This window comes from Streptomyces sp. NPDC002935 (assembly GCF_040611295.1).
In the GTDB taxonomy this organism is placed as follows: domain Bacteria; phylum Actinomycetota; class Actinomycetes; order Streptomycetales; family Streptomycetaceae; genus Streptomyces.
In genome coordinates, this window is sequence record NZ_JBEXNW010000044.1 from 2,791 (window position 1) to 59,835 (window position 57,045).

Genomic DNA, 57,045 nt, shown 5'->3' on the forward strand with positions numbered 1-57,045 from the left:
GTCCTCAAAGCCCGGGTCTATATCCGAACCGTCGCCGAAACCCTTCTCCTCAAAGCCCGGGTCTATATCCGAACCGTCGCCGAAACCCTTCTCCTCAAAGCCCGGGTCTATATCCGAACCGTCGCCGAAACCCTTCTCCTCGAAGCCCGGGTCTATATCCGAACCGTCGCCTGCCTGAGAAGCAGAAGATTCGCTAGACCCAGGACCCTCTCTCTCTGTTGCTTGCTCGTTGCCGTTTCCTTGCGCCCCCTGCGGGTCGCCCGTAACTTCTTCGATTCCTGTGCTTCCCTGATTGTCTCCACGATCGCCAGCTCCTGTATGCGGTGATTCACTGCCGCTACCTCCCCTTTCGGCTGGCCCGTCACTCATGGCGATCTTCTGATTCGTTATTGTTATTACAGATTGCATGGGTAAATAGATCCGAGATGGCACGCCGCACAGTGGCCGGCTGTGCCCAGTCTTCCGCTGCAAGCATTTGCTGAGCAAAGCACAGGGCGACGCGGTCAACAGTGTCCTTTAGATGCTTTTGGAGCCTGGCCCCTTGGTCGCCTTCTGGGAATTCGATGAGCTGGTAAGCGGCGTCTCGGCAGATATCCCATGTTGCAGGTCGGCCAACATTATGGGAAATGCGGTCAGTTTCGCGTGCCTGCCTCCAAATGCTGGCGAATTCGCCCGCGGCTGCCAGTTCGGCTACCGGATGGGCGCACAGGCAGGGGCCTGGGCGGTCCTGCCAGATGCGTTGGCAGCCTTGAAAGGGTCCGTAGCGGCCTCTTTGGAGGGCCAGGAGAAGCTTCCGCAGTTCGATGACATCGTTGGTAGTGTCGCGGCCTGCGAGGAGAGCAGTCAGAGTCTGATCAATGAGGTCAGCGACGGCTGCGGTCTGAGTGTAGGTCCAACTAGCGCGGGCGCCGCGGGCGTCGGCGAGTTGCCGGGAACCGTGGCGTATCAGGCAGGGGAGCAGGGCCCGGCGGCTCAGAAATGGGGGCCGGCGGGGTTCGACGACGGCAAGGACATCGGGCCAGGTGCGTTGCAGGGCGCCTCGCGTCTGAACTGTGGACAGGAGGAGTCGGCCCAGGGATCGGATCACGGGAGGTTCTTGCAGCAGGGCCCGTGCTGCCTCGCAGGCTTCTGGTGTGGGCAAGCATCGCTGGTCGCAGCCAGCGGATGGGAAGCTAAAGCCCTCGGCAACGTCCGGGCTACGCCGGGCCATGTGGTCGCGTACGTCGCTGTGAGTCGGCCAGGTTCCCGCCCCCCCTTTGGAGGGTGGCACCTGCAGCAGCAGCGGCGCATCATCGCCGTCGGTGAAGACAGCCGCCCGTCCGACTGGCAGAGTGGCCAGGGCGACGTCCTGACCGGGCGTCATCACCATGGTGGCGCCGAGCACCTCGCGGTCGTCGCCGGCGACGATCCGGTGGGCGATCTTGAGGTTGGTGTTCTTCAGGACGTCGGGCGCGAGCTTCGCCGGGATCTGGTCGACGACGATGACGCCCTGGCCATAGGCGCGAATCTCGGACAGGAGGCTGGTGAACGTGTCGACAGCCTTGCCCCGCACATTGGCTTCGACTACTTCGCCACTGCTTCGGGGACCAGCGGTGTTGGCCAGCAGCCGGTGTGCCTCCTCGATGACGAGCAGGTGCTGCAGTCCATCAGTGTCGCCCTGGCAGCGGCGACACTCGGCCAGGCGGATCATCAGCAGGCCCATCATGAAGGCCTTGTCGTCGTCATCGCCCATGCCTTCAAGTTCCAGGACGGCGGGGTGGCCGAGGAGCAGTTCGAAGGGCGAGGATCGGCGGACGTCGAGCATACGGCCTTTGCCTCCGGTGCGGAGGCTGTTCAGGCGAGTGCTGAGTGCTGCCCGGAGGTCTCCAGTGACCTTGTCCTCGTAGCCGAGCTGGGGGACAAGTTCTTCGACCTTGCGGACGAGGTCGGTCAGTGTGGGGAAGGCTACGGAGCGGTCAGCGGCGTCGTCGAGCCGGCGGTTGGTATTAGTGGTGACGTCCCAGCCGCGGTCGGCGTAGATGGCGTGCAGGCTGACTTCGAGGATCTGTGGTAGCGGGGTCCACATGCCGAAGCTGGCGTTGAACACGGAGCGCAGCAGGTCGAGGTGGACTGCGACGGGGATGCCTTCTTGGACCTCGAAGGGATTGAGCCGGAAGGGGGAGACGTTCTCGTCGCCGAGCGTGAAGACCTGAAGCTGAGGGCCGAGCACGTGGTCACGCAGCAGGACCCGGTATTCCGTCTTGGCGGGCTCGATGACGAGGAAGGGGACGCTGTGCTCGGCGGCTTGGCGCAATAGGTAGAAGACCGTGTTGGTCTTGCCGGACCCCGTGACGCCAGTGACAAAGGCATGGCGGGTGAGTTTGTCGGGGTGGATACCGTACGAGGTTCGGGTGATCTGCTGCCGTTCGACGACTGAGCCCAGATTGAGTGCCGCACTGTCGGCGGGCGGCGGCACGGTGTCGAATTGCGGTACCTGGGTGATGACGAATCCGTTGGTCTCCACATTGGGGAAGTGAACGTATGCGGCGAGTTGTGTCGAAGTGAGCAGCGTCTGGTGTTGGAAGGGCTGGATGTAGTGTCCTTGGGTGCTGGTGTCGGCGGCTGGGTCGGGCATGGCCCAGGAGTTGGCGAGCTTGGGCACGTCGTCGCGGTCCGACACGCGTACAGGTTCGGGGAGCGAGTCGTCACCGGAGAAGATGCCCCGCCACAGGCTCGCTACCTGGGGGTATCCGTCGGCGTCACCGAGCAGGTAAGCGGCGGTGCGCCAGGCACCGGTCCCCTGGCCGTCGGTGAAGGCCTTGAGCTGCACGCCGAGCAACTCAAGGTAGTGATCAGCGAGCGGGCTTGGGACGCCGCCCGCCGTTACCGCTGTCTGAACTGAGCGCATTTCGTTGATCAGCCTGAGTTTGAGGTCACGTACCAGCGTCTCGCCGAGAGGCTGCGCCAATATCAGCGCGGCCCACCGCACTTGGTGGAGCGCGCGCAGCAGCCGGTCGAATTGGCGAACTCCTTCGGCAGAGTCCGGAGGTCTGGGCGTAGGAATCCCAAGTACCAGTCCACCCATCTGCCATGTTCCTGTTACCGGGTCGTCGGGGCGGATGTCGACGGTCGGGTACAGCGCCCGCAGAGCCGATTCCAGCAGTCGCTCGTTCTCCTGCGCCGCAGAACTGTGGCTGCCTTCGGGAAGCCATGTGCCGGCACGGAATGCCGCCTGGCCCGGTTCGGAGCTGACCATGAAGGCCAGCGGCACCTGGTAGTTGTAAAGAGTGACCAACAGGTCTCGCGAAGGCTGCGGGTCCCCGTTGCAGTGTGTCCCGTTCGTGCCGCCGAAAGGCGTGTGCTGGGTCTTCTCCAGGCGTCCGATACCGGCGACCCGCACAAGAGTACGCAGGCCGAGCGGCGCTTGTGTCAGGTGGCTCTCGGGGCCGAGGCGAGGTGGCTCGAAGCCGGTACGTTGCAGATGGTCCAGGTCCTCCGCGGTCAGGCGCTCGATCGTCATCGCCCGACGACCTGAGTGAAGAAGCCCCAGATGAGAAAAGCGAGGAAGGCGACAAAGAAGACGGCAATGGCAATCGAGCAACCCTTGGGCGTCGTCTTGGCGTTGACGCCAGCCCCGCTCGTCAGATTCTCCACTTTGCTCGCCCGCAGCGTTCCTCTCTTCATCTTGCCGTGCGCCCGTACCCAATCGCCCTCGGAAATCGCCCCTTCGAACGCGTAGCCCCGCATCTCCACCGGCACCAGCAGCACCCGATTGCCATCCTCGTCATAGCGTTCAACCCGGAACGTCCACACCGTCTCGGAGCTTGATTCCCCCTGTTGCTCGGTGCGTGACTGCACACCATGCACCTGTCCCTCTACCACTCCGCTGCTGGTACTGAGCGACGGAGTCGATTGAGGGCTCGCAGTATCCGGTTGAGGAGACTGGGCGGGAGTGAAGGCCTCGGGTGGCCGACGGGCCTCTCCTGCGGACGGCGCGTTCCACCCGCCCCCGCCGGGGCGCACTCCGGGAGGAGCCGCGCTGGGAGGATCGGATGGCGCAGAAGATTCGTCGGGATGTCGCGGTGCAAAATCATGCCCGCACCGGATGCACCTCGCGGCTCCGGGCGTCGCTAGAGCTCCACAGTGAGCACACGCGCTTGGGCTAGTCATCCTGGACCACTCCCGGATCATCAGCCCCTTCTACCAGCAGACACCCATCCAAACCGCAGGTCAAACGGTCAGGTCACGAGCACCGACTGTCTACCAGCAACCGATGGTGGCAAGCATGGACCGACACGGATCCCCCCTCCGAGCTCCAGGCCCTCATCGACTCGGTCACTACCGGACACGGCATTGACCTCTACCACCGGATTTAACGAACTACCGGTAACAACCCGGCGTTCCACGGCCGCGTGCACCTGCTGCTGAGGCAACGCCGACGATGAACCCGCCGTCGAACCAAGACAGTGCGGCAGTCAGCGCGTGGGTTCCCAACCACCGCCGTCCGAGAATCTGCGAACCCACGTGCTTCCACCTGCGGAAACTTCGAGGAGCCAGCGGGTCAGGAATCCTCGTAGCCCTGCGGGGCAGTTCGTGAGGACGATGACGGTCACCAGCTCAGCGCGCCCTCGTCGTAGTTGCGGCCGGAAGGTACTGTGTGGCCGCCATCGCTCTGCAGGGTGACGACGTCTGACACGCTGCTTGCTTCACCAGCTCCGCCCACATCTGGTATAAGCAGGCTCTGAATGTCGGCAACACAGCGGTCCAGCAAGGAGAGTTCGTTGATGCGATCGCGTAGGGCGCGTCGTGTTCGCGAGCCGACGTCGTCGTCTCCTTCTACCGCGACGTCGAAGGCCAACGGGATACCGATCTCGGTCTTGTAGAGGTCTGCGATGTCCAGAACGAAGGAGAGCTCATGGCCTGAGTGAATGAAGCCGAGTGCGGGGCTGCAGCCGAGAGATGTGACGACCGCGTGCGCGATTCCGTACATGCATTGCGCCGCGGCGGTGATGGCCTGGTTCACGGGATCGCCGCTGGTGAAGTCGCCTGGGGTGAATTTGCGGCCGCGCCGGGGAATGCCGGTGCGGGCTGCTTGGGAGCGGTAGCAGTCTTTCACCCGTCGCCCTTCTCGGCCGAGCAGTTCGTGGCGGGTGAGGCCGGATGGGTCCTCGTCGGGGAAGCGCAGCCGGTACATGGCGCGGGCGACAGAAAGGCGGTTGCGGACGTTGGCCCACTGGCAAGCCTCGGCTTCTGCGAGGGCGGACGAGCGGGTCAAAGCCCGTCCCGCCGCGTAGTAGCGCACGCAGTGTTCCCCCACCCAAGCGACGGCCGCGCCGGTCTCCCCCAGGACGCTCATGGCCTGGTGGGTAATGCGGGTCCCGGGGCCGAGGAGGAGAGTGCCGATCGCGGCCGAGGGGATGTGTGTGGTGCCTTCGGCATCCTCAGCCGTGATCGCGTTGGCGTCCCGGTGGATGGTGCAACGCTCCAGGTAGATGAAGGACATCCGGTCACTGGCGCGTGTGAGGTGGCGCGGTGTGAGCGCAGGGCGCTGCCGACAGTTGTCACCCGTTCATCCCCTGGCGTCGGGGCTGCCGGAGCCAGGGTCATCAACCCGCAGCCGTACGCCTTGGCCTTGCCAAGTCCCTGGGTGAGCGTACGGCGCAGGGCTTCGGGATCCGTGACCTCGAGGCGTCCGTCGAACGTGACGGTCACCAGGCTGACCGGCCGGCGCTGGGCCTGCGTCGGACCGCTGGATTTGGCGAACGACAGTGTGCGCTGGTCTCGGACAGTCAGTTCGTAACGGTCGCCGTGGTGTTCATGCCCTTGGAAGGTTGTACCGCTGGGCAGGAGCCGTTTGTCGTGGGACTTTTCGATGACGCGGAACCCGGCTCGTTCCTGGCGTTCGAGGAGCCAGTTCTTCTGGTGAACGGGGGTGATGTGGGCGGTTCTCTTGGTGGGGTCGCCGTCCTTTCGGCGGATGTAGTGGACCGGGTTGGCGGTGAGCCGGAACGCCCAAGTGTCGCCCTCGGCAAGGCCGTCGAGCAGCTGACTGTACGGCCGCGTTTGCCAGCCAGGGGTTTCCGGGTTGGCAGCTGCTGCGGGCCATCCGGCTTGTTCAACGAGGTGGGTGAGGTCGGGCTGTCCGGGGCTGACGACGTACAGGAAGACTTCTGCCCGGGCGTTGTGGTCGAGGCGCCACAGCACTCGGGGGGCGTCGGTGTCGCCTTGCGCCATGGGGAGCAGGTCAGGGAAGGACGACATCACGGCTGCGTGGAGTGCCTGGGGTGAAGAGAGCAGACGGCGGGCGCCGGGGCGCGCTGTGTTCAGACGGAATCGGGTGAGGTGCATCAGGTGCTCTCCTCCTGAAGAGCGGCGAACGGGTCGTGCTGCGGTGCACTCCTCGTCGGGGTGGCGGCTTGCGGGTTGGGCACGTCCACGGTCGTCCGCACGATGCTGCGCAGTGCGTGACGCCGGTGCTCTACGGCGAAGCTGAGGGGCTGGTCGCGCAGGACGTCCGTGTGCTGTTCGTCGGGGCTGGCTTCGCGCAGGACCGCGAGGGGGACGTTGGCCTGCCCGTGCACGCGGGGATGGTCCGGCAGTCGCGAAGACAACAGCGACAGGCACATCCTGCTCCCACGGGGCAAGGCCACAATGTGGGTACGCGATCGACTGGACGGCGTGTAAGTCGAATCCCGGATCGTCCAGCTCAAGGCCCAGACCGCAGGCCCGGGCGGTTCCGCAGCGGGTCGTGTGTCCGGCGTGCGGGACGCTGTCGTCTCGGGTGCACAGCCGGTATGTACGGCAACTCGCCGACACCTCGGTCAGCGGGCGCCCGGTGCTGATCGAGTTACAGGTGCGGCGGTTCCGCTGCGGCCAACGTCTACGCAGACAGGCGACGTTCGCCGAGCAGGTCGACGGGCTGACCGTCCGGCACGGCCGACGCAGCGCCGGGCTGCAGACGGTGCTGGAGCGTGTGGCGGTGATGCTGGCCGGCCGAGCCGGTACCCGCCTGTCCCAGACTCTGGCCGCCGGGGTGAGCGGGTCAACACTACTGCGGTTGATCCGTCGCCTGCCGGAGCCCGATACCTCGACAACACCTACCACGAGGGCCAGCCGACCAACGGCACGCCACCGTCGCCGACCAGGTCACCACCACCATGGTGGGGGCATCTGCGGATAGCTACCCATCGGAGGCGGACGTGCGCGGGCTGACCACGGCGCTCCCGCAGGGCATCGGGGAACCGGGAGAATGGAGCGGCAGGCGTTGCGGTGTGGACGTTCGCGTAAAACTTGATCGTCGACAAGCCCCACTTCGATCATCGAATTCGATCCGAAATCCCGCCTTGCCGTCAGCCGTCTGCATGCCGATAGGCTTACCTTTGATCGTCCCGAACTTGCCCAGCTTCACTTCTTCAGCTTTGAATCCGCGAGAACTCAACCAATCCAGAGCCTGATTCCGCGCCTGGTTGAAGTCATCGCGCAGGTGAATCCGAAGTAGGCGTAGACCTCCACCTGCATACCGAAGGTCGTCGCCGCGCGCTCCCGCGCCTGTGCGGGTGTGCCCCCGCACCCTTGCCCTGGCAGTCCAAGCAGAAGCCCCGTCAGGTATACCTGACGGGGCTTCAATTTTGCACGTGGGGCGCAGTTGCTAGGCCAGGACTACCGACGGGTCTCGGCAGCGGTGGTTGCGTACGAGTCAGTACGCACGGCGTCAGATGCTGACGAGGCTGATGGTCGGACCGTTGCCGCCTGCGCTATCCGACACTGAGATGTCGAACTCCCGTTCCGGAAAGGCTTGCCGCGCCGCGCTCTGCCAGATGACGGCTATATCCGCCGCCAGTTCCGGGAGCGCGGCGTACTCGGCGTCCGAGGTCAGCGTGAAGTAGTCCCACAGGTGTACATGATTCACCACTGACTCAACCGCCCGCAAGTCACCGGGCAGCCGCTCCAGCCATCTGTCCACGCCCTCGGGGCTGAATTTGAAGCCCAGGAATACACAGCCCTGATATTCAACGAACTTCGGCCAATACAGCGCCATCAGCGCGGTGGCGTCAGCGACCGTGACATTGGCCGCCATAAAGCCCTGGAGGCTGTACCCGCGCTTGTCTACGACCCATTCCGTGAGCTGTGGGAGGCCTTTGGGGTCCATTGCATCAACCTGACTTCCGACCGGTGGTAATAGTTAGTTGATTCACTTACCGATTTTTAGCAGTGGATCGGCGGAACGTCGTCAGGACCAGTAGGATGAGCGGGATCGACCTGGTACGGGAAAACTTTTCCGTTCGGGCTCTCGTTCCGCTCGAAGTACTGGACATGCGGAGTTTCGACGCCCTTGTGGGCGTCTCCGACCAGGTCGACCCTCCGCATGATTATTCCGCGCTCATCATAGACCGCATAGTTCGTTATCTCTCCGTTGACACCCGTACGGTACAGAATTCCTCCAGCCGGTCCAGGCGTGGCGCCCCGGGTGTCTCCGCCCGTCGGGAATTTCAGGCCGGTCGGCCATTCTTTGGCATTCGCCCAGGGATTGCCGCCTCCGTCATTGTGGACCAGGACCGGAGTTTTTCCAGCCAGCACATAGTACGTGTGCAAGCCGTCGACGGTGAGGTTGCGGGTCTCCTGCTGCTTGCGGAAGAGGCGCGCTGCAAGTACCGCAACGTTTGCACCTGTCTCTGTACGGAGGGTCATGCCTGGCTTCAGGTCACCTGCGTCGATCCACGTCTCCTCGGAGGGCGACCAGAAGCGATGATGGTCGGTCGCTGTGATCTTTGCCGTACCGTCATGTGTTTTGAGCGTGAGTTCGGTGAAATCTTTGTCGTCGACCGTGATGATAGTGGCAAGGACGGTGCGGGATTCCGTCCTTCCTGTTTCAGGGTCAGTCGCAATGACCTGGTCGCCGACTGTGACATCCTTGATGGCTTTGGTCGTGCCGTCAGCCATCGTGACTTTAGTTTCCGGCGTGAAGCTATTTCGAACCGAGCAGGAAGTAACAGCGTCGTACACTGCGCCGTACGCGTCCCCTAGCAGCTTCTCCGCCAGTTTGAACTTTGCAGCGGCGATGAGATCTGCTCCGACACTGAGGCACGCCTCAGCAACACCCTTGAGGCACTCTTCGCCATCCGCGATTCCGAGCAGTTCCTTCTCGAACTGCCACAGGTTATGCATGCTCTCTTCGAACGCCGGCCCCTGAGTGCTCAACGTGCAGAGCACTTCATTGTGCTGGCAGAAGTTTCCCGGGTTATCAACGGGGTCGCAGCCCAATGCACTCCCGCACCGGTACATCTCTTCGGGAGAAGGGTCGCCACCGCTGCCACCACCGCTGCCACCGCCGCCGCCACCGCCGCCGCCTGAGTCGTCGGGCTCCGGGTCAAGCTCGCCGCTGTCGATCGGGGTGGGCTCCGTCATCAGACCGGTCGGGTCCGAGTAGCTGACGGGGTTGTTCCGGCTGTAGCTGTAGGAGGAGAGGTTTTGCGGGTCGTATGGGGTACTGAGGGGGTCGGGACTGAGGAAGCGGCCGAGGACCGGGTCGTAGGCGCGGGCGCCGAGGAGGGAAAGGCCGGTGCTGGTGTCTTCGGTTTTGCCCAGGAATCCGTTGTTGGTTCCGGTCGGCAGGGTGCCGCTGCGTTCGTCGCCGAAGGGGGTGTAGCGGCGGCGGGTGGCGGTGCCGCTGGTGGCGTCGACCGTGAGTTGGGTGGAGGCCTGGTTGTCGGCCATCAGGTAGGTGACTTTGCCGCCGGGCGTGTTGTTGCCGGTGGTGGTGCGCATGGCGACGGTGGATCCGCCGCTGGTGTAGTACCGGGTGGCGCTGACTTTGTTGCCGTCGTTGCGCAGTTCCATACCGCCGAGGTAGGCGACGGTTTCCTGGGGAGTGGTTCGGACGGCAAGGTTGCCGTCTGCGTCGTACGCGTAGCGGGTGAGCTCGCTGCCGGTGGTCTTGGTGGTCTTGACGGTGGAGAGCTGGGCCAGTTTGGTCCAGGTGTAGTCAATGGTGGTGCCGGGTTCGAGGCGCTTGAGCATCGTCCCGTCGTCGTTGTAGGTGAGGGTGTCGGTGCCGGTAGTGGTGGTGGTGGTGGGGGGGACGGTGGTGGGGTCGGTGGTGATGTGGTTGATCTTGCGGACGCCGTGGGGCGTGTCGGCGTTGGCGGTGGTCCAGGTGCCGGAGTCGTTGTATCCGGGGTAGAGGTAGTCGCGGTTGGTGAGCTTGCTGGTCCGGTCGGTGTCCTTGACGGACTGAAGGTTGCCGAGGCGGTCGTAGGTGTACTCGGTCTGATAGGGGGACGTGCCGGCGAAGTCCGAGCCCGACGACCCGGTGCACCCGTCGACGCGGGTGTAGGCCAGAGTGAGGCGGGCCTGGTCGTCGTAGGTGAAGCACTGGGACTGGGGGGTCTGCCCGCCGGCTTCTTCCTTCAGTCCGGTGATGTTGCCGGAGAGGTCGTAGCTGTAGGTGTCCTTTTGGCTTTCGGTGATGAGCTGGTTGACCTTGGTCGTTGTGGAGATGCCCTGCAGCCAGTGGGTGCCGGTGGTGTCCTGGTAGCTGTACGAACGCGTCGCGGTGACAGCGTCTCCGAGGCCGAGGCCAGTGGTCGGCTTGCCATAGAAGCGGTCGGTGAGGCGGCTGTATGCGTCGTAGACCGTGTTGTTGACGTAGGTCGCCTTGTCGGAGGTGACGCTGTCGGGCTGCCCGTAGGAGGTGTATCCGGTGGTGACGGTCTCCGCGTCCAGACCGCTGGCTGCCGGGCCTGCGGGGTATTTCACCGAGGTGACGTGGTCGGCGGCGTCGTAGGTGAATTCCGTTTTGTAGTCGCCCGCCAGGCCGGTGACGTTGGCCGGGATGGTGACGGTAGTGCTTTCCGGGCGGCCGCGGTCGTCGAAGCTGTTGACCTTGGTGGTGTAGGTGTTGCCGCTCGCGTCCCGGCCGACGGTTGAGGTGACCTTCCCCTGCCCGCCCGGGGTGGTCACGCCGTCCCAAGTCCATGCGGCTAGTTCATCGGCCCCACTGGTCACGGACGTCTTGCGGCCCAAGCTGTCGTAGCCGTACTTGAGAACGGTCTTCGCGATGCCGGTGGTCGGGTTGATGTTGCTGCTGACCTTATTGACCTGCCCGTTTTTGATGTCGTACTCGGTGGTGGATTGGCCGGCGTCCGGGTCGTCGACTGTGAGGCGCTGGCCGGCCCAGTTGTAGGTGTATTTGGTGTTGTTGCCGCGTGGGTCGCTGATCTGCTTGAGCTGGCCCTTGGCCGTGTAGGTGTACTGCGTGGTGTAGGTCGAACTGCCGGTGTGTTCGACGACCTTCGAGACCTGCCCGTACACGTCGGTGTAGGCGTCCGTTGCGCCGTAAACCGCCGGAGTAGCGGTGGTGTAGTCGCCGTGGTACGTGGTTTGGCTCTTCCCGTACATCGATTCAACGGAGTCGGTGCCGTTCCCGACCAGGATTCTGGAAGATGTGGTCCGCCCGGCCCAGTCGAGCGTGAGGTCGGTGTAGGACGGCAGGTCCTTCAAGTCAGGGTTGGAGGGTCCGCCGATGCCCATTGGGCCTGAGTTGCGGAAGACGGCGGAGTTGCCGGTGACGTTGCCTGCCGAGTCGTAGCGGACGACAGCCACCTGCCGATAGGTGTAGTCGTGATCGTCGGGGATCGGTTTCTGCGTCTCCCGGGCGCGGCCCAAACCGTCGGCGTAGGTGTGCATGGACAGGTACTGGTTCCCGGACTGGAGGGTCTGGGTGCCCACGCCGGGGTAGCCGTCGACTGAGTCTGGCACCCCGCCGATCGTGGAGGTGGGGATGCTGTAGCTGAACTTCACCGACGGCGAGTTGCCGGTCTCGGTGGGCTTCCACACCTCGACGGTGCGTCCCGCGCCGTCCAGAGTGACCTCGGTGATCTTCCCGTTGGCGTCCTTGCTCTTGTACGGCACGCCCCAGTAGCGAGACAGCCACACCTTGGAGGTCAGCGGACCGCGCCAGGGATCGAGGCCGTCGTCGGGGTCGGGAGAGGTGGTGGTGATGCCGTCCACCGGCCAGATGTTGTCCGGGCTGTAGGTGATGGTGGTGCGGTTCTCGTAGCCGTCCTCGGTCCAGACCGCCCGGCCTGCGTCGTCGTAGTCGTGCTTGACCAGCTGGAAGTCTGCCGATCCTGACGAGGCGTAGGTACGTACTTCGGTCGGGTTGCCGTCGACGGGATTGTTGGCCGCTATGGAAGTGGCGCCGTCGTAGAACGTGGTGGTGTGACCGTCCTGGTTGGCATCGCTCAGACCTGCGCATCCTTCGCCGGCCGTGTTGTAGTGCTTGGTCTCGTCGGTGAGGACGGTCCACCGCTTGACGTCGCTGCCGTCGTAGGCGGCAGTGTTGTAGGCACGGCCGAAGGCGGTGCAGCGGTTGTCTGCGACGCCCTTTTCGCCCTGGTCGTCGACCCGTATGGGCAGGCCATAGGTGTTGGCGGTGGGGTTGTCGTCGAATTCGTTCTGGACGACGTGCTCGCGCCAGCCGGTGCCGGACGAGATTTTAGTGGCGGTGGTGGTCTCCGACTCGCGGACGAAGCGCGCGTCGGGCAGCCCCGTGTAGGTCGCGGTGGTGTGGACCCAGTACTTGTGGAAGACCCGCTCGTGCGAGTCGCCGGTGTCGTCCCGCTTCGACGTCTCGATCGTTTTGCCCTGCAGCCACGGCGAGTCGGTGTAAGACGTGCCCTCACCGTCGGTGACGCTGACCGAGCGGGTCTTGGAGGGGTCGTCCTTGTCGGTGCGGTCGCCGTCCAGTCCGCGGTAGAGCCAGTGGAACGTGGAGTGCTTGACGGCGCCGGTTCCGGTGGTGACCTCGACGCGCTGGTAGCCGCGCCAGTCCGACCAGGTCTCGTCGTCGTCCTTGGTGAGGGGGTCGTTGGTGAAGCGCCAGCCGGCCCCGCCCTGGTAGTCGTAGGTGGTCGTCATCTCCGGCGCGCCGTCCTGGTTGCTGGTCACCGTCGGGTCGACGGTGACCTTGGTGACCAGGAACTTCTTGAACCAGCCGGTGGTGGAGTCGGACGCCCCTTCTGGGGTCCATTTCTGCCAGTAGCAGTCATTGGTGTTCGAGGACTGGGTCGGGTAGTCGTCGGAGCTGCAGGCGTTGGGCGAGCCGTACGTGACGGTGGTGGTCGCGCCGAGGTCTCCGTGGATCGTCTCGATGCGGCGGAAGTTCAGCTCCTTGGTGCCGACCTGGTTGTCGAGGTCGATGCCGTTGAAGTTGATGACCGGCAGGATGATGTCCGGGTCCGTCCCGTACGACTTGCGCTGGACGTAGTCCAGCCACAGCGTCTTGCCGACGGATCCGTCAGGGTTGGGCAGGCCGTGCTTGGTCTGGTACTGCTGCACCAGGTCCCAGCCGCTGCCGTCCGCTTCCAGGACGGAGGTCTTGATGTCCCACAGCATGTCCTTGGTGAAGAACGTGGGGTAGTACGTCTTGCCCGCGCATTCGTAATCCGCCGAGGTGCCGTCACACATCAGATCGATGGGCACGTCCGGATACGACGACGGCTCAGCAGAGATCGACGGACAGTTGCCCGGCTCGCTGCGCAGCGGGTCCGCGTCCGCCATCCGCTCCACGCAACGGCCCACATGGCTCAGTTCCACCCTGCCGGTCGGCATGGAGTCGGCGATCTGGCTGGGCCACCCGTACTGGATCTCGGTCAGGTAGCCGCCCGCCGTGTACTGCCTGGCCTTGTCGACGTCGGCGGTGGACCGGTAGTAGTTGTACTCCTTGTCGTAGAAGTAGACCGACTCGACCTCGTTGGCATCGACCGTGCGGTCCAGGTTCCACCGCCAGGCCTGCGTGCACGGCTCGGGGAACTGGGAGTGGCACGGCTCGCCCAGGTCATCGCCCACGACCGGCTCGGTGAACACAGAAGCCGTCGTGGTACCGGTGCGCTCGGAGCGGCCCCAGCCGAAGTAGTAGCGGTGCCCGTCCTGGCTGGAGATCACCCAGTACTCGTCGTCCGCGCCGTGCCCGTCTTTGAGGTGCTGCACTCGCCAGCCCGGGTCGTCCTGCACGTGGTACGAGCCGGTGCCGGTGCCGTCCTGGATGAGCTGCGAGCTGACGCCGTTGAGGTTGATGACGTAGACGGCGCCGTCCGGCTCCGTCGCGGTGTTCGGCGAGTCCCAGCACATGTCGCCGATGTCGTCGAGACCGTCCTGGGTGCAGTTGCGGTAGCGCCGCTCGATGAATCCGACCCCGAGGTCCCAGCCCATACCGACCCAGGAGGCCTGGTTGTTGGTGGCCGAGGTGCGGCCGTCCACCGACTGCGAGTTGTACGTCATCGCCAGGGACGGGGCCGACCCCATGGCCGGCTTGGGCAGCTGGATCGGCACGTTGTAGGTGAAGGCGCCCGATCCGGTAGCCACCTCCCAGGACCCGGTCGGGGACAGCGTCGAGGCCCGGTAGTCGCCCTGGTCCGAGGACGAACTGCTGGTCACCGCGTAGACGCTCGCACCCGCGCCGCTGCCCAGCTGCGAGGACAGCCCGCTGTCGTCCGGCTCCGCCACCACGGTCGCGGTCAGCGTGCCCGTCTTGGTGTCGTTGTCCACGGGGACGAATTCACGACCCCTGCAGTCTTCGGCATCGGGGGTCTCCAGCGCGCAGGCGGGAAGCTTCACGAGCCGCAGCCGGGAAGCGAACTCGCCGCCGTAGGCGTACTTGAAGCCGGAGTAGTCGATGCTGACCTGCACCTGACCCGGCGTGGTCACGCCGTCGGAGCGGGTGACCTGCAGCCCGAGCCCGATCCCTCCCGCCGGCGCGACGTCGTCACGGTCCAGAACCCGGACGTCGACCTGATCGGGAGAGATCGGGTCGTCGTCTGCAGGCTCAGCCGATGCCGATGCCGATGCCGATTCGGAGGTGGAAGCGGAGTCGGAGGGCTGAGGTTCCGACGTCACGCCCGACTCCGGCGTGGGCGACGTGCCCCCTTCAGGACTGTCCGAAGGACTAGGGTCCGTGGACGGCGAAGCGTCGTCGTCCGTGAGACGTGCCGACGCCAGCTGCGCAACGGCACCTTCCCCTTCGGGCAGCGGCGCTACCTCGACCACGTCACCGACCGCGGTGACGTCCTGGTCCTGGTCGTGCGACTGCGACGCGGACGCGCTCGGCGCCACCGCCCCCGGATCGCCGGGCTCCGCCTGCGACAGATCCACCGTCGCCTCGGCCGCGCTCGGCCAGTCCGGCGTGGGCAGCGCCTTGCCTACTTCCTCCGCCTGCTGCGCGGGGACCGTGCCCAGCGACTGGGAGGGAACGACCGGTATCGAGTCCTCCCCTGCGGCCGCCTCGGTCGGTGACACCACCGACATCGTCGTCAGCAAGCCAGCCATGAGAGCACCGGCTAGCCCAACTGACAGGTAACGCGCACGCCTTACGGCCACTCGAACCCCCCACGCATGCCACCTGCATCACACGCAAGGGCAGTCCAATGAATCAACTGCCGTCATCCGGGCATGCCGAACGTGCTCACCAGCACGCTGGGATCGGCTCGACCTGGATTTTGATCAGTGAAGCGGGACAGTAGTTCGTGTGAACAAGGTGTGAATAGAGGGTTCGATCATGGGTTTCCGTCCGACTCTGTGACGTTCCCCACAAACGGGTGACCTGTCACGCAGGCGCCTGACCTGCGGTTCAGGCAGATTTGGCATCCTTCGCGCTTCCCTGGTGGTGGCCGAGGGCAGCGCCACATCAGGCTCATCAGTCACAGCGAAGCCCCGCCACGGAGGGAATCTTCCGCGAGCGGGGCCGAAGGCGTGTCCGGCAACTAAGAGAGGGTCGCGGACAGCGCCCGTTATGACGGGTTCGGTGCTGGAATCCGGATGCGGCAGACGAGCCCTGGGCCGTTTCCTGTTGGGGCCGTAGTCGAGATCACTCCTACCCGATTGCCCAAGACCGTTCCCGATGGCTCACGTTCTTCCGGATCGTGTGGTCGCTCGTGCGCAGTGCCTTTGCGAGTTGGCCGTGCAACTCGCTGGGGAGCGACTCGGCTTCGAGTGCGCAGGCGTGGAGGAGAGCACGGCAATCCTGCGTTTCTCGGTTTGTTGCGAGTGCGATGAACAAGGGGTGCGCCAGGGCCTCTCGGGCGGCGTAGCCATCGGTTGCCTTGATCGTCCGTCGGTGCAGCTCCGCGACCATCAGGCGCGCAGTCGGGTCCTCGGGCGAAGCGACCACGTCCAGCAGTGTCAGTCCTAGCCGCATATTGAAGACGGTCATGTCGTCCCCATCCGGACGTTCAAGGTAGGTGGTCACCAGGTTCTGCAGGGGGCGCCGCCACTCCAGACCCTCAGTCCGACGGCACAGGACAGTCAGGCAGTCCGTGACGGCGCATTCCCACGGTTCCCCGAACTCCGTGGCGGCCAACAGGTTGTTGGCGCCGAGGGTGTTGCCCGTGGCGAGGGCGGCAAGGACGGCGACCTGCCGGCCGTCGAACATGCGCTGCCCGACACCGCGGTGTGCCTCGACATGAGCGAGGGCGTCGGCCCAGCGGCCTGCGGTCGTAAGGGCTCGCGTCCCGTCCGCGAGGAGGACCCGCCACAGCCAAGCGCGAACCATTCGACGGTCCTCGGCAATCGCAGTGATGTCGGCAGGTACGGCAATGTCCTCGACCTGGGTTGGGGTGCCGGTGCTGACAGCATCGAACAGTGCGAGGAGGCTTTGGTGTCCGGCTGCGTGCTGCCCGGCGCGGATTTGGAGGCGCGCGAGGTTGACGACGGGTTCGAGAGCCCGGATTGCGGTCCTGCCGGGCAACGGGACAGCGTGCAGGTAAGCGGCAGCGTGCTGGTGACACATCGTGCGGGCAGCGTTCGGTGCACCGATGTCGGAGGCGATCAGTGCGGCCTGGTTGTAGACCGTGGAGGCCACGCTCGAATCGTCCAGTTTCGCCGCGGCGCTGGCGAGTTCGGCCAGTGCATGCACGCGTTGGGCCAGCGGAAGGCAGGCGGGGCGGGGACGGGCGACAAGCAGGAAGCGTTGGGCTACGGCGTTAGGGAGTTTCCACACGGCCCGCGGCGCTCCTCTCCGTGGCGGGGTCCGGACCGAAAATGACGGTCTTGGCGGCGGCCACGAGGGCGGCCTGTGTGGTGTAGGGCAGGCCGATCCGGTTCCAGGCGAAAAGCACGTGATGGGCCAGGACGTCACGCAGACCGCGGTGAAGCTGTCCGGAATCTGTGAGGCAGGCCAGTTCCTGTCCGGTGTCGGTGTAGGCGCGGGCCCATCCGGCAACGTGGGCCAGTGGTCCGCCCGTGCACATCAGGTCTTCCCCGTTCACAGAGATCAGTCGATGCACGGCGGCCTGCAGTCGATCTCGGCTGTCCCGCTCAGTACCAGGGGGTAGCGAGCGATGGGCGCCGACGCGTGCCCAGACGTCGCCCTGCTCGTACCAGTCCAATCCGGCGGAGCGCATCAGGAGGCTGCACAGCATGAGGGACGTCTCGCGCCGGTGTTTGCCGGCGTTGTCTTGGAGGTGATCAATCAGGCTGCGACTATCGCGGTGGAAGAGGCGGTGAGCGGATGCCATGGCTTCGACGCCGCCGAAGGCGTGCACCTCGGGTTCGTAGATGATCTCTGTCCACCCTTTGATGTACCCGTCGGCGATCAGCGCGTCCAGGCCCTGGCCGATGGGGTCGTGCGCGTCGGCGGCGGGCAGGTAGCGCACGCGCCAGCACGGGCGTTTGCGGACCAGGAACCATGCGGTGAGCGCGCCTTCGTCCTCTGCGGTGCGCAGAAGGGGGGCGAGTTGAGCCAGAGCGACTGACTCGGCGCGTTCCCAGTCCGGGAACACGACATTGGTCTGGCACCAGGTGGGCGAGTTCATGAGGCGGTCTCCGGGGTGTTCACGCCAGGGCGAGGAAGGTGTCCCAGTGCGGTGCGGGCGCGCCGCCCGTGCTGAGGGTGTGCAGGGCGAGGGCGGCTCCGGCTGCTCCATCGAGGAGTTCCGGGTCGTAGTTGTCTTGGTGGAGCGCGGCGATCAGGCGGCTGGTCAGGCGCGGAAGCTCCGCGGCGATTTCGGCGTTGCCCAACTCGGTGGCCATCCGCCATGCGGCGTGCAGCAGTCCAGCCATGCCGTGGCACAGCCCAATCTCGGGGAGCTTGCCCAGTTGGAGCGGGTCGCGCAGGGTCGCAAGGATGGCGTTCTCGGCTGCCCGTACCCGTGCCGGGTCGCGGAGGGCGAGTCCAGCCAGCTGCTGCGCGCGGGCGGTGCCACTGGCTCCGTAACACCAGGAGGGCCGGGGGCGAAGGTCGGGATGGACGTGCCCGTCGGCCGCCTGCTGTAACGAGATCAGGCCCGGCCACCAGGGGTCGCTCACGTCGCCTTGGCGCCATCGGTCGGTCCAGGCACAGATCCGTTCAATCGCGTCGACCATGCCGGGCACGGCCAGGTCGCGCAGCAGAGCCAGGGACAGCACGGACAGGGCGGAACCGATGCCGTGGGCGAGCCCGAAGTTCCCGTGGCCATGGGGATAGTCGGCGTGAGGTGCGCCGGTGGGTCCGACGTTCATCCACCACGGCGGCAGCCCGGCCCGATCGGGCATGGGCTCTGTCAGGCGCACCAGGTAGGACAGGACGTCACGGGTGATCTCGCGGCCGGGATCACGGCTCAGGTGATAGGCGCCCAGCCCGGACAGGCCCTGGATCAGGTCGAACTCTTCCATGGGAGGCCGCTCGGCGCGGTCGATGCGCAGGTGGGCCTCGGCCAGGCGGGCCCGGGTGACGGTGAGGGTCGCCTTGTCCAAGCGTTCCAGGACGCGCCGGTAGCGGCTCGACGCGCTCGCCGCGCGGTGTGTGATGTACGCGAGGGCTGGAGCGCCGAAGTACAGGTTCGCGTTGGCCGCTGCGCTCACTTCGCCGTGTACGGCCGTGGCCAGCCAGGTGTGCGCGGTGTCCCAGTCGCCGCGGCCGGTACGGGCGCGCTCTATGTGCAGCAGGGCAACGCCCGAGGCTCCTCCGGCGAGAGACTGCGGCCACGAGCGACCGCCATCCGGCCGGCCACCGGGCCACACCGTGCGGGGTGTGGCCAGCGCGTCGGCCAGTTGGTCGGCGGTCGACAGGGCAGCTGGGGCGGGGGCTGTCGTGGTCACCGTGACCTCCTTGCTCGTGCCGTCCAGCTCAGGGCGGCGGCCCTGGCCAGGTGCAGGTGCGCACGTTCTTGGGGTAGCCCCGGCCCGCACATCCGGACGTGGTGGAGGTGCAGCAGGTCCGGCAGCACGTCGTGGGGCTGTGTGGTCGCGTCCTTGAGCGCGCGGCGGTAGGCGGCCAGCGCCACGCGGCGTACGGACCAGGCCGTGGTGACGCGCACGTCCAGGCCCGCAGGGTCGGCGTTCGCCAGGTCGGCGTTCACCAGGTCGACGGCCTGGCGGTAGACGGCGCGGGGCGGAGCGGCCTGGCCGGTGCGGGTGTGCTCGATGAGCCAGTGCATCGCCGCGGTGGCGTCGCCGAGCAGGCCAGTCACGATGTCCACCATGCTCGCGGCGGTCATCGCACGGGCATCCGGTGCGTTCTTCCCGGCCTGGGCGGCGAGTTGGGCTACGGCGGCCTCGGAGTCTGCGGCGAAGTACTGCTCGGCCGCGTCGATCGCGGCGGGGCCGCCGAACCGCGCGGTCTCCGGGTGGTAGGTCTCCACGCTGGCGTGCGTGATCAGGCCGCTGCGTCGGAGCTGCCGGGTCCCCTCGCCGATCTGCTCGACGATGGAGCCGAGTGTGCCGGGCGCGCAGGTCAGACGGAGGCGGAGGTGGTCGCCGGGGTCCTGGTAGCGGACGAACCACCATTGGGGGTCGCCCAGTTCCTCCAGCAGGGTCGGCAGATACCGGGTCAGGAGCGGGTTCTGCCGGTCTCGGTGTCCGTGGAGCTGCAGGTAGATGCGGTTGCTGCAACCGGGCAGGTGTCCGTGCTCGCGGCTGACGACGTGGCCCGGCGCCCGGACGGGGGCGATGGCTTGGCCTGCGGCAGCCAAGGGGATGACGACTTCGTGGGCGCGGCCGCTGGTCCAGCCCAGGTCCTGGGGTTGCGGTGCGGGATGCAGCGTCACCTTGCCGTCGCGGTCCAGGTGGGTGCGCAGCAGGGCCCGGTGTGAGGGTTCCGCCAGGTCCAGGGCCATGCACTGGTCGGCCTCGCTCAAGTACACCCGCTCGGGCAGATGCACGTCGCGCCGCCATTGGGTCAGGGCCTCGCCCCACTGCGGCCACGGTGCCGAGGCACCGGGGATGTCGTCGCTGGTGAGGAGCCAGCGGGCCGGGGACAGGAGCGTGCGTCCGTAGCGCAGCGCGGGCAGGAACGGCAGGCTGGAGGCAGCCGTGCCCCACATGAATCCGGTGCACGGGACGGCCAGTGCGACCGGCGCCTCGGCCAGAAACCGGGCCAGCGGATGGGTGTGATACCCCAGGTCTACGGCATTCAGCAGCAGCGTGTGCACCGGCCGCCGACGGGAGAGCGAGACAAGGTGCAGCCGTTCGGCGTCGGCAGTCACCGCCAGATCCGTCAGGGGAATGAGGCTGGTATCCGACCCCTGGTAGTCGCCAAGCGAGATCACCAGCCTGGTCACCTGCGGGGCACGCGCGACATTCTCAGCGGGTGCGGACAACGGGGTGGAGCTGATCTGCGCCAGGAGCGCGCCCTGGTGTACTCCGGGCAGCCCGGCGTGCACGTTGGTCATGCGACGGCGATCCTCGTCCTCCAGGATGGTCAGGAAGCGGCCGGTGGTCGTTCCGGCCGAGCGCGCCACACCGACGACGTGCAGGGTGAACTCGCCGTGCTGCAGGGCCGGAAGGCTCGCAGCGTCGATGCGGACGGTCACCTCAGTGCTCGGCTGGACACAGTGGCCAGGATCTGTGGTGGCCAGTTCCTCCAACGCGGCATCGTCGAGCTCGACTTCAATGCGGCGCTGCATCCCGGCTCTGTGGGCGAGCTTGATGAGTCGGCTGTCCCGGTCGGGCAGCGGGGAGGGCGGCGACGTGGTGGTGGACCCGAGGTAGCTGGATGGGTACCCGAGCGCGTCGACGGCGTCCGCAACGGGGACGACCGCCCTTGGCCCGTACCGCTCAAGAAACCGACTGTGCCACTCGGCCCATCCGGCCAACGCAGACCTGGGCGCGAGACGCGTGAGTGCCTTGGCTGCCGCTGCCGCCTCCTGGGCTACCGTCTCCGGGACGACCAGGTCCCAGTCCACCCGCAGGTCGAGCGATGCTTTGGGGTACTCGCGTAACTCCGCTGTCTCAGCGGGGGCGAGATACTGCGTGTGCGTGAGGAGTGCGGCAAGCGGGTCGGTCGCCGTCATCGCCGGGCGGAGGCTGGTGATCAGGAAACGTTGCCTGACCAGGCCCGCAAGCAGTTTCTCAATCGCAGTGAGCGGCGCGGTCGGGAAACCGGCGGAGAGTTTTGCTACTAGGTCGCTCCACAGGATCGGAGTCCGCGCGCCGTCCAGGGCTTCGCGGACCGGCCCGGTCAAACGTATCTGCACGTGTTCCGAAGCCCCGTCGCGCGTGCCACGAGGGCGGTGCTCGATCACCACGTACCCGTCGCGCTCGGCGACGAGGCTGGACGCGAGCACCATCAAATGGGGCCGCAGTCCGCTGTGCTCCTCGAACCGATCGATGAGCGCCGTGGTCCATGCCGCGTCGGGTCTGGCGAATGCCCGGTGCCCGGTGCCCATGCGCAATGAGGGGGCGGCGCCTATTCGCGCGGCCGCGACCCCGGCGAACAGACCGAACGGGGTGGCGCGCGTCCGGGCCCGCAGCAAGTAGCGCAGCACGGAAAGCACCGTGCGGCGTACAGCGAGCTCCGGCAGCGACTGGCCAGCACAGACCTGGTCCACTCGACTCGCGAGGTCCGGGCTGGCGGCTTTGACGGCGGCCGCGAAGTCGGCGGCCTGCCAGGCATGTTGCAGCCACGCCCGCCACGACGCGGTGGTCGCGGACGGGCCGGTCAGATCCGGCCAGACCACCTGACGGTCGGAGTTCAACGCAGCCACTCGTATCACTGCTGCATCAACGTAGCGATACACACAACCCTCCTGTGGCCTGCGCGGTGCCCGGCCGCGCCCATGGATCAGGCGCAGCCGGGCACCGCGATAAACACGGTCTGGTGTTACTACGGGCAGCTCGTGCACGCAGTCGCACACGTCGAGTTGCAGCCGTCGTTCGTCAGACGGATGAGGTGGTCCGCGGCGGGGCCACCTTCGACGATCGTGATGTCCAGGTCGAAGTCGTCCAGTCCGGACGTCTCCTGCTCGGCGACCGCCTGAAGAATCGGACGGTCCATCTGAACGGTCATACATGCCTCCTGGCAGTGAGTGATGGTGCAAGGTGCCGGGGCCCGGGAGCGGGCCCCGGAGTCTTAGTGCCAGGACACGGCGACGATGCCGTGCCGCTTCAGCACGGTGTCCTGGGGCAGAGGGGACGGGGCAGGACCCGGCACGTACCGGATCGTCGCCGCTCCCCGGCGGCGGTGGTCCTGGGCCCAGCGCCGCAGCAGGTCCAGGTACTGGTCCGCAAGAACTTCGGCGTGCGGGCCGTGAGCGACCACGCCGCTCTCGAAGCCGCCGGTTTCCCCGTTCTTGCGGCGGGTGCGGTACGCGATGCTGTCCTCGCTGACCAGCGCCGGCACACCGAGCACAGCTGCTGCTTCCACGAGCCCGCTCTCGACGACGGCCTTGGACGCGTGCAAGCGGGCCGGGCTCGGCAGACGGAACGTGAGATACAGCTCCAGCTCGTCAGGCAGGTCATAGGCCGCCCCCGACCAGGACTCCAGCCGGGGAGTGTCCAGGGCGTGATTCAACGCCTCTGCGTTCAGGTGCACCCGCGCGTCGTCGGTCTGCAAGGCGACGCCATCGCGTAGCAACGCCTTGCGCTCCTTCGCAGCTCCCTCACCCTGCATGGGCACGAAACGCGCCATCCGGTAGGAGCGGCTGACCAGGCCATCGCCGTCACGGTCGAAGGCGATCGAACGGGTCGTACCGCGCACGGTCAGGGGGACGACGAGCCTGCCCTTCTCGGCAAGCTCACTGATCCACGACGGAGGGATATCCCACGCGGCCGCGGTAACGATGATCCGGTCGTACGGCGCCCCATCGGGAACACCGGCCTCGCCGTCGGCGAGCACCGTCTTCACCTGGCCGTACCCGGCATCGTCCAGGCACAGACGGGCGCGGTCGACGACGTCACGGTCGATGTCGACCGTGGTGACCGCCCCGTCGCTGCCCACGAGTTCCTGGATGAGCGCGGCGTTGTAGCCGTTCGAGCCGATCTCCAGGACTTTCATGCCGGGCTCGATGTCGGCCTGCTCCAGCATCACGGCCTGGAGGTGGGCGGCGGACATGACGCTGGTGTCCAGGCCGTGCTCGTCCTTCTTGACCGGCACGGTGCTGTGCAGGTCGTAGGCGAGTTCCAGGGGCGCGTCCGGCGCGAACCGGTGCCGGGGTACCGCGGCAAAAGCAGCGGCGACAGACTCGGACAGGATCGCGTCCTGGTCACGGAGCGCGCGGACCATGGCCGCGCGCAGCGCGGCGGGATCACGAACAGTCGAGCCCTCAATAGCAGTCATCCGATTACCTATTTCTGTTGGGAGGGTGCTTGCTCTAGCCAGGCCGGGCTGCTGGCAAGCGAGGACGCTAGCCAGCGCGCCGTCTCTGGGGTGTGGTCACGCGCCGAAGGAAGGTTGCCTTCGGAGTTCGGCTGAAAAGCACTCAAAACCGAAAGCGGTGGCCTGCCGATCCTCTAGCCGCGAAGGGGGCGAAGTCGTCGACGTCGTACGCAGCGAGCTGCGCCCAAGGGGTCGTGCCTGCGCCGAAGCGGGCAGCTTGCTGCGTCAGGTCGAACAGCAGGGCCAGCACGGCCACTTCGATACGGTCCATGCGGCTGGTGCCCCTGAGACTGACGGGCTCGCTCGGGATCGGGGCGATGGGCGAGCGGACATCAGTCACGCAGGAACCCCCGCTCCAGTTCAACGTCACCGACCTGTCCGCGGTGTGCGTAGACCCCTGCTCTTGCGGCGTGTGCGTAGTGCCGTACCACGGCGCCACCGAACGCTTCCTGCGCGAGCGAGCTCGCGTCGAAGTCCGCCAGTGCTTCAGCGAGGGTGCCTGGCACTGGAAGCGCGTCGGAATCCTCGTAGGGCTCGCCCTCGCACGGTGGCGGGGGCTTGAGATGGTTGGTGAGCCCGTGGTGGATGGCTGCGAGGGAGGCTGAGAGGGCGAGATAGGGGTTGGCGTTGGCCGGCGGCAGACGGATCTCCAGGTGTGCGCCCTCACCGTGGCCGGTGACGCGAACGGCGCATCCGCGGTTGTCGTAGCCCCAGGAGAATCGGGTGGGGGCGAACGAATGCGGAAGGTAGCGGTTGTAGGAGTTGACCGTGGGCGCGTACAGCGGGCCCAGGTGCGGCATCGCGGTGACGAGTCCGGCGATGGCCTGCTTCATCGACTCCGGCAGGTCCTGGCCGGACTGGCAGGCGAAGGCGTTGCGGTCGTCGAACCAGAGGGACAGATGGATGTGCAGTCCGCTGCCCACACCAGTCTCCGGGACCGCCATGAAGGTTGGTGTCATGCGCTGCTGCTCGGCGAGGTGCTTCACGATGTGCTTGTAGGCGGTGTACGCGTCGCAGGCCCGCAGGGCTTCCCCGTACGGGAACGTCACCTCGATCTGACCTCGGGCGCCCTCCGTCTTGACGGCCTCGACGGGGGTGCCGGCGGTACTCAGCGCGTCCCCAAGGTCGAGGAAGAACTGCATCAGCTCCGGCGGGTGGTCCAGGGAGTAGTCCCCGTTGTGGAGCCCGACGGGCGTCAGCCCCCGGTACCCCGCCGCCCGCGCGTGCCGCTGGCCGCCCCGGTAGAGCACGAACTCGCTCTCAAGGCCCACCCGCACGTTCATTCCCAGCCTGGCGATGCGGGCGAGCTGGGTGCACAGCATGCGGCGGGGCGCGACGTCGACGAACGTGCCGTCGGCGTGGGCGGCGTCGGCGTGGATGAGGACGGTGCCGGGGTAGGGCAGACGTCGGATGGTGTCCATGTCGGGCAGGACACGGATGTCGCCGTATCCCTCTTCCCAGTCGGTCAGGTCAAAGCCCGTCAGGGGGTTCATGTCGACGTCGGTGGCCAGGACGTACGCGCACATCTCCTGGGATTCCATCGTCTCCAGGAATCGGGCCGCCCCCAGGCGCTTGCCTTTGAGCCTGCCCATCATGTCCGGGACGGCGAGCAGCACCGTGGTGATGTCCTCGCGGCTCACAGCGTCCCGGAGGTCGGCGGGAGAGAGGATCCCGGAGCGTGCGGTGGGCTGGACGGTCGGCTCGGCCATCACACCACGTCCTGGGACAGGACGGTCTGCTGGCCGGTGTTCCGGGAGGCGGGGAGGCGGTAGTTGTGGCGGCCGCGGGTGAGCCACATCAGCCAGGCCAGGCCGAGGACGACGAGCAGTGTGATTCCGGCGTAGTTCATCGACTGGACGGTGATCGGCGAGGTCTGGGGAAGGCAGAAGACGAGGGTGATGAACGCCGCGTACGTCACGGCGATCCAGCCGATCGGCCGTCGCCACCGGCCCAGGGTCCACGGGCCGGGCTGGTAGCGGTTGCCGGCGCGCAGGGCGAGGAAGACGGGGATGGCGTAGGCGGGCGTCATCCCGACCGCGTTGATCGCGGTGACCGCGCCGTATGCGGCGGGCGAGTACAGGGCTGGCAGGGCCAGGAGGAATGCCACTCCGACCGCGAGCCACACGCCGTTCACCGGGGTCTGTGTCCGGCTGCTGACCTGCCGCCAGGTCGCGGAGAACGGCAGTGCCCCGTCGCGGGAGAACGCGAAGACCATGCGGGCGGTCGCGGCGACCTCTGCGTTGCCGCAGAAGAGCATCGCGACGATGACGACGAGCAGCAGGAGTTTGGCTCCCGGAACGCCGAGGACGTCGATGAAGATCTGCGCGGGCGGCACCCCGGTCGTGCTGGTCTGGGTGCCCTTGTAGTCCTGGATGGAGAACAGGAGTCCGGCCAGCAGGACGAATCCGGCGATCCACGAGACGTAGATGGAGCGGATGATGCCGCGCGGTGCGGCGTACTGCGCCTGGCGGGTCTCCTCGGACAGGTGGGAGGAGGCGTCGTAGCCGCAGAAGGTGTACCCGGCCAGCAGGGAGCCGATGAGGCACACCAGCAGCGGGCTGGAGATCCCGGTGTCGTTGTTGAAGTGGGTGAAGACCCACTCGGGTGACTGATGCGCGGCCGGGGCCAGGAACAACGCGCCGACGATCAGCGTGACGCCGCCCATCTGCCACCACACGGAGATGGAGTTGAGCACGTTGACCACGCGGACCCCGAGCGCGTTCAGACCGCCGTGGAGCAAGAGGATCACCGCGAAGATGATCATCTTGAGGCTGTCGGTCGGCTCCACGCCCCATTGCAGGCTGGCGAACGCCGCGGCGAACGTGGCGGCTCCGTAGTCGATCCCGGCGATCGCTCCGAGGAGGCCCATCAGGTTGAGCCAGCCCGTGAACCAGCCAGCGAGAGGCCCTCCGAGCCGGTCGGCCATGAAGTACAGGCCGCCGGAGGTGGGATAGGCGGAGGTGACGTCGGCCAGGGAGAGGCCTAAGAGCAGCACCATCGCGCCGACCGCGACCCAGCTCCACAACATGACCGCGGGTCCGCCGGCCGCCAGGCCGAAGCCGAAGAGACTCATGCATCCGGCCAGCACGCAGATGACAGAGATTGAAATGGCGAAGTTGCCGAACGGGCCCATTCTGCGGGCCAGTTCTTGCGGGTAGCCGTGCTGGGCCAGGACCGCATCGTCGTCGAGCACGCGGTGGCGGTGGGACGCTGTTCTCGGGGACATCGAAGGAATCCTCGTGATCGTTGGGGGAAGGTTCGGGGAGCTGCGGAGGCAGTCACCGCGGCGGGGGTGCCCGGCTGTTCATCTGCGGTAGGCCTGTTTCAGCGCGTAGTCGCGGGCGTTGGTGAACTCGTGCTCCCACCAGCGCCGCCCCTCGCTCAGCTGGGCCCACGGCGCCGAGGTGGCGTAAGGGCCGATCGCCTTGAACACGGGGCCCGCCCCCGGCTTCCCGCTGGCGGTCAGCACGTAGGCCAAGTAGTTGAGGTCGAGTGCGGAGCAGGACTCGGGGACGGCATCGGTGTCGGGGACGGCGTGCTCGAACCAGCCCTCCAGCGCGCGGTCCGCGTAGTAGCGGACCTGGTCACTGGTCCAGAACCCGAGCGGCCGGACAATCCCACCCTGGCCAAGCTGCTGCCGGTAGGACTCGACAAACGCGTACAGCGGCAGGACCAGCAGAGCGGAACCCTCGTGCGACTTCAGCGCCGTCCACCGCGCGAAGTCCAAAGCGCCCTGCCCGCGGGCCTGGAAGCACTGGAGCATGCGGTGGTAGCCCTCGCGATTGTCGGGATCGCGGTGGACGACCTCCCAGAGCAGCGGCCACGGTCCCGGCGGCAGCAGGGCATCCGGCGGGTCACCCCAGTGCTCGGGGCGATGCATGTACCTGCGGTCGACGTCCAGTTGAGCCAGAGCCAGACGGCACACCCACGGCACGGGGTCGTTCGGCAGAGTCTGGGCGGCGTTCCGGCATGCCCGGCGGGCGTCGCCGATGCTCTGCAGCAAGACCCGCGCCGTCACCGTTCCGCGACTCGCGTTGAGGGCACGCTGCGTCTGCACCCGGGCCCACATCATCAGCGCATCCGAGTTATCGGGCTCTTCCTTCCACCAGGCTGTGACCGCGTCGCTGTTCACGGCGCCGACGGCCAGGATCTGGCTCCGGGAGGTACGCAGGGCCCGGTCGGCGCCCGTGGCCCAGAGCAGGTCCCGCATCGAGCGCCACCGGCCGAGCTGCAGGTCCTCCAGGGCGGTGCGCAGTCCGTAGTCGCGGCCCGCAGGCTGGACGATCAGGGACATGTCACTGGACATCGGTGTACCCCTGCATCAGATGGGGGGCTTCAGGCAGGAGAGATGCCCGGCTTGGCATACATAACGGGGCCATGGGACGGAGTCCTCGAAGTGGGGAGGGAGCCGCCGGGCGGCAGTCGCTTTCCGGTCCTTGGGGGAGCCAGGGTGACTGGCTGTCGCCTGACGGCTGATCAGGGGGTCTGGCGTGCGGCAGGGAAGTTCAAACCAGGCGCTTTCAGGGGTTTGATCAGCGCCTGAACGATCTTTCCTGCCTCTGTTGGGGCGAAAGCGAGCTCGGCGCCGAGTTCACGCGCGATCCACAGGCCTCGTGGCTTCTCGCCCTCGACCGGCTTCCACGTCACGACGTCGCTGAAGTCAGGAAAGTCGCGACGGAAGTCCTGCACTTGGATGACGAGTTCACCAGTAGGCAGGAGCTTCCACAGCATGGAGATCTGGGCGTACTCGGGGACACGCGAGTGTGTGACCGCATTGGCCATCAGCACGCCCCCGATACGTGCCGCATCCTCGATATCCACGGAGATGTTCGCCAGAGTGAGGTACATGCGGGTGTAACTGCGCGCGTTCGCAACCACGTGACGGTTGGCTCGGATTTGTGCGTGCCGCGTCCACGCCGGCTCGTCACGTATGAGACCTGGGATGCCAACGGCGCCTTGCCGATGGCTGCCCAGCATAGAGTGCGGTTTCGGGAAGATCCTGAAGAGTGGCTCGTCGGACGAAGTCATCGTTCCTTCTCAACAGGGGATGGAGCACCAGGTGGTGGCGCCGGCATCACTGACGCCCCACGTTCCGTGGCGCGCATCCACGAGAGATGCGACAAGGGAGAGGCCGCGCCCCGTTTCGGCTTCGCCGTCGACGGAGTGGATCTCCGCGTTCCCCGGCATCCCGTCACGAACGGAGATGCGGAGAGAGCCGTCTCGGACCGTCATCGCAAAGGTGATCTGTGTTCCGCCGCTGTGAAGGATCGCGTTGGTGAACAGCTCTGAGACGATGATCGCCACGTCGTCCGACATCGTCTGAAGGCCGCAATACTTCAAGCGCGCCCTGGCCAGTCGCCGCATTGCGCCGACCCGACTGGCGTCCTCCGGAGACAAGCTCTCACTGCCGCTGCGTCGCGCGATCGCGACACAGGTGGTCATCGAATCCTCCTCGCGGGCGGAGGTTGCGAGGCGCGGCCGTACCGCTGCCGTCATCATCACGCACCCCTGAGGGCAGGACCCTCTGAGACGAGGGCGTTACCTGTCGTGGTCATGGACACACCGTTTCGCGAGTCCGAGGCCGCTGCCAGGGGAATTCAGAGGGGGAAAAGTCTGTCAAGGGGGAAACAGACGGGGGGAGTTAAAGCCATGATTGGCGTCCACTCAAAGACGAGGTCACACTCATGGCAACAGACGAGTTCGCCTTCGCCGAGCTGCTTCTTCAGCTCCGCAAGAAGACCGGGCGAACGCAGGAAGAGCAGGCAGCCGCGATCAACACCGTCTCGGGTCGGGACACGATGACCCGACGTGAGATCAATCGCTACGAGCAGGGCAAGAACATCCCAACGAACCACACGCTTGCGCACATCGCGGTGGCCTGCGGCTTATCCCCTGAACACCTGCAGCGGGAGGCGGCTGCCGCCCGCGCCAGGCGCAGAAAGAGCGCCCGCCGCGCAGGGGAGGACCAGGACGACGTGAAACGCCGGACGCTACTCGAAGGTGCCGTCGTCGGCGCAGCAAGCGCTGCCGAGCCGTGGGAACGCCTCACCCATGCCCTCAACAAGGGAATGAGGATCGACTCCGCCGCGGCCGCCACCCTCGTTGATCGCGCGAGTGCTCTTCACGTGAGCGAGAGTCACCTAACCGCGCTCGAACTGCAGGGCGAGGTCGAGGGTCACCTCGATGCGATCACCGCCGCGCTACCAAGGGCTGGTGACTACGAACGGACCATGACGATCGCCGGCGGAGAAACGGCCGCTTTGGCGGGATGGGTTGCCTGGGACTTGGGGGACCAACGGCGGGCCCACGCCTACTACAAGGTCACCATGGAATGCGCAGAAGCCGCCGGGCACCCGCCTTTGCGCGCCCTGGCCTTGGCCTACGCCAGCTACGGAGCGGCAACCCCGGGAAGGGCTGCTGAACTGTTGGCACAAGCTGCGAAGGATGTACGCGGACCCGGCAACGCCGCCGCCTCTGCCTGGATCTACGGCAGGCTTGCGGAAGAAGCGGCGAGTGCCGGCGACGACACAAACGCCCTCCGGGCCCTGGAGCGCGCTCGCTTCGCTTACGACTTCGCCGATCACACCGCCGAGCAGGCATGGGTGGGTTTCGTGACGCCCTACCGAATGGACTCCCTGGCGCTGTCGGTATACGGGCAACTCGGGAGGCATGAACTGGCCGAGACCGCAGACCACGCGGTGGATCGGCTGGGCAGGGACCTACCGGAATCGGGGGTTGTAGTACTGGGCGACCTGGCTTCGGCGCTGTTGCGCGGCGGAGACCTCGACCAAGGCGTTTATGTGTCACGCCAGTTCGCTGCGGCCGTCGAGGCCCGTCCCAACACCATGGGAAAGGCGCGCGCCGCAGCCATTGCCTCTCAGCTTCCGACCACGGAGCGCGAACTAACCCACCACCTTCAGCTGTTCGCTGCTTGATGCGTCACCCAGCAGTCTCTGGCGTGGACTCTTCGGCAACCCACGCCAGGTATGCCTCGGACCCTCCAGTCACTGGCAGCGTGATCCACTCAGGAACCTCGTAGCTGTGCTCCTTGGACACCCAAGCTTGAAGCTCCGGAAGCCGCGCCGTGGTCGTCTTGTACGAGATCCGCCACTCTTGGGCAGTCTCGATGGCATTCTTCCATCGGTACACCGCGGTGAACGCGGGGTCGATGTGGGCACAGGCGGCCAACCGATTCTCGACCGCGCCACGAGCGAGGTTCTTCGCCTTCTCCTCGTCGTCGATGGTCGTCTGCGCAATCACGATTTCGCTGGCCATGCAACTACCCTCCCAGGTCGATGTATCCGACGGTACCCAGCAGTCTTCGAGTTCTCGAAACGCGCTGCTCGCACTCCTTGTTCCTGATTGCCGACGGCCGTCGCCAAGACCGATCAGAGTTGGGTGGTGATGTCGGGGCGCGGCCCGAACGCCCGCAGGCAGCGGGGGTGAGAGATCGGCCAGGCCGCCGCCTCCTCCACTGTGCGCAGCGTGCCGGTGGCCTTGTCGGGATCCTTGTGGCTGGTCCAGCCGCACCCGGCACCGTCGAACACCTCCATCCACTGCACGCCCGTCTCACGGGCTCGGTTCAGGGTGCCGGCGTTGTAAGCCACCGCGCTCTTGGTGAGCGTCGCCGCCTCCGCCCACGCCTGCACCGGGTATCGGGCACCATTGCGGTAGATGACGTACCGGAGTTGGTGCTCAGTGGCGAGTCGATCGGCGAGCGCCTTCGCGGCCTGCATAGCCGTGGTGTTCCCCGCCGCGAGCAGCGGCACCTCCCGCCGCGCGGCGTCCCGTACGGCTCGGTAGAACGCACCCGCCATCCGCTGCTCCTCCTGGGAGCGGCGTAGGAAGTCGGCGTAGGAGTCGGCGGCCAGCGACTGCAAGGCATCGGTGTGGATCAGCGTCCATGTGAACCGTCCGCCAAGCGATTCGGCGGCATGCTGCGCGCCCTGTTCGTACAGGTGCGGAAGTTGCCGGGCGACGAATGCTCGGGCTTCTGCATCTACGCGCTGCCGGAAGTCGACGATCGCGGCCTGGAACTGGGCGAGCCGGTCGGCGACCATCCGGGAGCGGTCACCGTCACCGATCGCTGCCAGCACTGCGGCTTGCTGGGCTGCCAGGCGCTGCCAGGCATCGTCCAGCACTGCGGCGACCCGCGCCGCGACCGTGGCCGCGTCACCGGGGGTCAACGGCGGGAACTCGTACGCCACTACCGCCGCCAGTGATGGGCGCGCTGCAGCGGGGCGATGACGAGAGCGTCCCCGCCCGCTGCCTCATCCGGCGCGGCCGCGGCCTCGACGAAGGCGATCTGCCGCTCCAGGCCGGTGAGGTTGTTGCTCTGGTCCATCGTGACGACACCGTTGACGGTCAGCTGTAGGGGGTCTGCCAACAGCTTGGCGCGCCGCTCCGACAGCACTTCCAGGGCAACAGCGCGGGCCGTGCCGAGCCGTGCGTAGCGGGTCTGCAGGTCGGCGGTGTCGGTGGCAGGGCCGAGCTGCGCCAAGAGCCAGGCGAGGACTGCGGGATCCACGGGGGTGTCCCTTCCGAGTATGCGGCGCGGCCCGGCGCCCGCTGTGGGGTGCCGGGCCGGGCCTGGCTGGGTTACTCGCCGGCCTGCTTGCGGGTCCGGGCTCGGGCTGGCTTCGTTTGCTCCACCTCCACCTCCACCTCCACCTCCGGCTCCGGCTCCGGCTCCGGCTCCGGCTCCGGCTCCGGCTCCGGCTCCGGCTCGGGATGCGGGCTCGAGGCGGAGTCGGGGTCGGGGTTGCTGGCGGGCGTGTCACCGTCCCCGCCGTCTTCTTCGTCCGGCTCCCACGCCCCTGGGTTGGTGATGACCTCGGCCAGGTCCTCGTCCGGCTCGTCGCCGGGCTGCAGGATCAGCCAGTCGTTCGTCTTCGGGTGCCGCACGTGCACCGCCGCTGCCAGTCGCTGCCCCATGTCACAGCACCTTCGCGGTGATGTGACAGTCCGGCCCGTACAGCACCGGCATGGCCACAGCCGCGCCCTTGGTCCAGATCTGCACCGGGTCATCCTTGGCGCCGCGGGTGACGATCAGGCCGGGAGCGTCCTCGCGGGTGATCTGCGGGTTGCCACCCCGAGACAGCACAAGCGACTCAGCGGTGGTGCCGTACAGGGTCTGCCCCCACTTCGCCCGGTCCGGCGGCAGCATCACCCAGCGGTCGTCCGGCAGGCACTTCGTGGACACGCCGTCCACGCGGACCTGCGCCCGGTACAGGGTGATCGGCGGCAGCCCGTAGTTGTCGCGGACCACGTTGATCTGCTGCGGCGTCAGCGATGCGGTCGGCGTCGTCGACGGGTTCACCGACCCGTAGTAGGCGGCCCGGTAGGCGTTGTTGGCCGCCAGGTAGGAGAATGCGCGCCGCGAGGTGATGACCATCTCGGGCATGGGCGCGCTGATGCCGTCGAGGTAGGAGATCCAGCCCAGCTCGTCCGCTATTGCATCCGCGGTCGGGTCGGACCACAGCTTCGGAACAGTCGGCATGTTCGCCGCAGGCACACCGAAGTCAACGTCGAGGGTGAGCCCGTTCTCTGCCGAGAGGGAGAACTTGCCATCGGTGAGGACATCGCCGGCCGCCAGCTCCAGACGGGAGTTGATGGCTTCGACGTGCCGCTCCACGTCGTCGTACAGCAGCTGCTCCAGGCGGGACGCGTCCGCGCCGCGGGATGCCTCCTGCAGCAGCAGCTCGACCTCGCCGACCATGAGCTTCTGGCCCAGGGACGGCAGCATGCCCTGTGTGGACGTCTGCCACGCCTGCCGGTCGGCGAACGGAACCGAGGCGTCGAAGCTGCGGTACTTCGCCGCGTTTACGTAGCGGCCTGTCTGCTTGATCCGCCACATGACGTCCTGGATCGACACCTTGGCGAACACGGTCTGCGTGAGCAGGAAGTCGGCGGGGGTGGGGATGTAGCGGGCGAACGTGGTCAGGTCCGCCGTGGTGACGTCCCTGATGAGGTCCTGAACAGTCATCGACAAGGCTCCTTTACGCGAACCGGATCTGGCAGATCGCGGACGGGGCAACGGCGGCGACGGCGACCGGGAGCTTCGCGGTCTTCACCGAGCCGTGCCACAGCAGCGCGGCCGGGACCTTCATCTGCGACGGTGCCAACAGCACCTCGGCGAACACGAACCCTGCCAGGTTCTGCCGGCCATCGGAGGCGCCCGTGGAGTAGAGGCCGTACAGGCCTGAGGCGGTGATCTTGCCGACGGGGATGCCGGACAGGAACCGGCTGTAGGGGACGTTCGTATCCGTCGAGGGCATGTAGTGGGTGCCGGACGTGAAGGTGGACATGTCGAGGGTGATGGAGTCGATCTCACCGGTGCCATGGAGGCTGGCAAGCCAGGAGCGGTCGGCTGTCAGGTTCTGGGTGAAAGAGACCGGCTGAACGGTCATGAGTCCTCCCGTGGACGCGACGAAGCGAGTGATCGTCCGCTCACCGGCTGGTGGCGTCGTCCACGAGAGGAAGGGGGCGTGGTCCCCGCAGGTCCGGTCTTAGCCCACCGGTGGGAAGTCAGCTGCCCGTCGCGAAGCCGCGCTGGCGGGCCATGTCGGCCCCGTGCTGGCCAGGCTTGGGCACAGTGCCACCGCGCGGCGGCGGGCCGCCCGCGGGGGAGCCACCGGGTGCGGCGGGCGGCGTCGGGGCGGTGGTGGCGGCGGCGAACAGCTCGGGCCTGCGCGCCTTCAGGGCTTCAGCAGCTTCGGCGATGACGTCCTCGCCGGCGTCGTCCTCGACGACCAGGAGCCGTTCGGCGTCCTTCAGGTCGTCGCCGGTCGCACCGAGCGCCACCAGGGCGGAGCGGCGTGCCGCGGCGCGTTCGCGGACGACGGCCTGTGCCTCGCGTGCGGCAGCTGCGGCGGAGGCTTCAGCGGCGGCCTGCTCGCGGCGCTCGATCTCGGAGAGCTGCGCGGCCTGCGCGTCGCGCTGCTGCTGCACAAACGTGGTCAGGTCATCGGTCTTGGCGAACCCCAACTGCTCGACGAGCTTGCGGATCGCGCTGCGTTCGCCTTGCTGCTTCTCGCGGGCCAGGAGCCGGTTCAGCGCGTCCTGGTCGACAGGCTGCGCGGGCGCCGATGGTGCGGCCGGATCGGTGTTCGGAGCGGTCGGCAGCAGCTGGTTGGTCGGGTCGGTGGGGTCCGCGCCCACGATCGGGTAGATGGGGCGGCCGTCACGCCGGTAGCCGACGGGCGTATGGGGGTCGGGCAGCAGCCTGTCCATGCGGGGTCCAGTCCTCCAGCAGCAGCGCCCCCGCGCCGTCGATCAGTGTAGCCACAGCCCTAGACACGGCAACGGACACGCAGCAGGCCCCGCGGCGCCACAACTCCCCTCCCTCGCCGGCCTAACGCTACGCACGGCATGCCCCCTGGAGGCTCCCCGTGCACACCACCGTTTTCCTGCTGCGGAGCGCGCGGGGCCTTGGTGCCGGTCTGGTGATCATGTGGGAACTGAAACGCCAGGCTTCGGGACCGGGCTGGAGGAAGCCACGGGTCTTCACTGCTGCGGCGGCTGGGCTACTTGCTGCGCTGCTGACCGCCTACGCCTAGAGATCGCCAGTCGACGTGCCCCTCCCGCGCCCGTTCGGTCGGGAAACAGCGGGGAGTTACGGGCGCCGGCGGATACCGGGCATGAGAACGGACCCTGACCGATTTACCTGGTCAGGGTCCGTTTCTGCGGGCGGTGGGTGTGGGATTTGAACCCACGGTGACTCGCGCCACGACGGTTTTCAAGACTCTGTGCCGCTTGACCAACCCATTGAGACCCCACCGACCGCGTGGGCCTCAACCGCTGGCGGCCATCGCACCGAGGATGAAGCCGAGCACCATGCCTGCAACTGAGAGGCTCATAGCCAGGGTGGCGTGCGACTCCTTCCGCTTCATCGCGAGGGCTGACAGCACGATCGCGAGAGGCCCAAGAACGATGGGGAAGAAAAGCAGAGATACCGCCGCGCAAGCAAAGGCGCCCCAGACGAAGCTCGCCGACCTACCTCCACCTGGCTCACCGTAGGTGGTGCCGCACTCCGGGCAGAAGCTCTTGACCGTCTGTGTGACGGTTCCACAAACGGAGCAGAGCCAGGTCACGATCGCGATCCGCAGTTCCTCGCGGGTGGTCCAGCTCCGGCGGTCGAGGACGTTCTTCTGCAGCAGGCTGAAGAACGACTCCATGGCCGCGTTGTCCCCGGCTGCCCCGACTCTCCCTATCGAGCCGGCCATCCGGTGGCGGTCGAGCGCCCGGACGAATTTCCGGGACCGGAACTGACCGGATTCAACCGGTCGTTGCAACACCAGCCTGTTGAAGCAACTGTAGCTGCTCGTTGAACGCCTCGGCGGGTGTCTTCCAACCGAGCGTCTTGCGGGGTCTGCTGTTGAGAGTGTGGGCGACGGCCTCGACTTCCTAGGCGGACCATCTCGAGAGATCGGTTCCTTTCGGGAAGTACTGTCGCAACAGCCCGTTGGTGTTCTCGTTCGTGCCGCGCTGCCACGGACTATGCGGATCGGCGAAGAACACGGGAATGCCGGTCTCGACTCTGAATTGCGCATGGGCCGACATCTCCTTTCCGCGATCCCAGGTCAGCGACCGTGCCAGCTGTTCGGGAAGCGTCGACATCGTATTGGCGAGTGCGGTCTTCATCGTGATCGCCCCATAACCGGCCAGCGCAGGACCATTCTTGACCGATTGCTTGTGCCGGTAGCCTTCCTCGCGCGGCAGGTGAACCAGCATCGTGAACCGAGTTGACCGCTCAACGACAGTGCCGATCGCGGACCGCTCCAGCCCGATGATCAGGTCACCTTCCCAGTGGCCAGGAACGGCACGGTCCTCGGCCTCGGCGGGCCGTTCGCTGATGAGCGCTTGTGGTGTGACGTGCGCCCAGGTCTTCCGACGTGAACGAGCACGCGGGGCCCGTAGCGCGCGGCCCGTGCGAAGGCACAAGATCAGCTCACGCTTGAGCGCCCCTCGGCCCTGAACGTAGAGAGCCTGGTAGATCGCCTCGTGGCTGATGCGCATGGACTCATCATCCGGGAAATCAAGCTTGATCCGGTTCGCGATCTGCTCCGGACTCCATGCCTGAACCCACGCGCGGTCCTTGCGGTGCGGCTTGTTCCGCCCCGTCCACGCGCCTGTCGCAGGTCCCGCACCTCGCGCCGCAGTTGGGCGAGCTCGTTCTTCTCTTCGGTGGTGAGCAGGTCATCGCGCTCGCGCTGAGCGTGTTCTCCCGCTGGGTCCACGAACAGTTCGGCACCGGCCCGCGGGAGTGGCGCAAGAAGCGGACCGAACCGGGGACGCCAAACGGAAGCTGAGCCTGCGAGGACGCGCACGACGGGCGGAATCCCCGCATCCGCGTGGTAGTCCCGGATCGCCAAGTTACCTGTCCCCACAGGCAAAACACGCACTCCTTGCCTGTTCTACCTTGTCACCACCGCGCAGCCAGACTCCGGTGGGAAGACCTTTCCTCCCCTGAAGGCCTTCCCGCCGGACGTGCCCGCGGCCACGAACCGCTACCAGTCCGAAAGGCCGCCGTAGGCTCTGTCTGGCCTCCGGCCGCCTGCTCTGCAGCATCCTCTCCCCGACGCCACGGAGAGAAGCCCGTGCTCTTCCACCGGAGAACGCGGATGAGCCAAGATGCTGATCTGCCCTCAGACACCGGGCCCCGCGCGCCGGAACACTCCACCGCTGCGCTGTTCAGGCACGGCGCCCCGGCCCTGCTCGTTTCCTCGCCGCCAGACATCGCCGGAAGTCCCTGACCGGACACGACGTCAGTCGACCTCGCATGCCACCGGCGGTCATTCCAGCCTTTCCCACGGGAGAACCATGAACGCGTTCAACTACGAGCCGCCCCGGCCCCAACAGCGGATCCCTCACCCCCCAGAGCACGTGACGGAAGCAGCACATGCCGCGCACCGGGCCACAGCGCGGGCGATGGCACGGGTCACGTCCCGCTACATAAGGGCCCACGCCGTCGCCTGGTCGGTCATCGCGGTGCTTCCGCTGCTGGCCGGGCCCTGGCTCGCGACCCGGGTGGCAGGCGGCCTGACCGTCGGCTTCCTGCTCCTGGCCCTGCTGGGCCTGGGCATTCCGCTGACGTCGCGGTGGTTCGACCACGCGACCAGACGGATCACGGAGCAGGCGGCGCCTGCTGGCGATACAGACCCGTTCACGCTGGGGGGCCACACATGAGCACGGCCAACGCGGCCCGTATGGCCGAGAGCTCAATGACCGGCGCCGCCCCCTTGACGGCGTTCTTCCTGGTCGTTGCCACAACCCTGCTGCTCTGCCTGCGGTTCAGCGTCGATTCGGAGGGGATCGACGACCTCTACGCGGCCGGACGCTCGGTACAGCCATGGCAAAACGCGCTGGCGATGACCGGCGACACCATCACCATCCTGCTGCTGCTGAGCTGCACAGGACTGGTCTCGGTCCTGGGCTACGACGGAACAGCCCTGGCCGTGGCCACCGTCGGCTCCTACGCCGTGCTGCTTGTACTGTCCAGACCGCTGCGCAACACCGGCCGCTTCACGCTCGGCGACACGCTCGCCGCCAGGTTCGAGGACCGGTCCATCCGCACGGCGGCGGCCCTGATCTGTGTCATCGTCTGCATCCCCTTCGCCGTCGTGCAGCTGACGTCGGCCGGCAAAGCCATGGCGGCGATGCTCGCCATCACCGGGACAGAATCAGCACAGCTGTGCACGGTGTTCATCGGGGTGGTGGTGGTCTGCGCCGCGGCTCTGACCGGTATGCGCGGCAACACCATGCTCCAGATGATCAAGACACTTACCGTCTTCGTCTGCATGGCCCTGCTTGTGCTCCTGCTGCTGCACAGCATCGGATGGAACCCCGCCCGCCTGCTGTCCGGCGCAGCCGACCGCTATCCCGACCCGGCCGCCTACTTCACCCCGGGACAGACCAACGGCAAAGGCCTCACGGGACGCCTCAACCTGCTGTCCGTACAGGTCACCATCGTCCTCGGGTCGGCCGTTCTGCCCCACATGATCATGCGCGTGAAGACCGCCGAGCACGGCGGCGCCGCCCGGCGCTCCGTCGTCCTCGCCAGCGGCATGGTGGCCGTGTTCGCCACGATGGCCGTCACGCTCGGCCTGGGAGTTGCAGCCCGCAGCGGCGGACTGCCCCCGGCACAGTTCGACCTCCAGTCGGCAACAGCTCTGCTGTCCCTCGGCCAAAGCCTGGCCGGGGGAGCAACGGGCGACCTCCTCACCGCCCTGGTGGTGTCCGCGGTCTTCCTCACCGTCTTGACCGTCGTCGCGGCCCTCGCACTGAGTGCCTCCGCAGCTCTTGTACACGACCTCTACGCAGCCGGTGCCCGCGAAGGCAAGATCACCCCCTCCGCCGAGGTCAAAGCCATGCGGTGGACGACTCCCGTCGTGGGGACCCTGTCTCTGCTGCTGTCGCTGCTGGCGCAGGGCTGGCACATCCAGTTCCTAGCGCAGTTCGCCGTCTCCGTCTCGGCATCCGCAGTACTGCCGAGCCTGGTGTACGCCCTCTTCTGGAAGAAGTGCACACGAGCCGGACTGCTCTGGACCATGTACGCGGGACTCATCTCCTCCGTCGTGCTCCAGATCTTCGGACCAACCGTTTCAGGCGCGCCAGGCGCGCTCTTCTCGTCGGCCGACTTCGGCTGGTTCCCGCTGATGACGCCAGGGCTGGTGTCCATCCCGGTGGGATTCGCCGCCGGCTGGATCGCCAGTGTCTGCACCGCGCGCAGCAGGGACCCCCAGGACGCCGCACGGTACGCGGCCATCACGACCCGCGCGCTGCTGGACCGGCCGGAAGAGAGCCGTGTCTCCTGACCTAAGCGGATAGGGGTGACCACCTACCGGTGATGATGGGCGTGTCCGCCCGGCGCGCCGGGCGGGCGCCGGGCCGGGCGCGGCGGGCAGTACCGCACCCGGCCCCCGTGCGGACGGACGAGCCGCCCGATGCCGCCATCGAGGCAACTCTCTGTGCAATCTCAGAACCTGTGCGGCCAAAGAAACGTGTCGGTGACCCGAGCGGCGGGCGGCCGCTGAGGCACGACGACGCCGACAACGTCTTCGGCGGCCCGCAAAGCCTGTCAATCCCCTCGAATCGCGGAGACCTTCCTATGCAGCCGGCCCTTCACCGAGGCTGGCCCAGTAGTCGTGTTCGTAGTCGATCGGGCTCTTGAAGCCGCACACGCTGTGTAGCCGACGGCTGTTGTAGAAGTCGGTGATCCAGGTCGCGATCCGGATCCGGGCCTCGGTGCGTGTGGCGAAGGCGTGCCGGTGGACGTACTCAACCTTCAGCACGCTGTTGAACGCCTAGCTGACGGAATGTCACCGGTCTCGGAGGATGCCGGGAGCAAGCGTGAGCGGATCCAACTGAGCCTGGGCCACGTGCCCGACGCTGACATTCCACAAGTCACGCGACGCATCCTGGAACAGAACCAGGTCCAGGTGAGCCCGTCGATCCGGTATCAACTCGAGGACCTGCTGTGGGCAGGGTCATCGCCCGAAATACCAAAGAAGATCCGCCGTGAACTGGCACGTGCCCTCAACCTGTCGGAGTTGACACAACATCACGACCGGTTCCTGCAGCTGCTTGACCGCTTCTGGATAGCCGAGGACCCGGGCCTCTCTCTCGAGGCGCTGGAGGGCCTGCTCTTGAACGGCATGCGTCAAGTGACGCTGCGGGACCGCATCGAGCGACATGTCTTCCGTAACCCTGAGGACTGGTCGACCGAGGACCTCTTCGACAATCTCGGTGCCTTCGAGGCCGGGGACGCCAGGTTCGCCCGCTTCCTGGAGGGCCTGGTGTCAGCCGACCTCCTCCTGGATGAGCATCTCCAGGATAAGACTGTCAGTACGATCAACGGCTGTCTCCAAGCCGCTGGAGTCGAGTTGAGGGCAGTCGGCAACGACGGCGGCTACCCAGTATTCGCCGTGGTGCCCACGCGACTGCAAGGCCACCGGCGGCCGAAGAACGTCATCTTCGCCTCACTGACCAAGCCGGACATCCGCTTCCGGTCTTCGGTCGACAACGACATCGAGATCGTCGGAGGGAATCCGGACGACACCCTCGTCTATGACCGTGAGATCTCCACAGAGGGCCTGCGGTGGTGTGATCTGCACGCCTGGTGGCAGGACACCCGCAAGATGAGCACTGAGGCCGAAGTGCGAGGGGATCTGTACCAACGACTCCTCAAAAGCCTGCCGGACAACTCGGAAGGCCAGAAGAACCTCTTCATCGCCTATCACCGAATTCTCGGGCCCTCTCCTGAGGATCCAGCTCTCCTACCCGAAGTGTGGCTGCACTGGGACCACCGAACTGTCAAGGAGCGGGGCCCCGAAGCGCTGCTGCGCTCCCGCATGGACTTCCTGGTGCTGCTGCCTCATGGCCAGCGTGTCGTCCTGGAGGTCGATGGATCCCAGCACTACACCCGCGACCGTGGCCGCACTCCCGATTCCGGCAAGTACGCAGACATGGTCGCCGCTGACCGAGATCTCAAGCTCAGAGGCTATGAGGTGTTCCGCTTCGGCCACAGTGAACTCAAGCACCTCGATTCTGCGGAGGCCCTTCTGCGGCAGTTCCTCCCGGACATGTTCCGCCGTTTCAAGCCTGGGGCCTGAGCAACCATGTGGCACGGAAAGCTGCCCACTGGCTCTGCCGTCCGTCGTTGCGCACAGCCAGCGCTCCGGACGGTGTCCTCCGGTGCCCTTCTGGAAGCATCGGGAACGAGCAAGCCCGACCCCGCCAGAGCGTTACGGGGCCGGGCTGCCCGTCAGACCCTAGACCGTGACGGAATTCGAATGCCCGCTGCGGCCGCCACCGGACCGGCTACGCCAGCGGCACCGTCACACACGCTTCACGCAGGTCGCCGGGATCTGCCCGCCGTGCACCACGCGCCAGACCGAGCCGCTGCGGCCGCACTTGCGGTACGCCGGGCCGCTCCGGGTCCGTGCGATCGCGTCGACGCACGACAGGAGTTCGTCGCCGCGGTGTACGTAGTGGTCGACCGGGCTGTTCGGCTTGGCCACCGGGCCGTCGTTCCACGCTGGCCGCCGCACCGCGACCACTTGTCCCGTCACCCGGTACTTCGTCGCGCACACTGCCCGGGCCGGCCCGTGATGGGACGAAGCCGCAGCATTGGCTGGCGACGCCAGCACGCTGGCGAGGACGAGCGCGGTCGCGGCAGCCCAGGAGGACATGAGTCGCTGTCGGATCATGCCCGGACAACCGCTGCCGCGGCCGGCTGTTACGGCTTCGCTGAGGCGATCACCCGCCGTGGAAGGACCAGTTGGGTGACAGGACGGGAGTGTCAGGCGCCGAGATGTTCGCTGAGGCAGACGTACGTGGGGGCTTCCTGGTCGCCGAGGCTGTTGTAGTCCAGGACGGCCGGGTAGGTCTGGCGAGTTCCCGGGTACAGGGGGGTGCAGTCCTGCTCGGTGTCGTAGAAGACGACCGCCTGCCCCTGTGCATCGCGGGTGCCGGACGGGCTCACCAGGTCGGCGCCGCACTGGACGCCAGGGGCGTTCATCAGGAGCACGCCGTCGCGGGTGGTGTCGCTGGCGCTGCCTGTCCAGGCCACGCAGTAGAAGACTCCCGGGTCTCCGCCGGTGGACGGCTCGGAGATGATGTTGACCCTCTGCAGGACGGGTGGGCCGCCGCACAGTCGGTTGATGTCCTTGATGTAGTACGGGGCACCGATGGCGCAGATGTCCTTCTTGGACTCGCAGGTCGCCGGGCCCGTGGGCAGCTTGTAGGTGACCGGCAGACACGTGGCGGACTCGGTTGCCGGGGTGTTCTTCTCTGGCCTTGCTTCCGGAGCGCCTGCTGCCGGGGAGGCGGTCACCGCGCCGGATCGTTGGCCGGGGGAGACAGTGGCGGAGGCCGTCGTACCCGCACCGGCCCGCGTGCTGGACCGCTGCCCGTTCTGGTTCTGATCGACGATCAAGTACGTGCCGGCGGCGGCCACAGCGAACCCGGTGACGGCGGCCGCGGCAACGAGCCAGTTGCGTCGGCGGGCGATCCGGCGCCGGGCCAGCGTCCAGGCCGGGTCGTCCTCGGTGGCCGGCAAGTCCTCCCATCCGGCCGCCACCAGGTCACCCGCCAGAGTCGGCGCCTCGGCCCCCGGCTGCAGGACCTGAGTGGCCTGGGCGGCGAGCAGCACCGTGCACTGCCCGGCCAGCGCCGCGGCCGTAGGCCGCTCCTCAGGGGTCTTGGCCAGCGCGGACGTCACCAAGGCCAGGAGGTCGTCGGGCATCCCGGCGAGATCGGGGTCGCCGGACATCACCCGGGCCGCGACCGCGTCCGGGGCGCCAGTGCCGAACGGCAGCCGTCCGGTGGCGGCGTAGGCGAGCAGTGCCCCCCAGGCAAAGACGTCTCCGGCCGGCCCCACAGCGCCGGTGCGGTAGCCCTCGGGGCTGATCCAGCCCGCGGTGCCGGTCATCACGCCGGTCCGGGTGACCGAGGTGCCGTCCAGGGCGTGGGCGATGCCGAAGTCCAGCACCCGCGGCCCGTCGGCGGCCAGGATGACGTTGCCCGGCTTCACATCACGGTGCACCACCCCGGCCGCGTGGACAGCAGCCAGCGCGGCCGCGGTCCCGACCGCCAGCGCGTACAGACGGGCTCCGGACAGCGCGCCGTGCGCGGCCATGTGCTCGCCGAGCGTAAGGCCGGGCACGTATGGGGTGGCCAGCCAAGGATCGGCCGCGCCGGGGTCCGCCGCGAGCAGCGGCACCAGACAGGGCCCCATGACCCGCCGGGACACCTCGACCTCCCGCTTGAACCGGGCCCGGAACTCCTCGTCACCGGCCTGCGCCGGATGGACGACCTTCACCGCCACCCGCCGCCCGCCGGGATCCAGGGCCGCATGGACCGTTCCCATACCGCCCGAACCCAGCCGACCGATGACCCAGTACGGGCCGATCCGGCCCGGATCACCAGGCCGTGATGGATGAACACGCGCAGACAACAACGCCCCCCACAGGCAAGAACACCCCAACCCGCGTCGGCCGGGCCCGCAACTCTCTCACGCCCGTCAGGGGAACCTCAGCCGGACGACCAACCAGGCCGGCCGGCTGACAGCCGTCCGCTGAGGCCGGCTCGCATACCTCGCCAAATTGAATCGCAACGCACAGTTACGCGTCGATGCTGGAGTGTGATACGGGTATAGATCTTCAGAGCCCTGCCGTCGCAACGCAGCGCGGGACGTGCTCTCATGCAGGGCCGGAGCGGGGGACGTCGATGGTCGATACGGCGGGCACGGGCGTTGGGGCCGAAGACGTCGGAGCGCCCCCTGAACCAGACGGTTCGAACGGTTCAGACCTCACGATCTTCGACCTTGCTCCGGAGGAAGACAGCGGCTCGGACACGCTGGGCCGTTACCGGTACCAAGCGGAGGTAGCCGCACGGGACTGCCTGGCCATGCTCACGCAGGACGCCATCGACTTCGTCGTCTGCGAGTGGCACGAGGACTTCGTCGTGGCATGGACCGACGGATCAGTGGAACTCGTATCGGTCAAGCATCGCGAAGGCACCCAGGGCCCATGGACGCTCCCGGAGTTGTGCAAGAGCGGCGGCCTGACCCATCTCTTCGACCGCTGGTGCGCGTGCGAGTGTGCCGCGAATGTCCGTCTCCGGCTGGCGACGAACGCGGCGCTGAAGCCGGGCAAGGGCAATGCCGGCGTCCTGGCTCGGATGTGCGGCCCGGAGCCGGAATTCACGGCCGGGCTGACCTCCATGGCGGAGGAAGTCGCACGCCAGATGCTCAAAGTCCGCTGGAAGCAGCCCTATCCCAATGTCCCGGACACCCCTCAGGTGCGCAGGCTCGCGGACATCCAGATACCCGCCGGGTTCGTGGACAAGGTCGTACGTTTCCTCGCGGTCCTGGAGATCTCCTGCAAGCCACCGCACCGCGAAAACATCACCGACGTCAACATCCAAGGGCTTCTGGTTCCTGCGGTCGAACAGTTGCAGCTGGCCCATGTCGATCTTGAGAACACCTACCGGGCCATCGTGGATCGGATCGAACGTGCCAACCGTGACGAGAGCGACCGTGGCCAACTGGCTGTGTACATCGCCGACCCGAGCCGGGTCCGCCACAGCACGCAGATGCAGCAGCGCATCGGCCGGCGCAGGATCACCCGCGAGATCATCCGCCGGGAGGTCGTGTACACGTCGGTTCAGCTGCCTACGTTTCCCCGCGGCCAGGAGCCCGTGGTGGCGCCAGGAGGTGCCAAGCTCCGCCGCAAGCTGCGCCGGGGCCGGGTGCCCTCGGACGAGGCGGCCTTCGCTGAGAGGCTTCGTTCCGCGTGGTACACGACCTGGTCAGAGAGGCGTTCCGGCCTGGCCGGGGACGAGACCGACCTGCTGAACCTGTCCATGGACGTGCTGGAGATGGCCTTCGCGTGCCGGCGCCATGCACGCGCTCAGGTAGCCGAGGGCAGCGAGTTCGGCATCAAGATGAACGACCTGTTGGCCGAGCGGCTCAAGGTCGATGCTCTGCCCTCGCTGCCGCCCTTCCAGCTCAGCAACCTGCACCTGCGGGGGTTGGCTTACCAGTTGTGCGACGAGTGCCTCTTCTTCTTCTCCGAGACGTTCGACGCGGACGAGGAAGCCTCATGACCCACAGCGCCGACTTCGAAACCGCCGCAACGCGTATGCGGACTCAGCACCGCCAAGCCGAGCAGCGCGAGGTCCACTACCACGAAGCCCGCATCCTTCTGCTCATCGCGCAGTTCACCACCTCCAAGGGCGGGCTCGCGGGTCTGACCAAACTCGCCAAGCTCGACTTCCTGCTGCGCTATCCGGGGATGCTGGAACGTCTCCTGCCCGCGGGCGAGGCGTCGTGGCCGGAGGGAACGGCTCCGACACCACCCGAGCGCCTCGCCGTCGAGAGCCGCATGACCCGCTACAAGTACGGGCCCTGGGACCAGCGCTACTACAGCATCCTCGGCTCGCTCGCCGCCCGCGGCCTGATCACCTACAGCGGCAGCGACCGCGCCGAATTCCGCACCACACCACAGGGCGCCGCCGCTGCGGCCAGTCTGGCCGAAACGCCGGAATGGTCAGTCGTGGACAGCCGGATCAAGCTGCTCAAGCGGCATTTCAACAAGTCAGGATCGGCCTTGAAGAACCTCATCTACGACCGCCTGCCCGACGCCGTCGACCGGCCCTGGCGGACGGAGATCTGACATGGCCGTCCATCTGCGCATCGTCTCCCTGACTGTGACGACCGCCGAGGCGGAACAGACCTACCGCTTCGACCGGCCGGCCACGGTGATCACAGGCCCGATCGGCACCGGCAAGTCCAGTCTGCTGATGCTCTTCAAACACGCCCTCGGCGGCAGCGCCATGCTCACCCCTGCGGTCCGCGAGAACGTGCTGTCCGTCCAGGCCGAGGTCGTGGCCGGCGACGAACGCGTCGTCCTGCGCCGGACCATCGAGGGAGACGCCGCCGACACCGTGGATCTCCTCGACCCCCGCTCCCTCACCCTGGAGCGCTCCCTGCCGGTGCGCGCTTCCGAGGGTGCAACCACGCTCTCCGACTACCTGCTGGACGCACTCGGCTTCCCACGCGAACAGATCGCAGCACGGCGAGAAGGAGCGGCCAGGCCGCAGAACCTCACCTTCAACGACCTGTACGCCTACGCCTACCTCCAGGCCCGCGAGATCGACCGCCAGGTCGTCGGCCACCTGGACAGCTGGTTCGAGACCAAGCGCAAAGAGCTTTTCCGCCTGATGTTCGGACTCACCGACGCCGCGCTCATGGAGCTCAAACGCACCAGGGTCCAGCTCCTGGACAAGCTGAAGGCCAGAACCGCCGAGCACAACAACGTCAGTGCCTTCCTGGCAGCCTCCGACCCCCGCAGCGACGACGAACTACGGGCCGAGCTCACGCAGCTGCGCGACACTCTGGGCCGGGCCGATGCCACCCTGGCCAGTCTCCGCACCGAACTCGAGGAACAGACCGCCGCCGACACCGCGCTGCGCAACGAACTCCAGAACGCCATCCGCGCCGCGCGGCAGGCCGAGGAAGAAGTCTCGGCGGCCGCCGACCTTGTCGACGCGCGACGGGCCGTCGTCGCCCAGGTGCAACTCGACCTCGTCCGTCTCGACCGGTCGGCCACGGCCATCGACCGGCTCTCCCCTTTCGAGTTCGTCGTCTGCCCGCGGTGCATGCAGTCCCTGGCCGCCCGCCCCGTCGAGGACGGCCACTGCCTTGTCTGCCTCCAGCCCGACCCCCTCGAGGCCGACATCGACCCCCCGCCATCGAGGAGACACGCACCGTCCTCCAGCTGCAGCTGCAGGACGCACAGCGCATCCACCAGGCCGACGAGGCACACCTGCAGACCGCTCAGGAGCGGTCGCAGCAGCTCAGCTTCGCGATCAGCAGCCTGCGCCGGGAGCTCGACGCCCAGACCCGCGATGCGGTCGCCCCTCGCTTCGACGCCATCGCCGAGGCCAGCTCCCGCGTCGCCGCGCTCAAAGCCAGCATCGATGCCATCACCCAGCTGCGGGAATCGTGGGCCCGGGTGCGTGCCATCGACGCGGACATCCGCTCGATCAAAGCCGAGCGCCGGCAGGTCAACAAGGACATCAAGGAGAAGTCCGAGCTACTCAAGGCCAGCCAGTCACTGCTGGGCGACCTCAGTGCCGAGTTCGGCCGGCTGCTCACCGGCTGGAACCTGCCCTGGGTCGAGACGGCCGTCATCGACCGCGACACCTACCTGCCCGTCGTCAACGGACAGCCCTTTGAGAGCCTGCAAGCCTCCGGCGGCGGCCTCGCCACCTCCGTCAACCTCGCCTACAGCCTCACCCTCCTCGCCTCCGGACTCGACCACGCCGACGTCCTGGTCCCCTCCCTCCTCGTGATCGACTCACCGCGCAAGGCCTTCGGCAACAACGCCCCCGACCGCCAACGCGCTGCCGAGATCTACAGCCGGTTCAGGACCCTGGCCGACGCATACGGGGAACGCCTGCAACTGATCATCGCCGACAACGACCCTCCGCCCATCGCCAGCGACTCCTTCGGCAAGGTCGAATTCGACTACGAGCACCCCATGGTCCCCGGCGTCGACCACCCCGGCCCCGATCGCGTCACCCGCATCGAGAACCAGTCGGAGGCCTAGGAAGGCGTCCCGCCAACGGACGAACCGTGGTGGTGGAACAGATGCCGAGACAGGGCACGGGAAGAACCAATGAACGCCGAGCTCATCGCCGTCGGCGCTGGTCTGAACCTCCAGCCACCTGAATGTAACCAAGGGCGAGCGCGAGCCCACGGCAGCCGGGGGGTGACGAGGTACTGGACCGTGCTCATGGCGATCGCGGCCTCACCGATCCTTCCCATCGGGGCGATGCCGCTGGTGCGCGCCCGCTGGTCCCACTTCACGTCGCGCACGAGCTTTCCAGCACGTCCGGATTATCGGGAGTGCCCCGAACCGCACGGATGAGTCCAGGCAGACCGTCTGCTAGGAGTGAGCATCACCCCTCAGCTCGAGGCGCGGACAAGGCGGCGAGTACAGTGCCCCAAGTTCATGAGTAAGGCATAGGTGCAGGGTGCTAGGGAGTAATTTTCACGGTCGGGCCGATGAGCCAGCCGTCTTGTACGTATTGCGCCACGACGTCTTGAACGCGTTGAAGGTGGGCGTTGCAATCGCGCCCAACGAGGAGTCCCGTCTGCGTGAACACGCTCGACGGGGATGGACGACAGAGCTCTGCGTTCAGTTGGAGACCGGCCACCAGGCGCTACAGGCCGAGCGAGCTGTGCTCGGGTTCCTGCGCACCTGCGGAGTGACGCACAGGGTTCCCCAGGAAGACATGCCGCAGGGCGGGTATACGGAAACGATTGCCCGCGCGGATCTCACAGACCTGAACAATGAGGATCTGGTTCGAATTGCCGAGCTGGCGGGCCGGCTGGTGCGTAGGGCATACAGCCCACCTTTCGAGTTCATACACAGTGTGCACGATGCAATCGGCGGAATCCAAGAGCTCATTGAGGAAGGACACAAGGAGCACGCCAGAGAGTTGATGGAAGTAACTATGTCCTGCATTCAGGAATTTATGCAGAAACTAGGCCTTGATCCGCTTTGACAGTCATTTGAGTTCACTCCTCACGTTTCGCTTGCCAGCCCTCGGCTGCCTCACGGATGAAGACATAGAAGCGGGCGAAGTCACTGGCGCCCTGGCCCGGCGGAGTGTCTCATCCGCTGTCGTCCCGGTTCTGAACCACGCGCGCCGCGGTCGGCCCGACCGTTCAGATCGACGTTCTCCTCACCCGCACCCGACCCTCTTTGAAGCACCTCGCCACGGATCACTACGGACCTCCGAGGCCGGGCGAAAACCGCCGGCCCTCAGGACTCGCAGGCCACGACGGCTCAGGGCTGGTGCTCATACGCGCTCGCTTCTGGCGTTACCAGAGCTCGACGGAGTACGAGCTTCCGCTGAATTCCCAGCCGTCGGTGCCTTCGCCGGTGGCGACCCCTCGGAAGCCTTGGAGTCGGTTGAAGCAGAGTTCAACGTTGTCGCACCGACGGTAGATCTGCCGGTCGAACCCAAGACGATCACCTACGGATGGCGCGGGCAACGACACCAGCGATAGCGGCGAGCGCGCTCATGACGGCGGCTCCTACCCCCAAAGGCTGCGCGAGACCCGGGTGCACACGGGCCACGTAGACGGCCGCCGCAGTGATGAGCAGTCCCACCAGCAGGGTGAGCAGGAGGAGCACCAGGCGCAGTTCCCGGAGGCTGCGGTCCTGAGGACGGGATGCGTCCGTGTCGGTGGTCATCGTTGAGTCCTTTGCGGATCGGGCACGGCGCGGAAGCGCCCAGGGGCGGGCGCGCTGTGCGGGCAGCAGGCCGGATGGCTTCAACAGTGGCGGAACCGCCACAGCGTCGGTATGCCGTCCGTATGCCGTGTGACTGCCATTCCAGAGGACGGATAGCAGAGCGACCGGATAAAGGTGGGGGGTCTCCAAAACCGGCCTGTCGCCGATGAGGGCATCGCTAGCTTCGCGTCATGCCTTCCAACGACGGTCCCAGCGCGGCCGACCAGCAGCTCATCGACCACGCGGCGCGTCACAGCCTCACCATCACGGCCAAGCAGCTCGAAGTCTGGCGGCGTGCCGGACTGCTCCCGGGCAACATCCCCGGCGGAGGCCTCGGCCGCGGCAGGGGCAGCACATCCACCCCGCCGGCCGAGAGCTTCGACCTGGTCCTCGCCCTCGCCCGCCGCGCCGGCCGAGGCAAACGGCCCACCGACCTCGCGCTGCTCCTGTTCGCCGACGGGCACCCGGTGCCGGAGACGACGGTGCGGGCCGCCTTCCGCGCCGCGGTGGACTCCGTCGCCCTGCCTGGCGAGGACGACAGCCTGGGCGATGATCTGGAGCTGGAAGAGCACGTGGACCATGTCGTGAGACGCCTTGCCGAGGCCGGCCGGACCTTCGTCCTCGTTCCCGCCCGAGCCAGACGTATCGACGAGCGCATCGCCCGCATCCTGGGCGAACTCCCCGAGGAACTGGCCGAGCTGGACAAGAACACCGAGCCCACGCCGATGACTCCGTCCGACGCGTCGCTGGCCGCCGTGACCGCCGTCCTCGGCGGCACCATGTCCGTGCAGGAGATCGGGGACTTACTGCGCGGGATGAACCCGGGCATGACGGCTCATCCGTTCGCCTCGCTCGTCGAGACCACCCAGCAGGACGCCCCGGAAGCCGCGGACCTGGTGATGGCCGACGACGGCTCGCTCTCCTTCCTCGCCGAAGGCGACGCACGCGACCGGCTGCGCGGTCTGGCCGAAACTGCCTCGCTGGAAGACCTCCGCCTCGGCTGGCGCACGGCCCAGCAGGTGCGTGCGTGGGCCCTGGACCTGTGCGAGCGAGTCGAGGCCGAGCTGGATGCCGGCCAGCCCGCCGAAGCCGTCACAATATGGCTGACCGGGAGGGGGCTGCCGTCGGGGGTGTCTGTCCTGGAGACCCTGCGCGAGCGCCGCTGGACACCTTCCGGAGCCGCCCTCTCGACGCTGCTGTTGCTGTTCCAACGCCAGATGTACGTCGTGCTCGACGGGCTGGTGCCCGGCTGTCAGTGGCCGGTCCTGGAGATGCCGGGGGTGCTGGCGCCGCCCGTCCGCGACCTGATCCTGACTGCCGTCCGGCCGGAGACGACCCCGGCTCAAGAGACTGCCGACTGACGTACCGCACCGACGACGGACCCGCAAAGAGGGTCCGTGCGTGTGCGCACCGTGGCCTGGTCTTCACCGGATCGCTGCGGCCATGGTTGCGATGACGGCGCAGGCGAGGGTAAGGACGCCGGCGAACACCCTGGCAGCGCGCACAAGTACGGCCGGGATCGTGGCGCCGTCGATGCGGGCGAGGATCCCGGCTGCTGTGGCGGCCAGCAGCGCCACAGCCACGACGAGCGCGGTGGTGAGAAGGATGATGGCGACGGTCACGGCAGACTCCCCTGGACGGGCGGGTGTTGACGTGACTGTTGTCCCGGAATCGGCGTACGCCAGGGTCCGCCCGAACGATGATGAACACCGACGGACACCGACTCCCGGGGGATGTGCGGGTGCACGAAGAGCAGACGGGGCCCGAGCAGGCGCTGACGGAATTACGGCGCCGACTCGAGGACGGCGTGGCCCAGGCTCGATTGAGCAAATCGCAGCTGTCCACGAAGGCAGGTGTTACGCGTACCACCGTGTACGAGGCCCTGCGGAGCGGTGCTCGCGTGCCGTCGGCGCAGACGGTCGCGGCGCTGGCCCGCGTGCTGAAGTTGCCGGTGGAGGAGCTCTTGGAGCTGCGCCGCCGCGCTGCTGCGCTCACCGGTCCAGATGCGGGGGATGTCTCAGGGCCGGGGCGGCCGCTGGGAGACTGGGATCCGCACGACCTGGAGGTTCACCCCGCCGGCCATGCTGTGGGCGGAGGTGGGGTGCGGGTACTACCGGGGTATGTGCTGCGGGAGCACGATGAGCTGCTGGCCCGTGTAGTGCGGAAGGCCACCCTGGGCCACAGCCAAATGGCGGTGCTGGTCGGTACATCCTCGACGGGCAAGACGAGGGCCTGCTGGCAGGCCGTGCAGCCGCTGGCTGGTCTCGGCTGGCGGCTGTGGCATCCCTTCGACCCCACCCGGGCCGACGCGGCCCTCGCAGACCTGAAGCAGGTTGGACCGAAGACGGTGGTGTGGCTGAACGAGGCCCAGCACTACCTGGGCGACCGCACGGCGGGTGAGCGGATCGCGGCAGCCGTGCACCACCTGCTGGTCAGCCCAGAGCGCGGACCGGTCCTCGTGCTCGGCACCCTCTGGCCCGAATACGCCCACCAGTACACAGCCCTGCCCGCACCGGGTGGGGAAGATCCGCACAGCCGGGTGCGGGAACTGCTCTCCGGCCGCACGCTGACTGTCCCCGACGCCTTCGACGCCGATGCCCTGGCCGCCGCGGCCGCCGTCGCCGAAGGCGGTGACCGCCTGCTGGCCGACGCCCTCACCCGCGCCCGCACCGACGGGCGAGTGACCCAGGACCTGGCCGGCGCCCCCGAACTCCTCAACCGCTACCAGCACGCAAGCCCAGCCGCCACAGCGCTCCTGGAAGCAGCGATGGACGCGCGCTGCCTCGGCGTTGGCCCCCACCTGCCACAGGCTTTCCTCACCGACGCCGCCATCGACTACCTCACCAACACCGACTACGACCAGCTCACCTACGACTGGGCGGAACAGGCATTCGCCGAACTTGCTCAACTCGTCCACGGCAAACAGGCTCCCCTGCGCCGGGCAACCCCCCGAGCTCCACGGCGCCCGTCCATCCCCTCGATCCTTGCCGACACCCTTGCCCCGTCGCCCGCAGGGCCGGTGTTCCGGCTCGCCGACTACCTCGAACAACACGGCCGCACCACCCGAAGACGGCTGTGCCCACCCGCCTCCTTCTGGAGCGCCGCCCATACCCGCCTCACCCATCCTGACGACCTGAGCAACCTCACCCAAGCAGCCATGAACCGGCACCGCCTGCAGTGGGCCCACCTCCTCCGCAGCCGTGTCGTCGAGCACGGCGGCACCGACGGCCTGGACCGCCTGGCTGTGATGCGGGAGCAGACCGGGGATTGGGGAGGCGCCGACTATGTCCACACCTACGGTCTGTACCGCCTGGCTGTGATGCTGGAGGAGGCCGAAGACCGGAAAAGTGCGGAGCGACTCCTTCGTCAGGCCGCCGAGTACGGCAACACCGACGCCCTGTACCGCCTGGCCAGGATGCGGGAGGAAGCCGGGGACCGACAGGATGCCGAAGCCCTGGCCCTGAAAGCGGCCGAGTACGGCAACACCGACGCCTTGCACCGCCTCGCCGGGATGCGGGAGAAAGCCGGGGACCAGGAAGGGGCCGAGGCCCTGGCCCTGAAAGCCGCCGAGTACGGCAACACCGACACCCTGCACCGCCTGGCCAGGATGCGGAAGGACCCCGGGGACCGCGAAAGGGCGTTCCGTCTCCTCCGGCAGTCCATCGACCACAGCGACACTGACGCCCTGTACCGCCTGGCTGTGGCGCGGGAGGAAGCCGGGGACCAGGAAGGGGCGTTCCGACTCCTCCAACAGGCCGCCGACCACGGAGACACTGAAGCCCTGTACGCCCTGGCCGGGATACGAAAGGGGTCCGGGGACCAGGAAGGGGCGAAGCGTCTCCTCCAACAGGCCGCCGACCACAGCAGCACCGGCACCCTGTACCGCCTGGCCGTGCTGCGGGAGGATGTCGGGGACTGCGAAGGGGCCGAGACCCTGGCCCTGAAAGCGGCCGATCAAGACGACGTCAGCGCCCTGTACCGTCTCGCCGGGATGCGGGAGGAAGCCGGGGACCGAAAGGGTGCCGAGAGCCTGGTCCTGAATGCCGCTGACCGCGGCCGCACCGACACTCGTGACATAGTCAAAAGGCTGTGGCTGTACGGCTTGGATGCGGACGGCACGCCGACATCCCCATGGCAACCGTCGGCATCTGCTCCACTCGACCGACATCTACCGCCGGGCACGGCGTAGGGCTGTCGTTCGCTGGCGGTGGCAGCGGTCTCCTCCCCCACTGTTCAGCGGAGAAACGGGCCGATCGTGGCGTTCACACGAAGGCCAGTCCGTCGGAGCAAGGGACCCGTCCGAAGCGTCTCTCGATCCGGCTCGACGAGATCAACACGGGGCAAGTCGTGAAGTTTCAGGCCTGGTGACGGGATCCCGGCACGCTGGAGGGTCATCCGCTGACTTCGGGGCTGGTCAGCGCAGTTGCTGGCGAACACAGTGCAGCGTCCGTCCCTCCGGGGAGGAACGGACGCTGACACAGAGACGCAAACTTCGCCCTGGTCTCCCGCCTGCCCCCAGCCAGGAACAGGACCGGGGGCAGGCGGGACCGGGGTCAGGCTCGGTCAGTGGTGGATGTGGCGGCGGCCCCAGGAGGCGTCGTTGATGAAGCGGCCGTGGTCGTTGCGCAGAGTCGCGATGTCGCGGTCGTTGTTCCACACGTAGGCGCGGCGGTCTTGGAAGAGGTCGGTGCGGGTGTCGCGGCCGAGGCCGGTGTGGACGCGGACGGTGGCGCGGCCGTCGAGGCGGTAGTGGTCGAAGGTGTAGGTGTGGCCGTCCGCGTCGGAGAGGGTCCAGCCGTCCAGGTTCACGCTGCGACGGGTGTTGTTGGTGATCTCCACCCATTCCTGGTTCAGGGAGCGGTTGGAGCGGTCGTCACGGCCCGGGGAGTCGTACTGCACCTGGCTGATCTCCACCGCCTGGCGGTGCGGGCGCGGGTCGGCGGCGGATGCCGGGACAGCGATCGCCGCGGTGATGGCAGCAGCACCCAGCGCGGCGGCGGTCAGACGACGGGCAGACGTGGATACGGTCACAGGTTCCCCCTGCATTGTGCGCGCACAACCTCAAAACGCCCTGGTGGGAGTCAGGTGGTGCGGTGTGCGGGTGGCGGCCGGCCGGCCGCGCATTCACACCCTGCCCTCCAGATCGCCGGGATGTGAACGCGATCCGGGGTGCGTGACCGATCAACCGCACAGCCGTGACGCTTGGATGCAGTAGCCATCCATTTCGTCGATGCGCGAAGTTGACGCGCTTCCGGTCTCAACAACCCTGCAGCGCTTAGCTGTCAGGCACCGCTCGCCAGGTACCGCCACCCCACCGGACAGCTAGCCGTCACCCGAAAGTGAGTAACAGCCCCTGGGCCGCGCGCACCTTCTGGTTCGACTCGGCTTCCAGGGCCCGGACGATGAGTCGGCGCAGCGTGACCCGCCGGGTCGAGGTCAGGGCTGGCAGAAGCCGCGATCGGGGTCGCGGGCCTGGGCGGCGTCGAACGCCGTCACAGGGTGGCTGACCACCGGCTGCGGGAGAGTGTGGTCTCGCCGTCGGGGGTGATGGTGACTGCGGCGCCGTAGACGGGTAGTTCGCCTGGTGACGTCGGCGGCCTGGCTCAGTTCTCCGGCGAGTTGCTCGGCGGCGGTGGAGGCCTCGGTATAGCACTGGAGCACAAGGTCGAGTGGTTCACCACGGTAGTCGGTCATCAAGAGACCCTGCTCCTGGAGCTTCTCTACGGAGTCCCTGAGGAGAGTGAGGACCGTCTTCAACTCCCCTGCGCTGCGGGTGAGGAGAGCTTGACATCCTCCCGGGCCTAAGAGGTCCTAACAGAAGTTGTTGATCATGTGACTTTCGGCTTGGGTGGTCGTTGGTCCGGGCGTGGGAACACGTCAGTCGCGGCCGTGGATCGTGTCGGATGAACTGTGGTCGCTCATCGAGCCGTTGCTGCCCGAGCCGGCACCGAAGCTGGTGGAGGGCAGACCGCGGGTCCCGGACCGGCAGGCCTTGTGCGGGATCCTGTTCGTGCTGCATACCGGCATCCAGTGGGAGTACCTGCCCCAGGAGTTGGGCTTCGGCTCGGGCATGACGTGCTGGCGGCGCCTGGCCGCGTGGAACGAGGCCGGGGTGTGGGATCAACTGCATCTGGTGCTGCTGAGGAAGTTGCGGGCCGCGAAGCAGCTGGACTGGTCGCGGGCGGTGATCGACTCCTCCCACGTGCGGGCCGCTCGACGAGGCCCAAAAGCGGACCCAGCCCGGTCGACCGCGCGCGGCCGGGCAGCAAGCACCACGTCGTCACCGACGCCCAGGGCATCCCGCTCGCGGTGTCGCTGACCGGCGGAAACCGCAACGACGTCACGCAGTTGCTGCCGCTGCTGGACAAGATTCCGGCGGTAGCAGGCGTCGTCGGCCGGCCCAGACGCAGACCCGATGCCCTGCTCGCCGACCGCTACGACCACGACAAGTACCGCCGCCTGCTCTGGGACCGCGGCATCCGCCCGGTCATCGCCGAACGAGGCGTGGAACACGGCTCCGGCCTGGGCATTTTCCGCTGGGTGGTCGAGCGCACGATCGCCTGGCTGCACGGCTTCCGACGACTGCGGATCCGTTGGGAGCGACGCGACGACATCCACGAGGCCTTCCTCGGCCTCGCCACCTGCCTGATCACCCACCGGCACGTCCAACGCCTTTGTTAGGACCTCTAAGGGCCCGGGATTCCAATCTGCTCCCACCGCGGCGACGCGGTGGGTAGCTCTTGGTGGGTTCCTGTTTCGCTGCGCTGCGCCGGGACGGGTCCCGGTCTTACCTGCGCTCCACAGGCCGGCACCGCCAGTCCGGCGGCCTTGGCGACGTTGACCGCCGCGTTGATGTCCCGGTCGAGGACCGCCCCGCATGTGGTCCGCCTAGAGGGACCGGAGAGTCTGGCACAGATAGCGGATCGCATCGACGCCAATGCCAGGCAGCTCGGTGGAATCCGATTGGGCCCGATGTTCGGGGGGCGATCGGTACCGCTCATGGTCGGATACATCACCTCACCCCAGATGAACGTGGCGCGGAATGAGGCCATGACCCAGTTCCGTAATGCGCACCTTGAGCTGCTGACGGCGGCTCGGCGCTACCTGAACGGCGGAGCGGTGTTGCAGGAGTGAACGCGGCAATCTGAGCCGTCGTCGCGTCACGTCACCTCGGCGCCAGAGCTGCGGACGCTCCGCGTCCAGGGCGCGCTCCAGGGTCCGGTGACGGTCAGTCGGTCTCCACGGCGGCCCGCCACGCGCTCATCTGAACGCCGCCAATCGCCCGGGAAGCTCGGGGTCGAAGTGCCGGACCCGCAGGTACACCATCGCGAGGTTGACGGCGCTGGAGCGCCGGGCGATCCGCGCCTTCGCGTCCGCGAGGCTGAGTTCCTCCCCGTCGGCCGGAGGGCACGTCCTTCATGTGGAAGTGCTGGACGCCTCCTTCGACGGGTGTAATCGCGCCTTCGCCATCACCAACGACATCGTGCTGATGAGGTGCGTCCTGCCCCGCTGGTGGACTGGACTCGGGTCGGGTCCACTGAGACATGAGCACTCACGAGGACGACAGCGCCACGGTCGTGGCGGACGGCATCGAATACCCGTGCCACGCCAAGCTGCGGCGCATCACCGATCAGCACGAGTCCCAGGCCTTCGCGACGAAGGCCTCCTCAGAGGGCCTCACGAGCTGGG

The 57,045-nt window shown here is 67.2% G+C and carries 48 protein-coding genes, 1 tRNA gene and 8 pseudogenes (1 of these 57 only partly in view); 16 read left to right on the forward strand and 41 right to left on the reverse strand.

The features are described 5' to 3' along the window. The 7 genes and pseudogenes from ABZX90_RS38235 to ABZX90_RS38265 form a co-directional block, all read right to left on the reverse strand. Window positions 1–369: pseudogene (locus ABZX90_RS38235) on the reverse strand (hypothetical protein); the annotation flags it as partial. Beyond that, the gene (locus ABZX90_RS38240; RefSeq protein ID WP_355212854.1) at window positions 362–3,499 is read right to left on the reverse strand and encodes a DUF87 domain-containing protein; all 3,138 of its coding nucleotides are present in this window, start codon (window positions 3,497–3,499) and stop codon (window positions 362–364) included. The gene ABZX90_RS38240 and the pseudogene ABZX90_RS38235, both read right to left, overlap by 8 nt. Beyond that, window positions 3,496–3,837: a hypothetical protein gene (locus ABZX90_RS38245; RefSeq protein WP_355212856.1), complete on the reverse strand. Its 342-nt coding sequence runs from the start codon at window positions 3,835–3,837 to the stop codon at window positions 3,496–3,498. Before ABZX90_RS38245 ends, ABZX90_RS38240 begins: the two co-directional genes overlap by 4 nt. A gap of 674 nt (window positions 3,838–4,511) precedes the next feature. Next, window positions 4,512–4,592, reverse strand: a pseudogene (locus ABZX90_RS38250) (type I-E CRISPR-associated endoribonuclease Cas2); the annotation flags it as partial. Then, a pseudogene (cas1e, locus tag ABZX90_RS38255) lies at window positions 4,589–5,530 on the reverse strand (type I-E CRISPR-associated endonuclease Cas1e); the annotation flags it as partial. The pseudogenes ABZX90_RS38250 and cas1e, both read right to left, overlap by 4 nt. A 41-nt stretch (window positions 5,531–5,571) precedes the next feature. Continuing rightward, window positions 5,572–6,327: pseudogene (gene cas6e, locus ABZX90_RS38260) on the reverse strand (type I-E CRISPR-associated protein Cas6/Cse3/CasE); the annotation flags it as partial. Further along, window positions 6,327–6,560 carry a hypothetical protein gene (locus ABZX90_RS38265; RefSeq protein ID WP_355212858.1) on the reverse strand — a complete coding sequence of 78 codons (234 nt, stop codon included), beginning with the start codon at window positions 6,558–6,560 and terminating at the stop codon, window positions 6,327–6,329. The gene ABZX90_RS38265 and the pseudogene cas6e, both read right to left, overlap by 1 nt. Before the next feature lie 167 nt (window positions 6,561–6,727). On the opposite strand from ABZX90_RS38265, the gene ABZX90_RS38270 reads away from it, so the two are divergent. Further along, window positions 6,728–7,159, forward strand: coding sequence for a transposase family protein (locus ABZX90_RS38270; protein WP_355212860.1), 432 nt, complete (start codon window positions 6,728–6,730; stop codon window positions 7,157–7,159). A gap of 531 nt (window positions 7,160–7,690) precedes the next feature. On the opposite strand, the gene ABZX90_RS38275 is transcribed toward ABZX90_RS38270, so the two are convergent. From ABZX90_RS38275 to ABZX90_RS38340, 14 genes are all read right to left on the reverse strand, one after another. Continuing rightward, complete coding sequence (locus ABZX90_RS38275) at window positions 7,691–8,128, reverse strand: hypothetical protein (RefSeq protein ID WP_355212862.1); 438 nt, start codon at window positions 8,126–8,128, stop codon at window positions 7,691–7,693. Window positions 8,129–8,184: 56 nt separating this feature from the next. Beyond that, complete coding sequence (locus ABZX90_RS38280; RefSeq protein ID WP_355212864.1) at window positions 8,185–15,303, reverse strand: polymorphic toxin type 24 domain-containing protein; 7,119 nt, start codon at window positions 15,301–15,303, stop codon at window positions 8,185–8,187. A gap of 544 nt (window positions 15,304–15,847) precedes the next feature. Beyond that, on the reverse strand, window positions 15,848–16,972 hold the full coding sequence (locus ABZX90_RS38285) for a hypothetical protein (RefSeq protein ID WP_355212866.1): 1,125 nt from the start codon (window positions 16,970–16,972) through the stop codon (window positions 15,848–15,850). Beyond that, on the reverse strand, window positions 16,956–17,786 hold the full coding sequence (locus ABZX90_RS38290; RefSeq protein ID WP_355212868.1) for a thiopeptide-type bacteriocin biosynthesis protein: 831 nt from the start codon (window positions 17,784–17,786) through the stop codon (window positions 16,956–16,958). Before ABZX90_RS38290 ends, ABZX90_RS38285 begins: the two co-directional genes overlap by 17 nt. A gap of 19 nt (window positions 17,787–17,805) precedes the next feature. Continuing rightward, window positions 17,806–19,050 (reverse strand): lanthionine synthetase C family protein, encoded by a 1,245-nt coding sequence (locus ABZX90_RS38295; RefSeq protein ID WP_355212870.1) that lies wholly within the window; start codon window positions 19,048–19,050, stop codon window positions 17,806–17,808. After that, window positions 19,047–21,935 carry a lantibiotic dehydratase gene (locus ABZX90_RS38300; RefSeq protein WP_355212872.1) on the reverse strand — a complete coding sequence of 963 codons (2,889 nt, stop codon included), beginning with the start codon at window positions 21,933–21,935 and terminating at the stop codon, window positions 19,047–19,049. The genes ABZX90_RS38295 and ABZX90_RS38300 overlap by 4 nt, the downstream gene beginning before the upstream one ends. 119 nt (window positions 21,936–22,054) lie before the next feature. Next, a complete protein-coding gene (locus ABZX90_RS38305; RefSeq protein ID WP_355212874.1) occupies window positions 22,055–22,237 on the reverse strand; it encodes an FxLD family lanthipeptide in 183 nt (60 codons plus the stop codon). 63 nt (window positions 22,238–22,300) lie between these two features. After that, complete coding sequence (gene fxlM, locus ABZX90_RS38310) at window positions 22,301–23,506, reverse strand: methyltransferase, FxLD system (protein ID WP_355212876.1); 1,206 nt, start codon at window positions 23,504–23,506, stop codon at window positions 22,301–22,303. Window positions 23,507–23,648: 142 nt separating this feature from the next. Next, window positions 23,649–23,816, reverse strand: a complete 168-nt coding sequence (locus ABZX90_RS38315; RefSeq protein ID WP_355212878.1) for a hypothetical protein — start codon at window positions 23,814–23,816, stop codon at window positions 23,649–23,651. 61 nt (window positions 23,817–23,877) lie between these two features. Then, a complete protein-coding gene (locus tag ABZX90_RS38320) occupies window positions 23,878–25,254 on the reverse strand; it encodes a glutamine synthetase family protein (RefSeq protein WP_355212880.1) in 1,377 nt (458 codons plus the stop codon). Further along, a complete protein-coding gene (locus ABZX90_RS38325; RefSeq protein ID WP_355212882.1) occupies window positions 25,254–26,771 on the reverse strand; it encodes an amino acid permease in 1,518 nt (505 codons plus the stop codon). The genes ABZX90_RS38320 and ABZX90_RS38325 overlap by 1 nt, the downstream gene beginning before the upstream one ends. Before the next feature lie 78 nt (window positions 26,772–26,849). Continuing rightward, the gene (locus ABZX90_RS38330; protein WP_355212884.1) at window positions 26,850–27,851 is read right to left on the reverse strand and encodes a hypothetical protein; all 1,002 of its coding nucleotides are present in this window, start codon (window positions 27,849–27,851) and stop codon (window positions 26,850–26,852) included. A gap of 170 nt (window positions 27,852–28,021) precedes the next feature. Then, on the reverse strand, window positions 28,022–28,573 hold the full coding sequence (locus ABZX90_RS38335; protein WP_355212886.1) for a hypothetical protein: 552 nt from the start codon (window positions 28,571–28,573) through the stop codon (window positions 28,022–28,024). A gap of 9 nt (window positions 28,574–28,582) precedes the next feature. Beyond that, window positions 28,583–28,987 (reverse strand): ATP-binding protein, encoded by a 405-nt coding sequence (locus ABZX90_RS38340; protein WP_355212888.1) that lies wholly within the window; start codon window positions 28,985–28,987, stop codon window positions 28,583–28,585. A gap of 242 nt (window positions 28,988–29,229) precedes the next feature. On the opposite strand from ABZX90_RS38340, the gene ABZX90_RS38345 reads away from it, so the two are divergent. After that, a complete protein-coding gene (locus ABZX90_RS38345; RefSeq protein WP_355212890.1) occupies window positions 29,230–30,480 on the forward strand; it encodes a helix-turn-helix transcriptional regulator in 1,251 nt (416 codons plus the stop codon). Window positions 30,481–30,484: 4 nt separating this feature from the next. Here the strand turns inward: ABZX90_RS38345 and cutA are convergent, their stop codons facing one another. From cutA to ABZX90_RS38395, 10 genes and pseudogenes are all read right to left on the reverse strand, one after another. Continuing rightward, on the reverse strand, window positions 30,485–30,820 hold the full coding sequence (gene cutA / locus ABZX90_RS38350; protein WP_355212892.1) for a divalent-cation tolerance protein CutA: 336 nt from the start codon (window positions 30,818–30,820) through the stop codon (window positions 30,485–30,487). A 113-nt stretch (window positions 30,821–30,933) separates the two neighbouring features. Next, the gene (locus ABZX90_RS38355; protein ID WP_355212894.1) at window positions 30,934–31,752 is read right to left on the reverse strand and encodes a hypothetical protein; all 819 of its coding nucleotides are present in this window, start codon (window positions 31,750–31,752) and stop codon (window positions 30,934–30,936) included. Next, entirely contained in the window at window positions 31,752–32,072 is a 321-nt protein-coding gene (locus ABZX90_RS38360) for a hypothetical protein (protein ID WP_355212896.1), read from the reverse strand. Before ABZX90_RS38360 ends, ABZX90_RS38355 begins: the two co-directional genes overlap by 1 nt. 71 nt (window positions 32,073–32,143) lie before the next feature. After that, complete coding sequence (locus ABZX90_RS38365) at window positions 32,144–32,479, reverse strand: hypothetical protein (RefSeq protein WP_355212898.1); 336 nt, start codon at window positions 32,477–32,479, stop codon at window positions 32,144–32,146. Between the two features lies 1 nt (window position 32,480). Further along, the gene (locus ABZX90_RS38370) at window positions 32,481–33,530 is read right to left on the reverse strand and encodes a major capsid protein (RefSeq protein ID WP_355212900.1); all 1,050 of its coding nucleotides are present in this window, start codon (window positions 33,528–33,530) and stop codon (window positions 32,481–32,483) included. 13 nt (window positions 33,531–33,543) lie between these two features. Next, a complete protein-coding gene (locus ABZX90_RS38375; RefSeq protein ID WP_355212902.1) occupies window positions 33,544–33,954 on the reverse strand; it encodes a head decoration protein in 411 nt (136 codons plus the stop codon). 118 nt (window positions 33,955–34,072) lie between these two features. After that, window positions 34,073–34,777, reverse strand: a complete 705-nt coding sequence (locus ABZX90_RS38380; protein WP_355212904.1) for a hypothetical protein — start codon at window positions 34,775–34,777, stop codon at window positions 34,073–34,075. A 460-nt stretch (window positions 34,778–35,237) separates the two neighbouring features. Continuing rightward, window positions 35,238–35,313, reverse strand: a tRNA-OTHER gene (locus tag ABZX90_RS38385). Window positions 35,314–35,625: 312 nt separating this feature from the next. Continuing rightward, window positions 35,626–35,814 (reverse strand): annotated as a pseudogene (locus ABZX90_RS38390) (IS3 family transposase); the annotation flags it as partial. Between the two features lie 7 nt (window positions 35,815–35,821). Next, window positions 35,822–36,664, reverse strand: a pseudogene (locus ABZX90_RS38395) (IS30 family transposase); the annotation flags it as partial. Between ABZX90_RS38395 and ABZX90_RS38400 the strand changes: the two are divergent. From ABZX90_RS38400 to ABZX90_RS38410, 3 genes are all read left to right on the forward strand, one after another. Continuing rightward, window positions 36,619–36,855 carry a hypothetical protein gene (locus ABZX90_RS38400; RefSeq protein WP_355212906.1) on the forward strand — a complete coding sequence of 79 codons (237 nt, stop codon included), beginning with the start codon at window positions 36,619–36,621 and terminating at the stop codon, window positions 36,853–36,855. The pseudogene ABZX90_RS38395 and the gene ABZX90_RS38400 sit on opposite strands and share 46 nt — an antisense overlap. A gap of 619 nt (window positions 36,856–37,474) precedes the next feature. Beyond that, window positions 37,475–37,732 carry a hypothetical protein gene (locus ABZX90_RS38405; protein ID WP_355212908.1) on the forward strand — a complete coding sequence of 86 codons (258 nt, stop codon included), beginning with the start codon at window positions 37,475–37,477 and terminating at the stop codon, window positions 37,730–37,732. Continuing rightward, window positions 37,729–39,360 carry a cation acetate symporter gene (locus tag ABZX90_RS38410; protein WP_355212910.1) on the forward strand — a complete coding sequence of 544 codons (1,632 nt, stop codon included), beginning with the start codon at window positions 37,729–37,731 and terminating at the stop codon, window positions 39,358–39,360. The genes ABZX90_RS38405 and ABZX90_RS38410 overlap by 4 nt, the downstream gene beginning before the upstream one ends. A 291-nt stretch (window positions 39,361–39,651) precedes the next feature. Here the strand turns inward: ABZX90_RS38410 and ABZX90_RS38415 are convergent, their stop codons facing one another. Further along, a complete protein-coding gene (locus ABZX90_RS38415) occupies window positions 39,652–39,837 on the reverse strand; it encodes an IS3 family transposase (RefSeq protein ID WP_355212912.1) in 186 nt (61 codons plus the stop codon). Between the two features lie 87 nt (window positions 39,838–39,924). On the opposite strand from ABZX90_RS38415, the gene ABZX90_RS38420 reads away from it, so the two are divergent. After that, on the forward strand, window positions 39,925–41,157 hold the full coding sequence (locus ABZX90_RS38420; RefSeq protein WP_355212914.1) for a hypothetical protein: 1,233 nt from the start codon (window positions 39,925–39,927) through the stop codon (window positions 41,155–41,157). Between the two features lie 225 nt (window positions 41,158–41,382). Here ABZX90_RS38420 and ABZX90_RS38425 read toward each other — a convergent pair whose 3' ends face one another. Continuing rightward, on the reverse strand, window positions 41,383–41,616 hold the full coding sequence (locus ABZX90_RS38425) for a hypothetical protein (protein WP_355212916.1): 234 nt from the start codon (window positions 41,614–41,616) through the stop codon (window positions 41,383–41,385). A gap of 230 nt (window positions 41,617–41,846) precedes the next feature. Next, entirely contained in the window at window positions 41,847–43,502 is a 1,656-nt protein-coding gene (locus ABZX90_RS38430; protein ID WP_355212918.1) for a protein kinase, read from the reverse strand. Between the two features lie 176 nt (window positions 43,503–43,678). Here ABZX90_RS38430 and ABZX90_RS38435 point away from each other — a divergent pair, with 176 nt between their 5' ends. The 3 genes and pseudogenes from ABZX90_RS38435 to ABZX90_RS38445 form a co-directional block, all read left to right on the forward strand. Next, window positions 43,679–45,154 (forward strand): dsDNA nuclease domain-containing protein, encoded by a 1,476-nt coding sequence (locus tag ABZX90_RS38435; RefSeq protein ID WP_355212920.1) that lies wholly within the window; start codon window positions 43,679–43,681, stop codon window positions 45,152–45,154. Further along, window positions 45,151–45,723 carry a hypothetical protein gene (locus tag ABZX90_RS38440; RefSeq protein WP_355212922.1) on the forward strand — a complete coding sequence of 191 codons (573 nt, stop codon included), beginning with the start codon at window positions 45,151–45,153 and terminating at the stop codon, window positions 45,721–45,723. The genes ABZX90_RS38435 and ABZX90_RS38440 overlap by 4 nt, the downstream gene beginning before the upstream one ends. A 1-nt stretch (window position 45,724) precedes the next feature. After that, window positions 45,725–46,426: pseudogene (locus ABZX90_RS38445) on the forward strand (ATP-binding protein); the annotation flags it as partial. Here ABZX90_RS38445 and ABZX90_RS38450 read toward each other — a convergent pair. Next, complete coding sequence (locus tag ABZX90_RS38450) at window positions 46,412–46,813, reverse strand: hypothetical protein (protein ID WP_355212961.1); 402 nt, start codon at window positions 46,811–46,813, stop codon at window positions 46,412–46,414. The pseudogene ABZX90_RS38445 and the gene ABZX90_RS38450 sit on opposite strands and share 15 nt — an antisense overlap. 73 nt (window positions 46,814–46,886) lie before the next feature. Continuing rightward, the gene (locus ABZX90_RS38455; protein WP_355212963.1) at window positions 46,887–47,075 is read right to left on the reverse strand and encodes a hypothetical protein; all 189 of its coding nucleotides are present in this window, start codon (window positions 47,073–47,075) and stop codon (window positions 46,887–46,889) included. Between ABZX90_RS38455 and ABZX90_RS38460 the strand changes: the two genes are divergently transcribed. Together ABZX90_RS38460 and ABZX90_RS38465 are read left to right on the forward strand one after the other, a co-directional pair. After that, window positions 47,065–47,661: a hypothetical protein gene (locus ABZX90_RS38460; protein WP_355212965.1), complete on the forward strand. Its 597-nt coding sequence runs from the start codon at window positions 47,065–47,067 to the stop codon at window positions 47,659–47,661. The genes ABZX90_RS38455 and ABZX90_RS38460 overlap by 11 nt on opposite strands. Window positions 47,662–48,157: 496 nt before the next feature. Then, window positions 48,158–48,622, forward strand: coding sequence for a hypothetical protein (locus tag ABZX90_RS38465; protein WP_355212924.1), 465 nt, complete (start codon window positions 48,158–48,160; stop codon window positions 48,620–48,622). Between the two features lie 470 nt (window positions 48,623–49,092). Here ABZX90_RS38465 and ABZX90_RS38470 read toward each other — a convergent pair whose 3' ends face one another. After that, window positions 49,093–49,317, reverse strand: a complete 225-nt coding sequence (locus ABZX90_RS38470) for a hypothetical protein (protein WP_355212926.1) — start codon at window positions 49,315–49,317, stop codon at window positions 49,093–49,095. A 230-nt stretch (window positions 49,318–49,547) separates the two neighbouring features. Between ABZX90_RS38470 and ABZX90_RS38475 the strand changes: the two genes are divergently transcribed. Then, on the forward strand, window positions 49,548–50,717 hold the full coding sequence (locus ABZX90_RS38475; protein WP_355212928.1) for a hypothetical protein: 1,170 nt from the start codon (window positions 49,548–49,550) through the stop codon (window positions 50,715–50,717). A 63-nt stretch (window positions 50,718–50,780) separates the two neighbouring features. On the opposite strand, the gene ABZX90_RS38480 is transcribed toward ABZX90_RS38475, so the two are convergent. Next, window positions 50,781–50,978, reverse strand: coding sequence for a hypothetical protein (locus ABZX90_RS38480; protein WP_355212930.1), 198 nt, complete (start codon window positions 50,976–50,978; stop codon window positions 50,781–50,783). A gap of 248 nt (window positions 50,979–51,226) precedes the next feature. On the opposite strand from ABZX90_RS38480, the gene ABZX90_RS38485 reads away from it, so the two are divergent. Beyond that, entirely contained in the window at window positions 51,227–53,545 is a 2,319-nt protein-coding gene (locus ABZX90_RS38485; RefSeq protein WP_355212932.1) for a hypothetical protein, read from the forward strand. 374 nt (window positions 53,546–53,919) lie between these two features. Here ABZX90_RS38485 and ABZX90_RS38490 read toward each other — a convergent pair whose 3' ends face one another. Together ABZX90_RS38490 and ABZX90_RS38495 are read right to left on the reverse strand one after the other, a co-directional pair. Further along, window positions 53,920–54,387: a lamin tail domain-containing protein gene (locus ABZX90_RS38490; RefSeq protein WP_355212934.1), complete on the reverse strand. Its 468-nt coding sequence runs from the start codon at window positions 54,385–54,387 to the stop codon at window positions 53,920–53,922. A 405-nt stretch (window positions 54,388–54,792) separates the two neighbouring features. Beyond that, entirely contained in the window at window positions 54,793–55,050 is a 258-nt protein-coding gene (locus ABZX90_RS38495; protein WP_355212936.1) for a hypothetical protein, read from the reverse strand. Window positions 55,051–55,222: 172 nt separating this feature from the next. On the opposite strand from ABZX90_RS38495, the gene ABZX90_RS38500 reads away from it, so the two are divergent. Continuing rightward, window positions 55,223–56,037 (forward strand): IS5 family transposase gene (locus tag ABZX90_RS38500; protein WP_355212938.1). Its coding sequence is split into 2 segments (ribosomal slippage): window positions 55,223–55,583 and window positions 55,583–56,037, totalling 816 coding nucleotides; the frame shifts between segments, so codons are not numbered across the junction. 5 nt (window positions 56,038–56,042) lie between these two features. Here ABZX90_RS38500 and ABZX90_RS38505 read toward each other — a convergent pair. Further along, window positions 56,043–56,234: pseudogene (locus tag ABZX90_RS38505) on the reverse strand (RNA-guided endonuclease TnpB family protein); the annotation flags it as partial. 121 nt (window positions 56,235–56,355) lie between these two features. Here ABZX90_RS38505 and ABZX90_RS38510 point away from each other — a divergent pair. Beyond that, on the forward strand, window positions 56,356–56,490 hold the full coding sequence (locus ABZX90_RS38510) for a hypothetical protein (RefSeq protein ID WP_355212967.1): 135 nt from the start codon (window positions 56,356–56,358) through the stop codon (window positions 56,488–56,490). A gap of 410 nt (window positions 56,491–56,900) precedes the next feature. Then, window positions 56,901–57,045 carry the beginning of a hypothetical protein gene (locus ABZX90_RS38515; protein ID WP_355212940.1) on the forward strand. It continues 164 nt past the right edge of the window, so 145 of the gene's 309 nt are visible here — the first part of the coding sequence; its start codon is at window positions 56,901–56,903; its stop codon lies beyond the right edge, outside the window.

Bases quoted from the DNA above. Each gene is read 5' to 3' on its own strand.
- ABZX90_RS38365 (WP_355212898.1), bottom strand. From the start codon at position 32,479: ATGGGGCAGCGACTGGCAGCGGCGGTGCACGTGCGGCACCCGAAGACG.
- ABZX90_RS38410 (WP_355212910.1), top strand. From the start codon at position 37,729: ATGAGCACGGCCAACGCGGCCCGTATGGCCGAGAGCTCAATGACCGGC.
- ABZX90_RS38495 (WP_355212936.1), bottom strand. From the start codon at position 55,050: ATGACCGACTACCGTGGTGAACCACTCGACCTTGTGCTCCAGTGCTAT.
- ABZX90_RS38335 (WP_355212886.1), bottom strand. From the start codon at position 28,573: ATGACTTCGTCCGACGAGCCACTCTTCAGGATCTTCCCGAAACCGCAC.
- ABZX90_RS38470 (WP_355212926.1), bottom strand. From the start codon at position 49,317: ATGACCACCGACACGGACGCATCCCGTCCTCAGGACCGCAGCCTCCGG.
- ABZX90_RS38370 (WP_355212900.1), bottom strand. From the start codon at position 33,530: ATGACTGTTCAGGACCTCATCAGGGACGTCACCACGGCGGACCTGACC.
- ABZX90_RS38375 (WP_355212902.1), bottom strand. From the start codon at position 33,954: ATGACCGTTCAGCCGGTCTCTTTCACCCAGAACCTGACAGCCGACCGC.
- ABZX90_RS38340 (WP_355212888.1), bottom strand. From the start codon at position 28,987: ATGACCACCTGTGTCGCGATCGCGCGACGCAGCGGCAGTGAGAGCTTG.
- cutA (WP_355212892.1), bottom strand. From the start codon at position 30,820: ATGGCCAGCGAAATCGTGATTGCGCAGACGACCATCGACGACGAGGAG.
- ABZX90_RS38455 (WP_355212963.1), bottom strand. From the start codon at position 47,075: ATGGCACGCACCCGGGCCCACGATTCCCGCAGCTGGGTGATGGCATCG.
- ABZX90_RS38330 (WP_355212884.1), bottom strand. From the start codon at position 27,851: ATGTCCAGTGACATGTCCCTGATCGTCCAGCCTGCGGGCCGCGACTAC.
- ABZX90_RS38325 (WP_355212882.1), bottom strand. From the start codon at position 26,771: ATGTCCCCGAGAACAGCGTCCCACCGCCACCGCGTGCTCGACGACGAT.
- ABZX90_RS38280 (WP_355212864.1), bottom strand. From the start codon at position 15,303: ATGGCTGGCTTGCTGACGACGATGTCGGTGGTGTCACCGACCGAGGCG.
- ABZX90_RS38440 (WP_355212922.1), top strand. From the start codon at position 45,151: ATGACCCACAGCGCCGACTTCGAAACCGCCGCAACGCGTATGCGGACT.
- ABZX90_RS38345 (WP_355212890.1), top strand. From the start codon at position 29,230: ATGGCAACAGACGAGTTCGCCTTCGCCGAGCTGCTTCTTCAGCTCCGC.
- ABZX90_RS38405 (WP_355212908.1), top strand. From the start codon at position 37,475: ATGGCACGGGTCACGTCCCGCTACATAAGGGCCCACGCCGTCGCCTGG.
- fxlM (WP_355212876.1), bottom strand. From the start codon at position 23,506: ATGACTGCTATTGAGGGCTCGACTGTTCGTGATCCCGCCGCGCTGCGC.
- ABZX90_RS38320 (WP_355212880.1), bottom strand. From the start codon at position 25,254: ATGGCCGAGCCGACCGTCCAGCCCACCGCACGCTCCGGGATCCTCTCT.
- ABZX90_RS38305 (WP_355212874.1), bottom strand. From the start codon at position 22,237: ATGACCGTTCAGATGGACCGTCCGATTCTTCAGGCGGTCGCCGAGCAG.
- ABZX90_RS38275 (WP_355212862.1), bottom strand. From the start codon at position 8,128: ATGGACCCCAAAGGCCTCCCACAGCTCACGGAATGGGTCGTAGACAAG.
- ABZX90_RS38435 (WP_355212920.1), top strand. From the start codon at position 43,679: ATGCTGGAGTGTGATACGGGTATAGATCTTCAGAGCCCTGCCGTCGCA.
- ABZX90_RS38240 (WP_355212854.1), bottom strand. From the start codon at position 3,499: ATGACGATCGAGCGCCTGACCGCGGAGGACCTGGACCATCTGCAACGT.
- ABZX90_RS38510 (WP_355212967.1), top strand. From the start codon at position 56,356: ATGGTCGGATACATCACCTCACCCCAGATGAACGTGGCGCGGAATGAG.
- ABZX90_RS38380 (WP_355212904.1), bottom strand. From the start codon at position 34,777: ATGGACAGGCTGCTGCCCGACCCCCATACGCCCGTCGGCTACCGGCGT.
- ABZX90_RS38290 (WP_355212868.1), bottom strand. From the start codon at position 17,786: ATGAACTCGCCCACCTGGTGCCAGACCAATGTCGTGTTCCCGGACTGG.
- ABZX90_RS38475 (WP_355212928.1), top strand. From the start codon at position 49,548: ATGCCTTCCAACGACGGTCCCAGCGCGGCCGACCAGCAGCTCATCGAC.
- ABZX90_RS38400 (WP_355212906.1), top strand. From the start codon at position 36,619: ATGCCTGAACCCACGCGCGGTCCTTGCGGTGCGGCTTGTTCCGCCCCG.
- ABZX90_RS38315 (WP_355212878.1), bottom strand. From the start codon at position 23,816: ATGGACCGTATCGAAGTGGCCGTGCTGGCCCTGCTGTTCGACCTGACG.